Source organism: Ferdinandcohnia sp. QZ13 (assembly GCF_031324165.1).
Taxonomy (GTDB): domain Bacteria; phylum Bacillota; class Bacilli; order Bacillales; family Bacillaceae_L; genus Ferdinandcohnia.
Genome location: NZ_JAVIVW010000015.1, coordinates 690,635 through 748,305, shown reverse-complemented (window position 1 = coordinate 748,305; position 57,671 = coordinate 690,635). Strand labels below are relative to the sequence as shown.

The 57,671-nt window shown below is 37.6% G+C and carries 54 protein-coding genes and 1 pseudogene (2 of these 55 running past the window's edge); 41 read left to right on the top strand and 14 right to left on the bottom strand.

Going from position 1 to position 57,671, the window contains the following annotated elements:
- Positions 1 to 7: the final stretch of a diacylglycerol/lipid kinase family protein gene (locus RGU12_RS17355; RefSeq protein WP_309537172.1), read on the top strand. The gene continues 929 nt to the left of window position 1, outside the view; the window shows 7 of its 936 coding nt (coding positions 930–936); its start codon lies off the left edge, out of view; it ends in the stop codon at positions 5 to 7.
- Positions 8 to 183: 176 nt separating this feature from the next.
- Positions 184 to 972 carry a phosphotransferase gene (locus tag RGU12_RS17350; protein ID WP_309538278.1) on the top strand — a complete coding sequence of 263 codons (789 nt, stop codon included), beginning with the start codon at positions 184 to 186 and terminating at the stop codon, positions 970 to 972.
- Here RGU12_RS17350 and RGU12_RS17345 read toward each other — a convergent pair.
- Positions 967 to 1,245 (bottom strand): YtzH-like family protein, encoded by a 279-nt coding sequence (locus tag RGU12_RS17345; RefSeq protein ID WP_116351804.1) that lies wholly within the window; start codon positions 1,243 to 1,245, stop codon positions 967 to 969. The genes RGU12_RS17350 and RGU12_RS17345 overlap by 6 nt on opposite strands.
- A 182-nt stretch (positions 1,246 to 1,427) precedes the next feature.
- Here RGU12_RS17345 and trmB point away from each other — a divergent pair, with 182 nt between their 5' ends.
- Both trmB and RGU12_RS17335 read left to right on the top strand, forming a co-directional pair.
- Positions 1,428 to 2,072: a tRNA (guanosine(46)-N7)-methyltransferase TrmB gene (gene trmB / locus RGU12_RS17340; protein ID WP_116351803.1), complete on the top strand. Its 645-nt coding sequence runs from the start codon at positions 1,428 to 1,430 to the stop codon at positions 2,070 to 2,072.
- Between the two features lie 105 nt (positions 2,073 to 2,177).
- Complete coding sequence (locus RGU12_RS17335) at positions 2,178 to 3,023, top strand: YtnP family quorum-quenching lactonase (protein WP_309537171.1); 846 nt, start codon at positions 2,178 to 2,180, stop codon at positions 3,021 to 3,023.
- A gap of 39 nt (positions 3,024 to 3,062) precedes the next feature.
- On the opposite strand, the gene RGU12_RS17330 is transcribed toward RGU12_RS17335, so the two are convergent.
- Positions 3,063 to 3,371, bottom strand: a complete 309-nt coding sequence (locus tag RGU12_RS17330; protein ID WP_309537170.1) for a PepSY domain-containing protein — start codon at positions 3,369 to 3,371, stop codon at positions 3,063 to 3,065.
- Positions 3,372 to 3,539: 168 nt separating this feature from the next.
- Between RGU12_RS17330 and RGU12_RS17325 the strand changes: the two genes are divergently transcribed.
- The 7 genes from RGU12_RS17325 to murC all read left to right on the top strand — a co-directional run bounded on the left by RGU12_RS17325 (position 3,540) and on the right by murC (position 11,993).
- Entirely contained in the window at positions 3,540 to 4,613 is a 1,074-nt protein-coding gene (locus tag RGU12_RS17325; protein WP_309537169.1) for a M42 family metallopeptidase, read from the top strand.
- A 60-nt stretch (positions 4,614 to 4,673) separates the two neighbouring features.
- Complete coding sequence (locus RGU12_RS17320) at positions 4,674 to 5,189, top strand: DUF84 family protein (protein ID WP_309537168.1); 516 nt, start codon at positions 4,674 to 4,676, stop codon at positions 5,187 to 5,189.
- Positions 5,190 to 5,328: 139 nt separating this feature from the next.
- Positions 5,329 to 5,826, top strand: coding sequence for a hypothetical protein (locus tag RGU12_RS17315; RefSeq protein WP_309537167.1), 498 nt, complete (start codon positions 5,329 to 5,331; stop codon positions 5,824 to 5,826).
- A 98-nt stretch (positions 5,827 to 5,924) separates the two neighbouring features.
- Complete coding sequence (locus RGU12_RS17310; RefSeq protein WP_309537166.1) at positions 5,925 to 6,239, top strand: thioredoxin family protein; 315 nt, start codon at positions 5,925 to 5,927, stop codon at positions 6,237 to 6,239.
- A gap of 53 nt (positions 6,240 to 6,292) precedes the next feature.
- Complete coding sequence (locus tag RGU12_RS17305; protein WP_309538277.1) at positions 6,293 to 7,090, top strand: DUF1444 domain-containing protein; 798 nt, start codon at positions 6,293 to 6,295, stop codon at positions 7,088 to 7,090.
- A 300-nt stretch (positions 7,091 to 7,390) separates the two neighbouring features.
- Positions 7,391 to 10,360, top strand: a complete 2,970-nt coding sequence (locus tag RGU12_RS23845) for a DNA translocase FtsK (protein ID WP_309537165.1) — start codon at positions 7,391 to 7,393, stop codon at positions 10,358 to 10,360.
- 334 nt (positions 10,361 to 10,694) lie between these two features.
- Positions 10,695 to 11,993: a UDP-N-acetylmuramate--L-alanine ligase gene (gene murC / locus RGU12_RS17295; RefSeq protein ID WP_309537164.1), complete on the top strand. Its 1,299-nt coding sequence runs from the start codon at positions 10,695 to 10,697 to the stop codon at positions 11,991 to 11,993.
- A gap of 44 nt (positions 11,994 to 12,037) precedes the next feature.
- Here murC and RGU12_RS17290 read toward each other — a convergent pair whose 3' ends face one another.
- Positions 12,038 to 13,153, bottom strand: a complete 1,116-nt coding sequence (locus RGU12_RS17290; protein WP_116351793.1) for an aminopeptidase — start codon at positions 13,151 to 13,153, stop codon at positions 12,038 to 12,040.
- Positions 13,154 to 13,329: 176 nt separating this feature from the next.
- Here RGU12_RS17290 and RGU12_RS17285 point away from each other — a divergent pair, with 176 nt between their 5' ends.
- From RGU12_RS17285 to ytxJ, 3 genes are read left to right on the top strand one after another with little or no spacing between them, the layout of a single operon-like run.
- Positions 13,330 to 13,767: a DUF948 domain-containing protein gene (locus RGU12_RS17285; RefSeq protein WP_309537163.1), complete on the top strand. Its 438-nt coding sequence runs from the start codon at positions 13,330 to 13,332 to the stop codon at positions 13,765 to 13,767.
- A 15-nt stretch (positions 13,768 to 13,782) separates the two neighbouring features.
- On the top strand, positions 13,783 to 14,175 hold the full coding sequence (locus tag RGU12_RS17280) for a YtxH domain-containing protein (RefSeq protein ID WP_309537162.1): 393 nt from the start codon (positions 13,783 to 13,785) through the stop codon (positions 14,173 to 14,175).
- A 13-nt stretch (positions 14,176 to 14,188) separates the two neighbouring features.
- Positions 14,189 to 14,515 (top strand): bacillithiol system redox-active protein YtxJ, encoded by a 327-nt coding sequence (ytxJ, locus tag RGU12_RS17275; protein ID WP_309537161.1) that lies wholly within the window; start codon positions 14,189 to 14,191, stop codon positions 14,513 to 14,515.
- Positions 14,516 to 14,904: 389 nt separating this feature from the next.
- Here ytxJ and RGU12_RS17270 read toward each other — a convergent pair whose 3' ends face one another.
- Positions 14,905 to 17,064 carry a cell division protein FtsA gene (locus RGU12_RS17270; protein ID WP_309537160.1) on the bottom strand — a complete coding sequence of 720 codons (2,160 nt, stop codon included), beginning with the start codon at positions 17,062 to 17,064 and terminating at the stop codon, positions 14,905 to 14,907.
- Positions 17,065 to 17,243: 179 nt separating this feature from the next.
- Between RGU12_RS17270 and RGU12_RS17265 the strand changes: the two genes are divergently transcribed.
- Together RGU12_RS17265 and ccpA are read left to right on the top strand one after the other, a co-directional pair.
- Positions 17,244 to 18,320 carry a bifunctional 3-deoxy-7-phosphoheptulonate synthase/chorismate mutase gene (locus RGU12_RS17265; RefSeq protein ID WP_309537159.1) on the top strand — a complete coding sequence of 359 codons (1,077 nt, stop codon included), beginning with the start codon at positions 17,244 to 17,246 and terminating at the stop codon, positions 18,318 to 18,320.
- A 203-nt stretch (positions 18,321 to 18,523) separates the two neighbouring features.
- The gene (ccpA, locus tag RGU12_RS17260; RefSeq protein ID WP_309537158.1) at positions 18,524 to 19,522 is read left to right on the top strand and encodes a catabolite control protein A; all 999 of its coding nucleotides are present in this window, start codon (positions 18,524 to 18,526) and stop codon (positions 19,520 to 19,522) included.
- 36 nt (positions 19,523 to 19,558) lie between these two features.
- Here the strand turns inward: ccpA and RGU12_RS17255 are convergent, their stop codons facing one another.
- Genes RGU12_RS17255 through RGU12_RS17245 form a run of 3 tightly spaced genes read right to left on the bottom strand, consistent with a single transcriptional unit; the run spans position 19,559 to position 22,015 of the window.
- A complete protein-coding gene (locus RGU12_RS17255; protein WP_309537157.1) occupies positions 19,559 to 20,713 on the bottom strand; it encodes an acetoin utilization protein AcuC in 1,155 nt (384 codons plus the stop codon).
- Between the two features lie 2 nt (positions 20,714 to 20,715).
- Entirely contained in the window at positions 20,716 to 21,354 is a 639-nt protein-coding gene (locus RGU12_RS17250) for an acetoin utilization AcuB family protein (protein ID WP_309537156.1), read from the bottom strand.
- A gap of 28 nt (positions 21,355 to 21,382) precedes the next feature.
- On the bottom strand, positions 21,383 to 22,015 hold the full coding sequence (locus RGU12_RS17245; RefSeq protein ID WP_309537155.1) for a GNAT family N-acetyltransferase: 633 nt from the start codon (positions 22,013 to 22,015) through the stop codon (positions 21,383 to 21,385).
- Between the two features lie 193 nt (positions 22,016 to 22,208).
- Between RGU12_RS17245 and acsA the strand changes: the two genes are divergently transcribed.
- Entirely contained in the window at positions 22,209 to 23,927 is a 1,719-nt protein-coding gene (gene acsA / locus RGU12_RS17240; RefSeq protein WP_309537154.1) for an acetate--CoA ligase, read from the top strand.
- 47 nt (positions 23,928 to 23,974) lie between these two features.
- Here the strand turns inward: acsA and RGU12_RS17235 are convergent, their stop codons facing one another.
- Positions 23,975 to 26,896, bottom strand: coding sequence for a transglycosylase domain-containing protein (locus RGU12_RS17235; protein ID WP_309537153.1), 2,922 nt, complete (start codon positions 26,894 to 26,896; stop codon positions 23,975 to 23,977).
- Between the two features lie 151 nt (positions 26,897 to 27,047).
- On the opposite strand from RGU12_RS17235, the gene tyrS reads away from it, so the two are divergent.
- The gene (gene tyrS / locus RGU12_RS17230; RefSeq protein WP_309537152.1) at positions 27,048 to 28,307 is read left to right on the top strand and encodes a tyrosine--tRNA ligase; all 1,260 of its coding nucleotides are present in this window, start codon (positions 27,048 to 27,050) and stop codon (positions 28,305 to 28,307) included.
- A 464-nt stretch (positions 28,308 to 28,771) separates the two neighbouring features.
- Here tyrS and rpsD read toward each other — a convergent pair whose 3' ends face one another.
- The gene (gene rpsD / locus RGU12_RS17225) at positions 28,772 to 29,374 is read right to left on the bottom strand and encodes a 30S ribosomal protein S4 (RefSeq protein ID WP_309537151.1); all 603 of its coding nucleotides are present in this window, start codon (positions 29,372 to 29,374) and stop codon (positions 28,772 to 28,774) included.
- Between the two features lie 405 nt (positions 29,375 to 29,779).
- Between rpsD and RGU12_RS17220 the strand changes: the two genes are divergently transcribed.
- The gene (locus RGU12_RS17220) at positions 29,780 to 31,201 is read left to right on the top strand and encodes a sensor domain-containing diguanylate cyclase (protein WP_309537150.1); all 1,422 of its coding nucleotides are present in this window, start codon (positions 29,780 to 29,782) and stop codon (positions 31,199 to 31,201) included.
- A gap of 181 nt (positions 31,202 to 31,382) precedes the next feature.
- Positions 31,383 to 32,558 carry a methionine gamma-lyase gene (megL, locus tag RGU12_RS17215; protein ID WP_309537149.1) on the top strand — a complete coding sequence of 392 codons (1,176 nt, stop codon included), beginning with the start codon at positions 31,383 to 31,385 and terminating at the stop codon, positions 32,556 to 32,558.
- Positions 32,559 to 32,594: 36 nt separating this feature from the next.
- Here the strand turns inward: megL and msrC are convergent, their stop codons facing one another.
- Entirely contained in the window at positions 32,595 to 33,074 is a 480-nt protein-coding gene (gene msrC / locus RGU12_RS17210; RefSeq protein WP_309537148.1) for a free L-methionine (R)-S-oxide reductase MsrC, read from the bottom strand.
- A 143-nt stretch (positions 33,075 to 33,217) separates the two neighbouring features.
- Between msrC and refZ the strand changes: the two genes are divergently transcribed.
- Complete coding sequence (refZ, locus tag RGU12_RS17205; RefSeq protein WP_309537147.1) at positions 33,218 to 33,871, top strand: forespore capture DNA-binding protein RefZ; 654 nt, start codon at positions 33,218 to 33,220, stop codon at positions 33,869 to 33,871.
- On the opposite strand, the gene hisJ is transcribed toward refZ, so the two are convergent.
- Positions 33,861 to 34,682, bottom strand: coding sequence for a histidinol-phosphatase HisJ (hisJ, locus tag RGU12_RS17200; RefSeq protein ID WP_309537146.1), 822 nt, complete (start codon positions 34,680 to 34,682; stop codon positions 33,861 to 33,863). The two genes, refZ and hisJ, sit on opposite strands and share 11 nt — an antisense overlap.
- A gap of 173 nt (positions 34,683 to 34,855) precedes the next feature.
- Between hisJ and ezrA the strand changes: the two genes are divergently transcribed.
- The 8 genes and pseudogenes from ezrA (at position 34,856) to RGU12_RS17160 (ending at position 44,209) form a co-directional block, all read left to right on the top strand.
- Positions 34,856 to 36,550, top strand: a complete 1,695-nt coding sequence (ezrA, locus tag RGU12_RS17195; protein WP_309537145.1) for a septation ring formation regulator EzrA — start codon at positions 34,856 to 34,858, stop codon at positions 36,548 to 36,550.
- 15 nt (positions 36,551 to 36,565) lie between these two features.
- Positions 36,566 to 36,913: pseudogene (locus tag RGU12_RS17190) on the top strand (transposase); the annotation flags it as partial.
- 101 nt (positions 36,914 to 37,014) lie between these two features.
- Positions 37,015 to 38,022, top strand: a complete 1,008-nt coding sequence (locus RGU12_RS17185; RefSeq protein WP_309538276.1) for an IS3 family transposase — start codon at positions 37,015 to 37,017, stop codon at positions 38,020 to 38,022.
- Between the two features lie 112 nt (positions 38,023 to 38,134).
- Positions 38,135 to 39,292 carry a cysteine desulfurase family protein gene (locus RGU12_RS17180; RefSeq protein ID WP_309537144.1) on the top strand — a complete coding sequence of 386 codons (1,158 nt, stop codon included), beginning with the start codon at positions 38,135 to 38,137 and terminating at the stop codon, positions 39,290 to 39,292.
- On the top strand, positions 39,282 to 40,481 hold the full coding sequence (gene thiI, locus RGU12_RS17175; protein ID WP_309537143.1) for a tRNA uracil 4-sulfurtransferase ThiI: 1,200 nt from the start codon (positions 39,282 to 39,284) through the stop codon (positions 40,479 to 40,481). The genes RGU12_RS17180 and thiI overlap by 11 nt, the downstream gene beginning before the upstream one ends.
- A 96-nt stretch (positions 40,482 to 40,577) precedes the next feature.
- A complete protein-coding gene (locus RGU12_RS17170) occupies positions 40,578 to 40,781 on the top strand; it encodes an alpha/beta-type small acid-soluble spore protein (protein WP_116351771.1) in 204 nt (67 codons plus the stop codon).
- A gap of 173 nt (positions 40,782 to 40,954) precedes the next feature.
- Entirely contained in the window at positions 40,955 to 42,535 is a 1,581-nt protein-coding gene (gene mbcS / locus RGU12_RS17165; RefSeq protein ID WP_309537142.1) for an acyl-CoA synthetase MbcS, read from the top strand.
- Between the two features lie 84 nt (positions 42,536 to 42,619).
- Positions 42,620 to 44,209, top strand: coding sequence for an amidohydrolase (locus RGU12_RS17160; RefSeq protein ID WP_309537141.1), 1,590 nt, complete (start codon positions 42,620 to 42,622; stop codon positions 44,207 to 44,209).
- Positions 44,210 to 44,260: 51 nt separating this feature from the next.
- On the opposite strand, the gene RGU12_RS17155 is transcribed toward RGU12_RS17160, so the two are convergent.
- Positions 44,261 to 45,058 (bottom strand): NAD kinase, encoded by a 798-nt coding sequence (locus tag RGU12_RS17155; protein ID WP_309537140.1) that lies wholly within the window; start codon positions 45,056 to 45,058, stop codon positions 44,261 to 44,263.
- Positions 45,059 to 45,424: 366 nt separating this feature from the next.
- Between RGU12_RS17155 and sppA the strand changes: the two genes are divergently transcribed.
- The 9 genes from sppA to RGU12_RS17110 all read left to right on the top strand — a co-directional run bounded on the left by sppA (position 45,425) and on the right by RGU12_RS17110 (position 53,285).
- Positions 45,425 to 46,438: a signal peptide peptidase SppA gene (gene sppA, locus RGU12_RS17150; RefSeq protein WP_309537139.1), complete on the top strand. Its 1,014-nt coding sequence runs from the start codon at positions 45,425 to 45,427 to the stop codon at positions 46,436 to 46,438.
- A 17-nt stretch (positions 46,439 to 46,455) separates the two neighbouring features.
- Entirely contained in the window at positions 46,456 to 46,947 is a 492-nt protein-coding gene (locus tag RGU12_RS17145; RefSeq protein ID WP_396232405.1) for an RDD family protein, read from the top strand.
- A 113-nt stretch (positions 46,948 to 47,060) separates the two neighbouring features.
- Entirely contained in the window at positions 47,061 to 47,759 is a 699-nt protein-coding gene (locus tag RGU12_RS17140; RefSeq protein WP_309537137.1) for a DUF2953 domain-containing protein, read from the top strand.
- A gap of 20 nt (positions 47,760 to 47,779) precedes the next feature.
- Positions 47,780 to 48,247, top strand: coding sequence for a GerW family sporulation protein (ytfJ, locus tag RGU12_RS17135; protein WP_116351766.1), 468 nt, complete (start codon positions 47,780 to 47,782; stop codon positions 48,245 to 48,247).
- Between the two features lie 318 nt (positions 48,248 to 48,565).
- Entirely contained in the window at positions 48,566 to 49,066 is a 501-nt protein-coding gene (gene tpx, locus RGU12_RS17130; protein ID WP_116351765.1) for a thiol peroxidase, read from the top strand.
- Between the two features lie 327 nt (positions 49,067 to 49,393).
- On the top strand, positions 49,394 to 50,389 hold the full coding sequence (locus RGU12_RS17125; protein WP_309537136.1) for a class I SAM-dependent methyltransferase: 996 nt from the start codon (positions 49,394 to 49,396) through the stop codon (positions 50,387 to 50,389).
- A 250-nt stretch (positions 50,390 to 50,639) separates the two neighbouring features.
- The gene (locus RGU12_RS17120) at positions 50,640 to 51,827 is read left to right on the top strand and encodes an acetate kinase (protein ID WP_309537135.1); all 1,188 of its coding nucleotides are present in this window, start codon (positions 50,640 to 50,642) and stop codon (positions 51,825 to 51,827) included.
- 99 nt (positions 51,828 to 51,926) lie between these two features.
- Positions 51,927 to 52,760 (top strand): EcsC family protein, encoded by an 834-nt coding sequence (locus tag RGU12_RS17115; protein WP_309537134.1) that lies wholly within the window; start codon positions 51,927 to 51,929, stop codon positions 52,758 to 52,760.
- 3 nt (positions 52,761 to 52,763) lie between these two features.
- Positions 52,764 to 53,285, top strand: a complete 522-nt coding sequence (locus tag RGU12_RS17110; RefSeq protein WP_309537133.1) for a MogA/MoaB family molybdenum cofactor biosynthesis protein — start codon at positions 52,764 to 52,766, stop codon at positions 53,283 to 53,285.
- Between the two features lie 20 nt (positions 53,286 to 53,305).
- Here RGU12_RS17110 and RGU12_RS17105 read toward each other — a convergent pair whose 3' ends face one another.
- The gene (locus RGU12_RS17105) at positions 53,306 to 53,620 is read right to left on the bottom strand and encodes a hypothetical protein (protein WP_309537132.1); all 315 of its coding nucleotides are present in this window, start codon (positions 53,618 to 53,620) and stop codon (positions 53,306 to 53,308) included.
- Positions 53,621 to 53,803: 183 nt separating this feature from the next.
- Here RGU12_RS17105 and RGU12_RS17100 point away from each other — a divergent pair, with 183 nt between their 5' ends.
- Together RGU12_RS17100 and argH are read left to right on the top strand one after the other, a co-directional pair.
- Positions 53,804 to 55,012, top strand: coding sequence for an argininosuccinate synthase (locus RGU12_RS17100; protein ID WP_116351759.1), 1,209 nt, complete (start codon positions 53,804 to 53,806; stop codon positions 55,010 to 55,012).
- Positions 55,009 to 56,385 (top strand): argininosuccinate lyase, encoded by a 1,377-nt coding sequence (gene argH / locus RGU12_RS17095; protein ID WP_309537131.1) that lies wholly within the window; start codon positions 55,009 to 55,011, stop codon positions 56,383 to 56,385. Before RGU12_RS17100 ends, argH begins: the two co-directional genes overlap by 4 nt.
- 376 nt (positions 56,386 to 56,761) lie before the next feature.
- On the opposite strand, the gene RGU12_RS17090 is transcribed toward argH, so the two are convergent.
- A complete protein-coding gene (locus tag RGU12_RS17090) occupies positions 56,762 to 57,211 on the bottom strand; it encodes a universal stress protein (RefSeq protein ID WP_116351757.1) in 450 nt (149 codons plus the stop codon).
- 216 nt (positions 57,212 to 57,427) lie between these two features.
- Between RGU12_RS17090 and ald the strand changes: the two genes are divergently transcribed.
- Positions 57,428 to 57,671, top strand: partial view of an alanine dehydrogenase gene (gene ald / locus RGU12_RS17085; RefSeq protein ID WP_309537130.1) — the 5' portion only. Its footprint extends 878 nt past the window's final position; 244 of the gene's 1,122 nt are visible here — the first part of the coding sequence; it begins with the start codon at positions 57,428 to 57,430; the stop codon falls past the right edge of the window.

The following is a 57,671-nucleotide window of genomic DNA, read 5'->3' as shown; positions in this document are numbered from 1 at the left end:
AAAATGATCCTAATTGGTATCATTTACTAGTGTTATTTTTCCTATTATTTATAACAGAAACGTTACTTTTTCTTGACTTTAATTGTAATTGAACGCTAAAATTTAGTAAGATAGCTATTGTTATATAGATCGTCAATAGCTGTCATTTTTTTTTAAGATTTTTTAGGAAATGTTGTGTTGAAATTGGAGATAAACTGGCTTACATACGTATTAGGCAACGAGTGGGAATTCTCCCCAGCGGGTGGTTCAACGGGAGACGCGTATTTTGCCCAATTGAATGATAAAAAAATATTTCTAAAAAGAAATTCGTCCCCATTTCTGGCCGTCCTTTCAGCAGAGGGAATTGTTCCAAAGCTAATTTGGACAAAGCGTCTAGAAAATGGCGATGTTGTGACTGCACAACAATGGCTTAGTGGGCGAGAACTAAAACCAGTCGATATGTATGGTGAAAATGTAGCAGGTTTGCTCAAAAAAATTCACCAGTCGAATGAGCTTTTAGATATGCTAAGACGTATAGGGAAGAAGCCTATAGAAGCAAAGGATGTTTTGCAAGATGTTGTACGCAAATTACATCCTGATTTACGAAAAATGAATATTGTGAACAAAGCCATCGAGTTCTTAGAGAAAGAACAAGATAATGTTAAGACAGACCAAATCGTCGTTTGCCATTCAGATGTCAATCATAATAATTGGTTATTATCAGATGATGATGAACTTTATTTAATTGATTGGGATGGAGCAATGATTGCTGACCCAGCAGTTGATATTGGTATGCTTTTACATTGGTATATAAAAAAAGAAGACTGGCCAAAATGGATCAGTCTTTACGGAATGGAACTAACGGATCATTTACTTCTCCGTATGAAATGGTATGTCGTTGCACAATCCCTACATCTCTTAGGCTGGTATCAGTTGAAAAATAAGGAAAAAGAAGTTCTTCATTGGCTGCAATATTTAGAGAAGTTGTTATGAGTATTGGTCAATATCAGATATCCACTGGCTGATTTGGTTTTGATGCGATTCGATATGGTTATCAAGATGTTGGGTATATTGCCCTTGTTGACTATAAGAATAGACATCGGTTAATACCTGTTTTACGCTCTGGTCAATGTTCGGGTTTGCAATGAGAGATTGAATTAATCGGCCTAATTGCTCACACTCAGCAACTGTACCACAGCAATCCATTTGATGATTAGATAGGATATCCTTTAAAATATCCATTTGATGTGTATAATCTAGAGGCATTAAAAACACTTCCTTTTTGATGTTGTCTATATACTACATTTCCATGAAATGACCTTTTTTATACGATGTAAACTCAAACTCACAATGCATGGGTTTGAGTTTTTTAACGACAAAGTAAGCTTGCACGAATGGTTTGGACATGTTATCCTTTTGTGCGATACAACTTAAATGAGGTGGCAATCATGCGTTTACGCAATAAACCGTGGGCGAAGGAAAAATTAGCATCATACCCACAGTACGTAATCGATAATCCAGTTGAACATAAAGGAAGCTGGAATCAAATTTTTGGAAACAATAATCCGATTCATATAGAAGTAGGTACTGGAAAAGGTAGATTTGTGACAGAAATGGCAAAAGCTCATCCTGATATCAACTATATTGGGATTGAATTATATGAAAGTGTGATCGTTTCTGCGTTAGATCGTGTAATTGAAGCAGAAATTCCGAATATCAAATTGTTGAATCAAAATGCAGCAAACCTTAGGGACTTTTTTGAAAAAGGTGAAATTGACAGGGTATATCTTAACTTTAGTGACCCTTGGCCAAAGACCCGTCATGAGAAGCGTCGCCTAACCTACAAATCATTTTTAAAAATGTATGAGGACATTCTAGTTGATGAGGGAGAAATCCATTTTAAAACGGATAATCGAGGGTTATTTGAATACTCGCTTAGGAGTTTTTCGGAATATGGCCTTCTTTTGACATTTGTAAGCCTTGATTTGCATAAATCTGATTTTGAAGGAAATATCATGACAGAGTATGAAGAAAAATTTTCCGAGATGGGGCATCCTATTTATCGTTCCGAAGTTCGATATCAGAATAAATAAAAGCAAAACGTATCCCATGAACCAATCGGTTTATGGGATTTTTATTTTATAATTTTCTTAATAATGATAAAATGAAGGCATCATAACATGAGGGGTGAGGAAAGAATGGAGCAGCTAACAATTGGTGATATTACCCTTACTTGGCTAAATGGCGGAGTAACAAATTTAGATGGCGGAGCTATGTTTGGTGTTGTCCCTAAACCACTATGGTCCAGAAAATATCCGCATAATGATAAAAATCAAATAGAGCTTCGAACCGATCCAATTCTTGTGAAAGTTGGTACAAAAAATATTTTGATTGAATCTGGGATTGGTAATGGGAAGCTATCGGATAAACAAAAGCGAAATTTTGGAGTGCTTGAGGAATCTTCCATTGATCAATCATTGGCAGAACTTGGGCTATCAACAAGCAATATTGATCTTGTCCTAATGACTCATCTTCACTTTGATCATGCATGCGGTCTTACAAAATGGGATAATGGTAAATTAGTTCCGACTTTTGAGAACGCTATCATTTATGCTTCTGATGTGGAATGGGAAGAAATGCGAAACCCAAATATCCGTTCAAAAGCGACGTACTGGAAGGAAAATTGGGAAGCAATTCAACATCAAGTAAAGACATTCTCAGGGCAGCTAGAGGTTGTTGATGGAATTACAATGGTACATACAGGTGGGCATAGTGATGGTCATTCCATCATCTTATTTAAAAGCCAAAAGGAAGTGGCGATTCATATGGCTGATATTATGCCAACCCATGCACACCAAAATGTATTATGGGTATTGGCATATGATGATTACCCAATGAAATCAATTGAGCAAAAACAAAAATGGATGGAAAAAGGTCTTGAAACAGAGGCATGGTATGTTTTTTACCACGATGCTTATTATCGAGCAATCAAATGGAATCAATCGGGAGAAATAATTGATTCTTTGAAAAGAGTCCGTAAATAATAAAATAGCTTATAAGGTCTTCTTATAAGCTAATCTGTTTTATAGAGGGTTCACCTCTAAAATAGAACCTGTTTTTGCATCCATCACGAATTCATATTGGTGGCTTTCTTGATTTAATTTACGGGAAATGCCACCTTTATACACTTGATACTGAATTCCTGACTTTGAGAAATCTTCAGGATTCATTTGAATCCAGGATCCATCAATAGGACCATTTTTTTTGAAAGCTTCTTTTGCAATTTTTAATGCTTTGTCACCTGGAATCAAGGAGTCACTTAGTGCTTCTTTTAGCAGAAGAGCACTTGCAAAACCGACACCAAAGCCAAGTAGAAATTTATTCCAGCTCATTTTTTCCCTCCTAAAACATCTTAATTCTTACCATAAGTATAACTAGATTTTATAAAAATCGCTATGTTCCCTATGGTAACAAAAAAACAATTTCGATATACTAAATATTGTACATAAATAGAATCCAACAAAAAACGCCACGTTTTTAAAACCGGAAGGAGAATAACAGTGAAACAGGATACACTAGAGCTATTTAAAACGTTAACAGAGCTTCCCGGAGCTTCAGGAAATGAACACCAGGTAAGAAAGTTTATGCGCTCTCAGCTAGAAAAATACTCAGATGAGGTTGTACAAGATGGATTAGGTAGTATTTTTGGAGTACGTCGAAGTGATGCTAATGCTCCAACAGTCATGGTCGCAGGCCACATGGACGAAGTTGGATTCATGATCACAGCCATCACTGAAAATGGAATGCTTCGTTTCCAAACACTTGGTGGTTGGTGGAGCCAAGTGCTTTTAGCACAAAGAGTTCAAATTATTACAGACAATGGTCCTGTTATTGGGGTAATCGGTTCAATCCCACCACATCTTCTAGAAGAAAGCCAACGTAATAAACCGATGGATATAAAAAATATGCTCATTGATATTGGTGCTGACGATCGTGAAGATGCGATTCGTATTGGAATTAAGCCTGGTCAGCAAGTTGTACCGATTTGTCCATTTACACCAATGGCTAATGAAAAGAAAATTTTAGCTAAGGCATGGGATAACCGTTACGGCTGTGGACTTTCCATTGAGTTATTGAAGGAGTTACATGGAGTAGACCTTCCAAATACTCTTTACTCTGGAGCAACTGTACAAGAGGAAGTTGGTTTAAGAGGGGCACGGACTTCTGCAACTATGATCAAACCTGATATTTTCTTTGCGCTTGATGCAAGCCCAGCTAATGATATGTCAGGAGATAAAAATGCCTTTGGTAAACTTGGACACGGTGCTTTGCTTCGTATTTTTGATCGGTCCATGATTACACATCGTGGAATGCGTGAATTTGTTTTGGATACTGCTGAATCAAATAACATAAAGTATCAGTACTTTATTTCTCAAGGTGGAACAGATGCTGGCCAAGTTCATCTTGCAAATGAAGGTGTGCCATCAGCCGTTATAGGTATTTGTTCACGTTATATTCATACACATGCTTCAATTATTCATGTTGATGATTATGCAGCTGCAAAAGAATTACTTGTTAATCTAGTAAAGTCATCAGACCGTACAACTATTGATTCCATTCGTCAAAATGGGTAATAATATGTAAACGTGCTCGGCATTTGCCGAGCATTCATTATGGAAATGAGGTGTTTTTTGATGTTACAAGTTGCAATAGGTACGAAAAATCCTGCAAAAGTAGATGCAATTATAAATGGATTTGCTGGTATTGAAGCAAACTTCTCCCCTACTTCCGTACCCTCAGGTGTATCTGTCCAGCCTTTTTCAGATGAAGAAACCATTCGGGGGGCAATCAATCGTGCAAAATCTGCTCTAGAAAAAGAAGGTACCGACCTTGGGATTGGACTTGAGGGTGGCGTTGTCGACTCCGAAATTGGGTTATTTTTATGTAATTGGGGCGCAATCACTGACAAGAATAATGAACCAATCATTGCTGGTGGAGCTAGAATCCTTCTGCCTGATGAGATTGCTGAGGAATTAAAAAAAGGCATTGAACTAGGAGACGTCATGGCGGAATTCACAAAACAAAAAGATATTCGCAGTCATGAAGGTGCAATTGGTATTTTTACCAATCACTATGTTAATCGAAAAGATATGTTTACCCATGTCGTCAAACTCCTAGTCGGTCAATATACATACAGGAAAAATAACTAAAAGTCCTTGTTTTAAAAATGGTACTTATTACATATTGATTAAAATTATAAGATTAGTCTTGCAACCTAGAAAATAATAGGTTTATTATAGGAAATAGAGAAATAGAGGTAAGTCTACCTGTTTAAGGGGTGAGAGAAAATTGAAACGAGGAAAGGTCCTTTTTCTAACCTTATTATTAATAGTAGGACTTTTGACAGGTTGTGCATCAGTTGAAGATGAATCAAAAGAAACAATTTCTTCTGTCGAAACGGCATTTAACGCCCAACCTGAAAAAACAAATAGTGAGAATGGGGATGTATCTTTTTATCTACCTTCTACTATGAAAATAGAAAAGAAGGATGAAAACAACGTAATCCTTCAAAAAGGAAATCAGACCTTTATTTTATTTGTAAATCCAAATGAAGAACGAACCAGCGATGCTCTGTATAAGGAAATCGACGCAGAGAAATTTATGGTCGATCAAACCTTTAAAGACAAAGAACGATATGGATATGTAAAAGCATACAAAATCGAGGACAAGCTTTACATTGTAACTGTTGGCATAGGCGGTATAAAAATGACAACAGAAGTGAAGGTAAGTGAGATCTCGGAAAGTGCTTCAGAGATGATGAAAATTGTTTCATCCGTTCAGTATTAAATGTGCGCTAAAGCCCCACTACTTGGTAGGGGCTTTTATTTGTTTTTAGACAAAGAATATATGATAATAAGTGCATATGGAATTTGGAGGTTATAAACATGAAGAAACTTGAAAATATAGATCAATATCAAGAGATTATCCAAAACGGAAAAACCATTCTAATGTTCTCAGCAGATTGGTGTCCAGATTGCCGTTTTATCGACCCATTCTTACCTGAAATTGAAAGTTCTTTCCCTGATTATACATTTTACTATGTAGATCGTGATGAATTTATTGATTTGTGTGCAACCTTAAATGTGTTTGGTATTCCTAGCTTTGTGGCGTATGAGAATGGAAAAGAAACGGGCCGATTTGTAAGTAAAGACCGTAAAACGAAGGAAGAAATTGAACAATTCATTAATGAGCTCTCTTAAGAATATAGAAAAGAGAGGAGAAAGATTCTATGGACTCAAACAATAGAAGGAAAATGGACTCGAAAAAATTAAAGAAAATCATTCAAGATAAACTTGCAAAGCATAACTGGCAATTTTCTTTCGATCCTAAAAAGGATACATTACGCATCGAGGATAAGGAAACGAAAAGAGGAACAACTATTACCCTTCCTGGGATTGTAGCAAAATACCAAGAAGAAGGCCAAGCAAGTCTTGATGAGGTTATTTATTACATTGAAGAATCCTTAATGGTTATGAATACTGAGCTTGAGCTTGAAGGAAAAGAAAAAAATATTTTTCCTGTCATTCGCTCCACCTCGTTTCCAACTCAATCAAATGATGGGGAAGATTTAGTGTATGATGATCATACTGCAGAAACAAGAATTTATTATGCACTCGATTTAGGAAAAACATATCGTTTAATTGATAAGAGACTACTTGAAAAAGAAAATTGGAAGTTTGAACGGATTCGTGAAATTGCAAGATTCAATCTTCGTTCACTGGATGTTTCGTATAAAACGGATGAGGTTGCAGGAAATACCTTTTATTTTATCAATAAAAATGATGGGTATGATGCAAGCCGTATTTTGAATGATGCGTTTTTACAAAAAATGAGTCAGCAAATAAAAGGTACGATGGCAGTAGCCGTACCACATCAGGATGTTCTGATTATAGTGGATATTCAAAATGAAACGGGATATGACATTCTTGCACAGATGACCATGAGCTTTTTTGCAAGTGGACGTGTACCGATTACAGCACTTTCATTTTTATATGAAGCTGGTGAGCTTGAGCCAATATTTATCCTTGGGAAAAATCGACCAAGAAAATAATCTACTAAATCAAAAGTCGCTAGGAAAACTAGCGGCTTTTTTGTTACAATAAAGTGAAACTACAATCAGTAGGGGGTGTTTTCATTCCCTACTGAATGTTAGCTGAGGCCCACACGATGTGGGTCATAAAGACGTTGCCACAGGACGTGGCGTTCTTAGTCTTTGTACTTTCGGGCTTTTACGGGCAGTTATCCCTCCTCCTAAAACTTCTTCGTTTATACCAAAGTTGTGTTTAGATGGGAATCTTACTGCCCGTTAATGCGGGATAAGGAATAGAATTAAAATGGAAGAGTGATAGTTGTGAATTGGATAAAAAGATTACTACATTTTTTTAAGGCGGACGATGAAGATCCAATTGAAATAAATACGACTCAAATCCGACAGAATAAACATATTGAGGCAAGAGTTACATATGAATACCCGAAGGGGAAATTCAGATTTCCAGTCATTCCTGATCAAGAAATCAGAAAAACTGAAAAGGTGCAGAGAAGGCGGACTCAACAAAATAGTACCTCACAACCAAAAAGGAATACGAATCCTAAACCCGTTGTTAAGGTGCAGGAGAAACAACCTTTTCGGCCAACTGAAACGCCTTCCCCAGTATATGGTCTAAGTAAGCCAAAGCCTCATGAAACAATAGAGTTTGAACTTCCTTCAACACCTATCACGGATACAGAATCAATTGCTAGGGCATGGAAAGAAGCACAAGAGGAAGTTGCTCCTACAATTCTACGAACTGAGCAAGTGAAACCTGAACTTCAGATTGTTTCCGATGTAGAAAAGCAGCAAAAGGTTGTCAGCTTTGCGAACCAACTAATAAGGGAAGAAGAAGCTAAGGAAGAACTAGATTATTCGAAGCCATATGTCCAAGATTCTATTAGTGAGGAAACACCAGTACAGGTTTCGACTAATGATTCTATTAGTGGGGAAACACCAGTACAGGTATCGATTAATGATTCTATTAGTGAGGAAACACCAGTACAGGTTTCGACTAATGATTCTATTAGCGAGGAAACACGGTTACAGGTTTCAACCCGAGATTCTATTAGTGAGGAAACACCAGTACAGGTTTCGACCCAAGATTCTATTAGTGGGGAAACACCAGTACAGGTATCGATTAATGATTCTATTAGTGAGGAAACACCAGTACAGGTTTCGACCCAAGATTCTATTAGTGGGGAAACACCAGTACAGGTATCGATTAATGATTCTATTAGTGAGGAAACACCAGTACAGGTTTCGACTAATGATTCTATTAGCGAGGAAACACGGTTACAGGTTTCAACCCGAGATTCTATTAGTGAGGAAACACCAGTACAGGTTTCGACCCAAGATTCTATTAGTGAAGAAACACCAGTACAGGTATCAACCCAGGATTCTACTAGTGAGGAAAAGCCAATACTGACTTCTACCACGGAAGTGCCTGATGTTTCTATTGAACCGAATGTGATTGAACAAGATATGGTAGAAACTGAAAGTATGGTGGAAGAACCACAGCAGCCTACTGATGATACGGATAGTATGGAAGTAAGTACAGAACATAAAGCGGAAGGAAATGAGGATTCCGTTGAAGTGGACGAGGCTGATTCACACGCTGAACAAATACAGAAACAAGAACAGATAAATTCGGAGCCGAGAAGGTCCCATATTCCTTTTAATGTTTTAATGTTTAAAAAGGATAAACAGAAATTGTCGCAAAAGGAAACGAGACAAGTAAGTCAGCCAGATGCTAAAGAGCAAACCGAATCTGATAAAAAACAGGAACAACCGATTCTGCAGGAAACATCTACAGAAATGGAACAAGCCAAGCAGCAGGAATTAGAAATACATCCACCAGACGAAGAGCCGATCTCAAGCTACTCGTTTCCGGGGCTTTCTTTTTTAAATGCACCGCCTGCCGAGCAGCACGATGACAGTCAGTGGCTTTTAGAACAGAGAAATACTCTTGACCAAACACTTCGAAATTTCAAAGTGGGAGCAAAAGTCGTGAATGTAACTCAGGGTCCGGCTGTTACTAGATTCGAAGTACATCCTGAACCTGGGGTGAAGGTAAATAAAATAACAAACCTAACAGATGATATAAAATTGAGCTTAGCTGCGAAGGATATTCGAATTGAAGCACCGATTCCAGGAAAAAACACAATTGGAATTGAAGTCCCGAATAAAAAAAGCAAGCCTGTGCTTTTAAAAGAAATTATCCAAAGCTCGGAATTTACATCGAATAAATCCCCATTAACCGTGGCTATGGGTCTTGATATTTCGGGTAAGCCAATTGTGACGGATTTGCAAAAGATGCCACATGGATTAATCGCCGGTGCGACTGGTTCTGGTAAAAGTGTCTGCATTAATGCGATGCTTGTTAGTTTACTTTATAAGGCTTCTCCAGATGAAGTAAAGCTACTCTTAATTGATCCGAAAATGGTCGAGCTTGCGCCATATAATCATATACCTCATCTTGTGAGTCCTGTTATTACGGATGTGAAGGCGGCAACGGCTTCTCTTAAGTGGGCAGTTGAGGAAATGGAAAGACGATATGAACTATTTGCTCATACCGGAGTTCGTGATATTGGCAGATATAATGAAATGGTGAAAAAGCATGATGAAAAAAGCGGAAAGCTCCCATACCTTGTCATAATCATTGATGAGTTGGCTGATTTAATGATGGTTGCACCAGGAGATGTGGAAGATTCCATCTGCCGAATTGCTCAGAAAGCAAGAGCGTGTGGAATCCATTTAATTCTTGCGACACAACGACCATCTGTTGATGTCATCACTGGTTTAATTAAGGCAAATATTCCAACACGTATCGCATTTTCAGTTTCTTCCCAGGTGGATTCTAGAACAATTATTGACTCTAGCGGGGCAGAAAAGCTACTTGGTAAAGGGGATATGCTATTCCTTGAGAATGGCTCATCTAAGCCATTTCGTGTCCAAGGAAATTTTGTTTCCGATGATGAAATCGAAGCTGTTGTTGATTTCGTGAAAGCAGAAATGAAACCAAGCTATATGTTTGAGCAAGACGAGCTTTTAAAGAAGGCTTCCATCTCAAATGATGAGGATGAGTTGTTTTTAGAAGCATGTGAGTTTGTTTTAGAACATGGGGGAGCGTCTACCTCAAGTGTACAACGACGATTTAGAATAGGCTATAATCGTGCAGCGCGTCTCATTGATATGATGGAGGAACAGGGAATTATCTCGGAATCTCGTGGTAGTAAACCACGTGATGTGTTAATAACGGAAGAGGAACTTGCTGAGTTTTATGAAGGCTGATAACTTTTGTTATCGGCCTTTCGTTTTTTTAGTTAAAAAGACCCTAAAACTACATTAGCGAAAGGTTATTTCTATGCTCCAACGTTCATAATAAGGGTAACTTATCCCGCACTGGTTCTTAGTATGTGGGACAAACTACATATCTTCGACGAATTTCTAGTCATTTTTTCGTAATGGTCTTAACCATTGATTAGTGCTATAATGAAAAAATGTGAGATGATTGTATATTACATAAAATTCATTAGCACCAATCTCAAAATCATGGGTACAATTATCAAAACTAGATGAATTTCATATACTGTCTTACAGATAGACATTGTTGGAGGTTCTTTATATGACAGTTTACCACTTCGTTGGAATCAAAGGTACTGGCATGAGTTCATTGGCACAGATACTTCATGATATGAATTATGAAGTTCAAGGGTCTGACCATGAAAAATTTTATTTCACACAAATGCCCTTAGAGGCACGAGGAATAAAGATATTGCCTTTTGATGAGGACAATATTCATGAAGGTCTGACGGTTATTGCCGGGAATGCCTATCCTGATACACATGAAGAAATAGCAAAAGCAATTGAAATGGGGCTACCTGTTATTCGATACCACCGTTTCTTAGGTGAGTTTATGAAACAATATACGAGCGTTGCTGTAACAGGCTCCCATGGAAAAACTTCTACGACTGGCCTACTTGCACATGTGTTGCAGGGAGCAGAACCAACTTCTTATTTAATTGGTGATGGAACTGGGGTTGGATCCGAGAATAATAAAAACTTTGTGTTTGAAGCATGTGAATACAGACGACATTTCTTAAGCTATCATCCTGACTATGCGATCATGACAAATATTGACTTTGACCATCCAGATTATTTCGCAAATGTTGATGATGTATTTAATGCTTTTCAAGAAATGGCACTTCAGGTGAAAAAGGGAATTATTGCATGTGGAGATGATGAGTACCTTCAAAGCATCCAAGCAAAGGTTCCAGTTGTTTTCTATGGATTTGGTGAAGAAAATGATTTCCAGGCACGTAATATTAAAAAGAGCACAGAGGGTACGACCTTCGATGTGTTTGTACGTAATACATTTTTTGCTACTTTTTCAATCCATGGATATGGAAACCATAATGTATTAAATGCTTTGGGTGTGATTACACTCTGCCATTATGAAAATATTGATGTGTCCATTATTCAAGAGCGTTTATTAAGCTTCCAGGGTGTGAAAAGAAGATTTTCCGAAAAGCGAGTAGGAGATCAAATCTTAATTGATGACTACGCACATCATCCGACAGAAATCAATGCAACTATTGAGGCGGCACGACAAAAATACCCTGATCGTGAAATAGTGGCCATTTTCCAACCACATACGTTTACAAGAACACAGACATTTTTAGATGACTTTGCGACAAGCTTGGAAAAAGCGGATCAAGTATATCTTTGTGATATTTTTGGCTCAGCTCGCGAGAATAAAGGGGAACTTTCAATCGTTGACTTACAAGGTAAGATTCCTGGGGCTGAATTAATTAAAGAGGATAATACTTCTATACTTAAAAAACACGAGAACAGTGTGTTGATTTTTATGGGAGCAGGAGATATTCAAAAATTTCAAGACGCGTACGAAAAGGCTTCTGTTTAATCCAAAAAGGACCTTTGCGATTCATTTCGCAAAGGCCTTTTTAATTACTTAAGATTTTCTGGATTTAAAGGTTCAAGCTCTGGGATGACGAAACGGCCATCTTTTCGGATGAGCACATCATCGAAATAGATTTCCCCACCGCCATACTCAGGGCGTTGGATATTTACCATATCCCAGTGAATATTCGAGTTATTTCCGTTGTAGGCATCATCATAGGCTTGCCCAGGTGTGAAGTGGAAGCTGCCGTCAATTTTTTCGTCAAATAGAATGTCCTGCATTGGATGTTGGATATATGGATTAACTCCGATTGCAAACTCTCCGATATAACGTGCCCCTTCATCTGTATCAAGAATTTTATTGATACGCTCTGTATCGTTCGCTGTTGCTTCAACAATTTTTCCATCCTTGAATGTAAGGGAAACATTTTCAAACGTAAAGCCTTGGTATGGTGATGGCGTATTATAGGTTAGGGTACCATTGATTGAATCACGAACAGGTGCCGTATATACCTCACCATCTGGAATATTCATTTCCCCAGCGCATTTGATAGCTTTGATTCCTTTAATGGAGAAAGTAAGGTCAGTACCTGGACCAGTAAGGCGAACCTTATCTGTCTTGTCCATAAGTTCAACAAGGGCATCCATTGCATTGCTCATTTTTCCATAGTCTAGATTACAAACATTAAAATAAAAATCTTCAAATGCTTCCGTGCTCATTTTTGCAAGTTGAGCCATTGAAGAATTTGGATAACGAAGAACGACCCATTTTGTCTTTGGTACACGAATTTCACGATGCACTTTTTTACCGACTGTATTTCCTTCAATTTTCATTTTATCATCGGGAACATCTGCTAGTTCATTAATGTTATCTCCAGAACGTAAGCCAATATAGGCATCCATCTTACTCATCACTTTTGCTTCGAAATCAGCTTTCATCTCAAATTGCTTTTCCTGTGCTCCAAGCAAGAGCGCACGGTCAACTTGATGGTCCTTTAATGATACAAATGGATACCCACCTGCTTTATATGCTTCGTTAATTAACGCGATTACAAGTTCTCTCTGTAAGCCGAAGTTTTCAATGAGTACTTTTTCACCTTCCTTGAGGCGCACAGAATAATTAATTAAATTACGAGCGAGTGTTTCAATACGTGGATCTTTCATGTTTATTGCCTCCATATCCTTTTGCTTATGTACAATCTTATTGTAACCTAATAGAAGAGAATTGTTTACTAAAATTCCGTGAAGGATTTTAATAGGAAATGTCGAAACTTTAACATTAGAGGTATATGATTAATAATAAGCAAGATGGGTAAGAAAGATATAGGAGGTGCACCAAGATGATTCTTATCGTTTACATAAGTGTTGCAGTAATTGCAGTGGCATTTTTAATTTTAGTTATCTATCTCTCAAAAACACTCCGTTCACTTCAAACAACATTAGATAATGTGGCGGGAACTTTATCTGGGTTAGAAAAACAAATGGAAGGCGTCACAAGTGAAACGACTGCACTGTTGCATAAAACAAATAAGCTTGCAGAAGATATTCAGCAGAAGTCTGAAAGTCTGAATACAGTCGTTGACGCTGTTAAGGATGTCGGAACTTCATTGCAACGCTTTAATAAATCAATAGGAAATGTGACAGAAGAGGTTGCTGTGCAATTGGATAAAAATAAAACCAAAATCTCACAGGTTGTTCAAGTAGGGAATGCTGTTATAGAGATGTGGGATAAATGGAAAGATAAGAAACAAAAGCATGATAAACATTTTTCGAATTAAAGAAAGGGGATTCCAATGGGAAAAAATAGTGGTTCAAACTTTATTCTTGGAACAATTGTAGGGGCAGCGGTAGGAGCTGCAACAGCACTATTTCTAGCACCAAAAACAGGACAGGATCTACGCAAACAGATTAATGACCAAGCCTCTGTTGTAAAGGAAAAAACAAATTCACTTTCTAAAACGATTTCTGAACAGTCTAATCAAATTTTAACAAAAGTAAAAGATTTTAAGGCTCCTATTGGTCAAAACAGCGAGGAACCAGATGCAGCTGTAGCTACAACCATAACTTCAGAAGAATTAAATCGCAGTGGGGATCATGCTAAAAATGAAGAATTATTCCAAGAAAAGCTAGCTGAAGCACAGCAAGCCCTCACAGAAGCCGAGAAACATACACAAACAAACGAATAGGAGAGATGAAAAGATGGGGAAAACAAAGATTGAATCCATTGAGGAGTTTAACCAAGTCCTTGAAAAAGAAAACCAATTTATATTAATAAAGCACAGTTTAACATGTCCGATAAGCAAAGCCGCGTTTGATGAGTATGAGCAATTTGTGGCAGAATATGAGGATGTACCAACGTATTATCTGTATGTTCAAGAAGCTAGAGAACTCTCTACTTACATTGCGGAAGACTTTGAAATTAAACATGAATCACCACAGGCACTTCTATTTGAAGATGGAAAGGTAAAATGGAATGCCTCTCATCGAAGTATTACAAAACAGTCATTAGTCGCAGCAGGCGAATAACAAAAGGGTCCATGGCTCACATAGCTATGGACTCTTTTATTTGGGCTGTTTTCGTAAATTTTGTTGTTTTTGTATATCATTGCCGAAGGGAAGTAGAAATTATTATCCTTCCAGTGATTTCAGCGGATGGTACGAGATCCTCGAAAATGCTAGCATTTTCTTCGTGCGGTGTAGTCTCAAGGAAGCAAACTCAACGTCCAGCGGGAATAGCGAGGCAAGCGAGACCAATTAATGTTCGAAGCCTAAGAGCGCCACGTCCTGTGGCAACGGCTTCGTGACCTTCATCGTGTAGGCCTGAGGAGGCTTGCGGATCGCCCGCGGAAAGCGAGTACCAGGAGCGGAAATCACCCTATGTTTTTATAACAACAATCTTTTAGAAATGAGCCTATTTATGAAATTGATTTTTCTGACCAAACAATGTCTAAATGATCCCCGGGTGACAGGACATCATAAAATGTGCAATCTTCTTCATTTTTTAAAAGCTTAAACCTTCCAATTGAATCTGTAGGTAATTGGATATCAACAAAGCGAAATAAATCCTGAAAAATAAAAGGTTCTGCCTCTTTTGCTCTCATTTGAAGTTTATCACCGTGTTTAAGAATATCATCCTCATGAAGAATTTTTCCATTTCGATAAAACTCATGTAATGGCTTTTTAAGGGATATCATTTTTTCTTTAAAGAAAACTTGAATAGTATAGTCCATTTGAATTTTTTGCGTTTCTGCAAATAGTCGTAAGGTTGGGGTTGCCCCGGGTTCTATTTCAAAGGAATCCTCATCCATAAATGGTGAATGTATAGGAATCTTTACTCCGTTTCTTGTTATTTTACTAGAAAATTGTTCGAACTGGATGTTCTGCTCATTTAATGAAATCGTAAACTCATTTATCAAATCATCATATAATCGATAGTTACTTGCCCGGATCATTTCTTCAATCGTCTCAGGAAAATAAAATGATATTTCATCATGATCTTGGACAAAGCTTTCCGGATTAGCTAATTGATGATTTTGCTTGATAGTCGCTGTTATCACTACTTCTTCGCCATTCATGTAAATTCTTTTTTGAGGGATATCGTCAATCAGTTCCTTAATCATCACGGTAGCCATTGCACCGTCTTTTCCTTTGCTAACCATGATTTCGTCACCATTTGTAATTTCATCCTCAAATGAACATGGTACCCCATTTTTTAAAAGAACAGGAGATTCTCCATATCCTCCAGGAATGGTGATGGTCTGGTGGTTAACCTTTACAATCATCGCCAATCCAGGTTTTCCATAAAGCTTATGTAGCTTAATTCCAGCTGCTAGTAAGCTATCACCAACAGTTAATCGTTTCATTTCAAAAAGTCTTACTGATTTTTGATTGACTGTTACATTGACATAATGGACAGGTGATTGACTTGATGCAACAGCTATTCCAATTGGTGTTACAAGTTCAGGCCCTTTTTTAATATGCTCCGTCATTTCAATCTGATTAATGGCATCAATACCGCGAATCGCAACACGGTTATCTGGCAATCCAAGTGAGTGCGCAAGCCGTTTTGCAAGTTCAGGAGTCAAGCTGCCTCCACCTACGAGCATGACTGCTTTAGGGGATTTATTTTTATTTAAACTTAATATCTCGCCCTGTATCGATTCTGCTAATCGATCAATCGAATCAGAAATTTTTTCAATCACTTCTTGCCTGCTAATTTCAGTTTCAAAACCAAGTATATCAACAACTTGAATGGTGTCATTAGCTAATAAATCTCGTTTTGCTTGCTCGGCTAGTGGAAAGTCGAGGAGAAGCTGGTCACTAATTGCTTCCGTAATCTCATCTCCTGCAATTGGTACCATCCCATAAGCAACAACGGTTCCTTCATCCGTAATGGCAATATCAGAAGTCCCTGCACCAATATCAACTAACGCCACGTTTAGTCTTCTCATCGACTGTGGAATGAGCACATTAATAGCAGCAATAGGCTCTAGAGTAAGTGCATGCATATCAAGATCTGCTCGGTGCAAAGCTGATATTAATGATTCAACTACGACTTTAGGTAAGAAAGTCGAGATGATTTCAACGCTGGCTTCATTTCCTTGTTGGTCAATTAAGCTGCCTATTTCTTGATTGTCCAAAAAATAATGGATGACAGAATAACCTACACAGTAGTAATCATGGCTTTTTTCGGATTGATTTTTTTCGGCTAATGCATATTGGGCTTTTTGGACAGCACTTAATTCTAAGTGCAAAATATCTTCCCTTTGAATCAAAGGCATGGAAGAGATCTGTATGGTTTCTCTTGAACGTTCGGTCTTTAAGGATCTCCCTGCAGCAGCAACAGCTGCTTTTGTTAATTTACCATGCTTTACCTCTAGTGTTTCTTTAATGTCACGTATTACATTAGAGACAGCAATAATATCATGAATTTGCCCATCAACCATTGCTCGTTCCTTATGTTCACGTATGACAAGATCAATTATTTTATATGAGGAACCCGTTTTTTCAACAATAAGTCCGACTACAGAACGTGTTCCAATATCAAGTGCAAAAACTGTTGTTTTATTTTCCATTATGTATTCACCTATTATATATAAGAGTCATATTATACTTTATTGCTTAAAAGCGTTTAAGCAATAAAAAAAATCGTGACAGTTCGAACGATTTCGTTTATAATGAATTTTAATTACTTGAAATGTACCATATTTTCAATTAAATTGCGACATATAGCTGTGAAGAAAGGAAGAGTGAGATGAGTAAAGCAGAATTGGATAATCTTCGCGATAGAGTGGAAGAAATTAATCTGGAAATTCTAAAACTTATTAGTGAACGTGGTAAATTGGTTCAAGAGATTGGAAAAGTAAAAGAAACACAAGGTGTTAATCGTTATGATCCGGTACGCGAAAGAACAATGTTAAATAATATTTTGGCACATAATGAAGGACCATTTGAAACATCAACTATTCAACATATCTTCAAAGAAATCTTTAAAGCAGGTCTTGAGATACAAGAAGATGATCATCGCAAAGCTCTCCTTGTTTCACGTAAGAAGAAGCCTGAAGATACGATTGTGGATGTAAAAGGTGTTAAAATTGGTAATGGTACACAACAATTTATCGTTGGCCCTTGTGCAGTTGAAAGCTATGAGCAAACAGCTGCAGTTGCAGCAGAGGCGAAAAAATATGGCTTACGTTTACTTCGTGGTGGAGCCTTTAAACCAAGAACATCCCCTTATGACTTCCAGGGATTAGGGCTTGAAGGATTACAAATTTTAAAACGTGTTGCTGATGAGTTTGATATGGCTGTTATCAGTGAAATTGTAAATCCAGCAGATATTGAAGTTGCTTGCGATTACATTGATGTCATTCAAATCGGTGCCCGTAACATGCAGAACTTTGAATTATTAAAGGCAGCAGGTTCAGTTAAGAAGCCTGTATTATTGAAACGTGGATTGGCTGCTACGATCGATGAGTTCGTAAATGCAGCTGAATATATTATCTCTCAAGGAAATGACCAAATCATTCTTTGCGAAAGAGGTATCCGTACTTACGAAAAAGCTACTCGTAATACATTAGATATTTCTGCGGTTCCAATCTTAAAACAAGAAACACACTTACCAGTATTTGTTGACGTAACACATTCAACTGGACGTCGTGATTTATTATTGCCTTGTGCAAAAGCAGCTCTAGCAATTGGAGCAGATGGTGTCATGGCGGAGGTACATCCAGATCCAGCAGTTGCTTTATCAGACTCAGCGCAGCAAATGGATTTTGATCAATTTGAAAAATGGATTACAGAACTTAAAGCAACTCAAGCTGTTCGTGCATAGTTTTCATGAAAACCTCCTACTACTAAAGTGGGAGGTTTTTTTGAGTTTTTTTTTACGAAATTGTTAAAAAGTGCACAAAGTAATTGCCCTAACAAACTAAGTAGCGTATGATAATCTACATAAAGTAAGCAAATATGACATTTGTTTGTATAAAAAAGTTCATACTACATATAAGTGGTAACTTGAAATAAGGAGTGCTGTCAATGAATGTGACAATTTATGATGTAGCAAGGGAAGCCAATGTATCGATGGCAACCGTATCACGTGTTGTAAATGGTAACCCTAATGTAAAACCAACAACTCGAAAAAAAGTACAGGAAGCAATTGACCGTTTAGGCTATCGCCCAAATGCGGTGGCTCGAGGATTAGCAAGTAAAAAAACGACAACAGTCGGAGTAATTATTCCAGATATCTCTAATATTTTTTACTCAGAACTTGCACGTGGAATCGAAGATATTGCGACAATGTATAAATACAATATTATCCTTAGCAACTCGGACCAAAACAAGGATAAAGAATTTCATCTTTTAAATACAATGCTTGGTAAGCAAGTAGACGGTATTGTATTTATGAGTGGAAATATTACAGAAGAACATGTCCAAGAATTCGAAAAATCTCCTGTGCCAATTGTATTAGCTGCCTCAGTAGAAAACTCAAATACAGTCCCAGCTGTGACAATTGATGTCGAACAGGCATCCTATGATGCGATTACTGAATTAACTAAAAGAGGTCATAAGAAAATTGCCTTTATTAGTGGGTTATTAAATGAACCAATTAATGGTGAAAAGAAACTAGCTGGTTATAAACGTGCAATTGAGGATGCTGGTCTTACTTACAATGAAGAATTTGTAATCGAGGGTGATTACACATATGATTCAGGTATTGAAGGATTCGAGAAAATCCATGAATTAGATGACAAGCCAACAGCTGTCTTTGTTGGTTCAGATGAAATGGCATTAGGAGTAATCCATAGTGCACAAGACCTAGGTTATTCGATTCCTGATGATTTAGAAGTAATTGGCTTTGATAATACACGCTTAGCAGTGATGGTGCGCCCACAGCTTACATCAGTGGTTCAACCAATGTATGATATTGGTGCAGTAGCTATGCGATTATTAACAAAGTTCATGAACAAAGAAAATGTAGAGGAACAAATTGTGGTCTTACCTCACCGTATTGAATTTAGAAACTCAACCAAATAATAAGGTATGAAGAAAACACGGCAACTGCCGTGTTTTCTATTTATTACGAATCGGATAAAGAGTTTTTGTAACGGTTAGTGCATTTTTTTCTTCAATTTCCGATTTTCTAGGGATAGGTGGATAAATAGTAGGTTCATCATCCCAGAAAGCAGGAAGAGCTAATTTAGCCCTTGGTTGCCATTTATTGATCCAATCAATTGGTAGCGGTCCTTCTATCTCCGACTTTCCAATCATTTCAAGCCAAATGAGAGACCATGCTCTCGGTACAACTCTCCATATATCATATCCGCCGCCACCTACTGCAATCCAGCGACCATCGCAATATTGGTGTGCAAGCTTGTGGGCAAGCTTGGGAATTTCTCGATAAATCTTCATTGTGGCCGACAAATGGGTTAATGGATCATAATAATGGGAGTCTGCACCATTTTGTGTAAAGATGACATCTGGTTTAAAAAATTCGGCTACCTCTGTGAAAGCCGTTGTGTAGGCGTGTAACCATGATTCATCCTCAGTAAACGCATCTAGTGGAACATTAAAGGAATAGCCATATCCTTTGCCTGAGCCCCTCTCAGTCACGTTTCCTGTACCAGGAAAGAGATACCGTCCTGTCTCATGAATGGAAAGTGTGCATACATCAGGATCATCATAAAATGTCCATTGAACACCATCACCATGATGTGCATCTGTATCAACATAAAGTACTCTTACATTATATTTCTTTTGCATATAGCGAATAGCAACTGCACTGTCATTATATACACAAAATCCGGAAGCTTTCCCTCGGAATCCATGATGTAAACCACCACCAAGATTAAGAGCATGCTTTGACTTTCCAGACATTACATGGTCAGCGGCAGAAAGGGTAGCGCCAATCAATAAAGCACTTGCTTCGTGCATCCCCGGAAAAATAGGGGTATCCTCGGTGCCGATTCCATAGCTATGTCCAACCTCTTCAGAGAGTTTACCTTCTCCAGCTAACTTGACCGCTTCAATAAATCTTGGGTCATGGACAAGCTCCAATTCTTCATCGGTTGCAATTCTAGGAGGTATTATATCCGAGTCATCTAACAAATCTAAACTTTTGAGTAAATCATATGTAAGCTTTATCCTTGTTTGATTAAAGGGGTGGTCATCACTAAAACGATATTTTATCAATTGATCCGAATAGATAAAAGCTGATTCTTTTGCCATGATTATAGCCCTGGAAAGGATGGCCACATAACAGTGTAGCCCTCATTTTTTAGGTTTGTAATGATTTTATTCGGATTCATTGTTTGAACTCGTAGCACAAGGATTTTATATTGGACATCCTTATCGGGATAAACAAGGACGCTGTGAATATTAACTTTATGATTTTTAATGACATTGACAACCTCTGCTAGTGTACCTGCTTGATTAGGAACCTTAATTTCTAGCTGGGAGCCTGGTTGATTTGCACCAGTTAATTGTGCAAAGGTGTGAAGTAGATCCGTTTCTGTGATGATACCAACTAATTTTCCGTTGGATTCAATGGGTAGACAGCCAATTCGATGCTGGGAAAAGACAGCGGTGACTTCTTCAACAAAATCAAGTGGATGCCCGGTTATCACGTCTTTCACCATAATCTCTTTAATGGGTGATTCAAGGGTTTTTTCCTCGTTTGTAAAGTCCAGGATGGAGGGCTTAGCATCACGAATATCCCGGTCACTTATTAGCCCAATCAGATGTTGCTGTTGATCTACGATAGGAATATGACGAATCTTTTTTTCATCCATCATTTTGATTGCAGTTGAAATGGTATCATCAGCTGATAACGTTGATACATTTTTTTTCATAATTTCTTCAATAATCATGTATATCCCCCTAACCTTTGAACATCCTTTAATACATGAATCGATTCATAAAACGTAGCCTGTCGAATCTTTCGATTGTATCCTGATTAACCCGTTTCCCAATTCGAGCCATTAAACAATTGGCAGGATGTGAACTTATTTCAGGGTCGTCTGTTGCAAACCATTCAAGTCCACCAGCACTCATCATTTTTTCCATTACCTTCCGATATTCCCAAACATTAAGGCCAGTGCCTTTTAAGTCCCAGTGCCAATAATATTCAGTAGTTATGATTAGGTAGTCCTCCATGGCATCATCCATCATTGAAACAAATAACAGATTTTTTCCAACCTGACAGCCGCGAAACTTTGGAATAACTTCAATTGCGCCTAACTCTATTAAATTTTCAATTTTTCCCTCAGACCAACGTTCAAGCGGGTCTGGATATAGATATGTAACATACCCAACGATGGTATTATGCTCTCTTGCGATAATAATCCTTCCTTCAGGTAAATCTGCAATTTCAATCAATGCTTTATGTTGTTGGTTTGGAATACGAAAAGCTACTAGGTCCTCGTGAAATTCATAGCTTGCAAGTGCCTCTCCAGTTATAGGACCTTCTATAATGATCGTACCATGAGGGGTCTTTAGTTCCTTAGCGTTATATGTTTTCTTATGCTCCACAATGTCACCACCATTCTAAAGTCACATTCATTATACATGAATCTAGTAAAAATGAAGCGTTTACAGACTCTTCTACACTAATTATACAATTATATCTAGAAATATTATATATAAAAAATTTTAAAAATTGAGAAAAGAGGAGTTTTATTTTATAATAGAATAGTAAATAACTTACATAAAGGGGAAATGTGATGTGAAAGTGGAAGCGCTGCCAGCAACAAAAGGAAATTATAATTTAAAAGATTATGATGAAGCATATGCGAATTTTGATTGGACGGAAGTAGAATCAAACTTTTCTTGGTCTGAAACAGGTAAAGTTAATATTGCCTATGAAGCTATTGACCGCCATGCTGAGGGTGTGAGGAAAAATAAAATTGCCCTTTATTACCGTGATTCAACTCGTGATGAGAAGTATACATTTAAAGAAATGAAAGAATATACAAACCGTGCTGCTAACGTTTTAAAACAAGCTGCCGATGTTGAAAAAGGGGATCGCGTATTTGTGTTTATGCCCCGTTCGCCTGAATTATATTTTGCAATACTAGGGGCTATTAAACTTGGAGCGATTGTTGGTCCGCTATTTGAAGCGTTCATGGAAGGTGCTGTACGTGACCGTTTAGACGATAGCGAAGCGAAAGTGATTGTCACGACTCCAGATTTAGTAGATCGTATTCCTTTCAATGAATTACCAGCATTAAAGCATATTGTCTTAGTTGGAGAGAATGTATCAGAGGATGGTCCTTTTATTGATTTTAATGGTCGGTTAAAAACGGCAAGTAAAGAGCTAGAAATTGAATGGGTGGAAAGAACGGACGGCATGCTCTTACACTATACTTCTGGTTCTACAGGTAAGCCAAAAGGGGTCTTACATGTTCATAATGCAATGATCCAACAATATCAAACAGCAAAATGGATTCTTGATTTAAAAGAGGATGATATCTATTGGTGCACCGCAGACCCAGGGTGGGTAACAGGGACTTCCTATGGGATATTTGGTCCTTGGCTAAATGGAGCATCCAACGTAATCGTAGGAGGACGATTTAGTCCGGAAAACTGGTACCAAACCATTGAGGATTACGGAATAACTGTTTGGTATAGCGCACCAACTGCTTTTAGAATGTTAATGGGTGCAGGAGACGAATTAGTAAAACAATTTGATCTACGTTCATTGCGCCATATATTAAGTGTTGGTGAGCCACTCAACCCTGAGGTTGTTCGTTGGGGAGTTAAGGTCTTCAATTTACGCATTCATGATAACTGGTGGATGACTGAAACAGGCGCCCAGTTGATTAGTAATTATCCTTGTATGGAGATTAAGCCAGGCTCTATGGGTAAACCATTCCCTGGAATAAAGGCGGCCATTGTCGATGACCAGGGCAATGAATTACCTCCAAATCGGATGGGGAACTTAGCTATTAAAAAAGGCTGGCCGTCAATGATGTATCAAATCTGGAACAATCCGTCCAAATATGAGTCCTACTTTATGCCAGGTGATTGGTATGTATCAGGGGATTCAGCATATATGGACGAAGATGGATATTTCTGGTTCCAGGGTCGCGTGGATGACGTAATCATGACCTCCGGTGAGCGGGTTGGCCCATTTGAAGTAGAGAGCAAGCTTGTTGAACACCCAGCAATTGCTGAAGCTGGCGTTATCGGAAAGCCAGACCCTGTACGCGGAGAAATCATTAAAGCGTTCGTTGCATTAGTTGATGGTTATGAAGCGACAGATGAGTTAAAAGAAGAAATAAGAGATTTTGTGAAAAAGGGATTAGCTGCACATGCGGCCCCCCGAGAAATTGAGTTTAAGGATAAACTTCCAAAAACGCGTAGTGGAAAAATCATGAGACGTGTTCTAAAAGCGTGGGAGCTTGATTTACCAACAGGCGACCTATCTACAATGGAAAATTAAAACATCAAAAAAAGAGGTGATCCAATGGATCACCTCTTTTCTATCCTTTAATTTCCACCATTATCTTTGCCATTACCATTTCCGTTGTTACCCTTATTTCCATTTTCACTTTTGTTTTCTTTGTCATTTCCTTCCTCTGCTGGAGGAGTAACGACTTCCACCTCTGGCTCTGGTTTATAGTCGCCATTCTTCACTAAAACTGAATTTGCGAGTGGCGTTTCTTTACCAGTGACATCAACGGCCGTAACATAATAGGCTGCAACGGAACTTCCAACATTAAATTGTAAATCTTTTGTTGCTGGAATACTTCCAATCTTTTTGAAATCTGCTGAAAAATTAGAAGCACCATAAATTCGATACCCAATCACATCATTGTGTTCATGTTTTGCCCATCTTAGGATCCCAGAAGAAATGGAGGCACCTTGGACTTGGGATGGAACAGATCCATTATCTTTAAGCTCTGCTGTTTCCGTTATGACAAGGTTCTTCCAACGACTATTTTTTGGAAGCAACTGTTCAATTGCTTTTGCATCCTTCAAGTCGTTTGCCTCTAGAAATTCCTTCTTTATCATAATTCCTTCCTGAACAAATTCCTGAGGAGCACTTGTTGGTACACGATATGCTTTACCGTTTACTTCAATGTACTTACCTTTTACAAGACTGTCATCAACCTTAGTTGGAACATATTTTGCGTTATAAATGTCTGATTGAACCAGACCAGCTTCCCGACATAAATCAGATGGGAGTAAACCTGAAATACCACAGTAAGAACGCGATACGATTCCGCCAGGCATTTTAAAGTTCTCTTTTGGCTGAACAAGTTCAGGCCTAATATCATATACTGCGTTCATTTGCTGAGCCCATAGAAGGGTGCTTCTCCTTGAATAGGACAGTCCCTTATATGATGCAGGTATTGACTTTGGTGTATCATAGCCCATCCAAAGTCCGAATGTTACATTCGGGTTTGTTGCAACGAACCATACGTCTTGAACGAAGTTAGTTGTACCTGTTTTACCTGCCCAGTCCGCTTTAAACTTTAAATAACCATTAAGCGATGAGGCAGTTCCACCATTTATAACATCACGCATCATATCAATCGTTAAATATGCAGTTTGTGGTGAAAATACATCAACAGGCTTGCTTTCATGTTCGTATACGACCTCGCCATCGTTGGTAACAATCTTTTCAATCATATAAGCATCAATAAACTTACCCTCATTAGCAAATGTCGCAAACGCATTTACATTCTCTTCAACAGAAACACCATATGTCATCCCACCAATGGCAAGTGAAGGTGCGTGGTAATCCTGTTCAACTAAGGAAGTGAAACCCATTTTTTCTAAAAACGTAATTGGACGTTGATCAAACGCTTTTAAATACGTTTTGATAGCTGGTATATTCTTTGAGATTTGTAATGCATGTCGAGCAGACATTAAACCATCAAAGTCGTATGGACCACCAACGTTTTGTGGTTTGTAACTTCCATAGCTGAATTTCACATCGGCTATGACACTTCCTGGTTGTACCAATCCTAATTCCATTGCCGGTGCGTACGCCAAGAGGGGTTTCATTGTCGAACCATTGGGACGGGTACTTATCGCATGGTTTGTTTGTTCACGTTCGAAATCACGACCGGCCACAAAACTAATAATTTTTCCAGTCCTATTTTCAATAAGAACAGAACCCGTTTCTTCCGGTTCCAATACTTTTCCTTTTTCACCCGTTTCTTTATCAATTACCTTGTCTTCGGGTTGATCTGGACCAAAATATTGATAATTTTTTACTACCTCTTGCATAGTGTCAAAAATTTCTTTGTCAATTGTAGTATGAATTTTATATCCATTTTGACGAAGGTTTTTGTCAGCTATTTCACGGTAGTGACTTCGTAGTTCCTTGTTGTCTTCAAGATCTTTTTCCTCGTATCCATCTTCTTCAGCCAATTTTTTCATTAAAATATCAGTGGCACGTTTTTCTACTTCAGCAGTTAGCCAAGGATATTTTTCAGTAGGCTCTGACTTTGGTGGAGCAAGATTTGCACGAATATCATACGTAATAGCTTCCTCATATTGCTGCTGGGTGATGAAACCAGCTGTAAGCATACGCTCCAAGACCGTTTGCATTCGGTTAATACCAGGTTCTAAGTTTTCTTTTACCATTCCACCCTTATTTGAGAAAGGAGTATAGACATATGGGTTTTGTGGTAGACCGGCTATAAATGCTGCTTGTGGCAGGTTTAAATCCTTTGCGTCCACTCCGAAAATTCCTTGTGCTGCCGTTTGTACACCGGCAATATTTCGACCTGATGAATTACGGCCATATGGAATAATATTAAGATATGCTTCTAATATTTCATCTTTGTCAAAAAACTTTTCAAGTCGTAATGCAATTAAGATTTCCTTTGCCTTTCGATCAAACGAAACTTCATTTGATAGAATTTGGTTCTTAATCAATTGCTGTGTTAGTGTACTTCCTCCAGTTTGGACAGGTGAACTTGTTACATCCTGTACGATTGCACGTAAAATGGATTTTGGAACAACCCCATCATGCTTATAGAAGTACTGGTCTTCGGTTGCAATTACTGCATCCTTGACATACTGAGAAATTTCATCCAGAGAAACTTCTTCACGTTGGAGGTCTGCCCGCAATTGACCTAGATAAATCTCGTTTGCAAAGTACACCTCTGTATTTTCTTCGTAATTATAAATATCTTTCTTTAAACTTTCATAGCTTCGAACAGGTTCGTCCTTTACTAGGGATGCAAAGTAACCAGCACCTGCCCCACCTGCAAAGCCAAGACCAAGTATCGCAATGATAAAGAACAGTAAAAATAAATTCCATACAACACCGTATGTAACTCTGACACCTTTACGGGTCTTCTTGCCAGTAATTGCTCTTGCTACTTTATTCGATGTGACTCTTTGCCAATAAGAGTTAATTTTTTCAAATATTTGTGATTTTTTAAAATTCATAATCATCCCCCTAAAAATCCAAGTTTATTATAGCATATACCATAGTGTCTTTAGTATTTTTTTATGAATTTCCATTATTTAATTTGACAATATTAGACATAGTGTGATAGAAAAACCTTATTATAAGGTTAAAAGGAGAATTGAAAATAGAATGGATGTTATTCAGGATTTGACCTATAGGGGTCTTATAAATCAAGTAACCGATCAAGAAGGGTTACAGAATATATTAGCGAATGAAAAAATTAAATTGTATTGTGGATTTGATCCAACAGCAGATAGTTTACATATCGGCCATTTAGTAGGGATCTTGACATTGAGAAGATTCCAGTTGGCTGGACACCAACCGATTGCTTTAGTTGGGGGCGCTACTGGTCTAATCGGTGACCCAAGCGGTAAAAAGGCGGAAAGAACATTAAATCCAAAAGAGGTTGTTGTGCAATATAGCAATAGCATCAAGGAGCAGCTTTCTCGCTTTTTAGATTTTGAAGCAGAAGGAAATCCAGCTCAGATTGCGAATAACTATGATTGGATCGGAAGCTTGGACTTAATCACTTTCCTGCGTGATATAGGAAAGAGTTTTGGGCTTAATTACATGCTAGCCAAAGACTCAGTTCAATCACGTTTAGATGCTGGGATCTCCTTTACAGAGTTTAGTTATATGATTTTACAATCCTATGACTTTTTAAAGCTGTATGAAAATGAAGGCTGCCGACTACAAATTGGTGGAAGTGACCAATGGGGCAATATCACGGCTGGACTAGAATTAATCCGTAAGACAGTCGAGGACGCCAAAGCTTTTGGTCTAACCATTCCACTTGTAACAAAGGCGGATGGTACAAAGTTTGGGAAAACAGAAGGTGGAACGATTTGGTTAGATAAAGAAAAAACGTCGCCATATGAGTTTTATCAATTCTGGATCAATACAGATGACCGTGATGTTGTTCGTTATTTAAAATATTTTACATTCCTTTCCAAAGAGGAAATTGAAGGTCTGGAAGCGGAAATTCAACATGCACCAGAAAAACGTTTAGCTCAAAAGACGTTGGCAGAAGAGGTAACCAAATTGGTTCATGGTGAGGCTGCGCTTGAGCAAGCGGTGAAAATTTCTGCAGCATTGTTCAGTGGTTCAATCAGTGAATTAAGTGCGGAGGAGATTAAACAAGGCTTTAAGGATGTACCTTCCTATGAATTTGATGGGGATGCAGAAGTTAGTTTAGTTGATTTATTGGTCATGAGTAAGATATCTCCTTCTAAGCGTCAGGCACGTGAGGATATTGGCAATGGTGCCATCTATGTTAATGGTGAGAGAATTCAAGAGGTAGATGCGGTTCTTAACGAACTACATCGTATCGAAGGTCAATTCACAGTCATTCGTCGCGGTAAGAAAAAATACTTCTTAATCAAATATTAAAAAGTTAAGGTGTTCCTTGAGGGGCACCTTTTTTGTATAAAAAAGCTCTTTTTCCAAAAAATTATTGTTCTTAACCTAAAGTTTATTTATGGAACTGGGGTGATTTCCGCTTCAGGCACTCGCTTTCCGCGGGCGAACCGCAAGCCTCCTCAGGCCTACACGATGTAGGTCACGAAGCCGTTGCCACAGGACGTGGCGCTCTTAGGCTTCGAACATTAATTACTCCTGCGGGGTCTCGCTTGGCTCGCTATTCCCGCAGGACATTGAGAATGCTTCCTTGAAACTACACCGCACGAAGCAAATGCTTGCATTTTCGAGGGTCTCGCGCCATACTCTCCAATCACTAGAGGGAACACCTATGTGTCTAATAATATGCTTATTAATGGCTATATCAATAACAATAAAGTTTGCGAAAACAGCCATAAAAAAAGAGGAAAGGGATGTCCCTTTCCTCTTTAGCAAGATTAACGTGAGTAGAACTCAACGATGAATGCTTCGTTAATTTCAGCTGGTAGTTCAGAACGCTCTGGTAAACGAGTGTAAGTTCCTTCTAACTTATCAGCATCAAATGTTAAATATTCTGGTACGAAAGAAGTAGCTTCGATCGCTTCTTTGATTGTAACTAGGTTACGTGATTTTTCACGAACAGTAATAGTTTGACCAGGTTTTACACGGTAAGATGGAATGTCAACACGGTTTCCATCAACAAGAATATGACCATGGTTAACTAATTGACGTGCTGCACGACGAGTGCGAGCAAGTCCAAGACGGTAAACTAGGTTATCTAAACGTGATTCAAGAAGAATCATGAAGTTTTCACCAAGAATTCCTTGCATTTTGCTTGCATTTGAAAATGTGTTGCGGAATTGACGCTCATTCACACCATACATATGACGAAGCTTTTGCTTTTCTTGTAATTGTAAACCATATTCAGAAAGCTTTTTACGTTGGTTTGGACCATGTTGTCCTGGAGCGTAAGGACGCTTTTCTAATTCTTTACCTGTACCACTTAATGAAATGCCAAGACGACGGGATAATTTCCAGCTTGGACCTGTATAACGAGCCATGAATGACTCCTCCTTCAATGTTTTTATTTTGTTGTAAAATAAAAACAGATGTGATTAATGCTCTCGACTATTTTGTTTTCATGTATCTTCGCCCTAGCAGCCAAAGGTTACGTGATACACCATCTATGAGCTAAAGCTCATAAGAGGAACAAAATAGAACAAAAACTACTCACATATGCTGCAATATTTTACACAACGATCATTATATGATTTTTAGATTAGGAAGTCAAGTTTTCATGAAATGATATAAAAAGTCAGCAAGAACCGCCTCGTTTTTTGGTGGATTTTGATTTTTAACATGAAAGTTGTAATAAATTTGGATTTTTTGATAGATAATGAGACATTTTCGTGCATTTTCTATTATAATAAATGTATTAAGTACAAATGTCAGATGGGTGATTAATCGTGAAGTTTCCAAATGAAGAATTAAGATATGAGCAACTATTTAGAGTAACCTCGAAGTTTCATTCAACGATGGATATAGATGCTGTGCTTGAAGAGGTTTTAAATACATTACAAGATGTATACCCATCGTTTACATATACCTTATTTCTTGCACATGATAATACGAGACATAATGTTATTCCGATTAAGGAAATTAAAGAATATGAGCATGGAGATAACTCGCCTGTCATGCAAGCGTTTGTAACTGGAACTTTGCAGCTTGACAATTTGGTCGCTGAAAACATGTCCAATATTTATGCTCCGCTAAAAGGGCGGCAGGGAATTTATGGAGTATTGCAAATCAATGCTCATGATGTGGTGGAATTTCCTACATCAGAAATTCAGTTTATTGAACTATTGGCCAACACTGCTGGACATGCATTTGAAAATGCTCAACTTTACCAACAATCAAAGCAATTAATTGCGGATCTTCAATTAATTAACGAAACTTCACATAAATTAAATTCAAATTTGCGTTTAATAGATACATTGACATTTATGTCATCCCAAATCAAAAATTCTTTTGGTGCCAATGAGGTAGGTTTCTTTTTACAAACAAATGAGCAAATAGAGGTACTTCCTGGAAGTACTACTTTTTTTGAAGAAGGGCATGGGGAACCCTATGTGTTATTTAGCCTTGACCGGATCTTATCAGAAAAAGAGCCTCTTTTTATCGGAGATTTACAGGTGGAACCAGTATTTAATGGGTTCTCATATCGTTCGATGATGTCTGTTCCAATGGTACAGCGTAACGAAATTTTGGGAGTTGCCATTGTCTTACATGAATCACCATATTTCTTTTCTTTTGATAAATTTAAGCTTCTTCAGTCCTTAATTCACCATTCGTCCCTAGCTTTTACAAATTCGATTCTTCGTGAAGAACTTGAAAAGCTTGTGATTACGGATTATTTAACAAAGCTTTACTCACGCAATTATTTAGAGGATTGTGTCCAAGAATCATTGGAAACAGACGCTTTTGGTACGTTTATTTTAATCGATATTGATGATTTCAAAAGAATCAATGACACGTATGGTCACCAAGTAGGGGATGAAGCGCTCGTTCAAATTGCCAATCTAATCAAGGAAAACATTCGTGATAACGATATTGGAGCAAGATGGGGCGGAGAAGAGTTGGCAATTTATTTGCCTAAAGTTGGTTTAACGTCAGGGATTGCCGTAGCTGAGCGACTTGGCAAAAGGGTCGAATTACAATCAAATCCGAAAGTAACGATTTCATGTGGTGTTGCAACATGGTATAAGGAATCTAAAGAGACATTCCAGGCCCTTTTCCACCGTGCAGACAATGCACTATATGTTGCAAAACAATCAGGAAAAAATCTAGTCATTGCAAGTGAAAATAAAGTGGTTGAAGGACATTCTTAAATAGGATGTCCTTCTTTTAATTGGCTTCATGGTGGGGGCGCTATTTGTTTTGGACACCCCACCTGTCCAACGCTTCAGAATAACCAAGTATTCCTCTGAGAAATAAGAAAACGCTTTCAAAACAAGCATACTTGTCATATGCTAATGGTAGAATTGAAGACTTAAAGGGGGAGAAGGGAGCATGAGTGAAAGTAAATCTTTTGATACATTAGCAATACATGGTGGCGGGTCAATTGCCCAAAATGGAAGCTTAGCACCACCGCTCTACCAAACTTCAACCTTTACTTTTGAATCAGCAGAACAAGGAGAAGCTCGTTTTGCAGGTGAAGAGGAAGGGTATATATATTCACGTCTAGGCAATCCAACAGTAAAGCTTTTAGAAGAAAGAATTGCCATCCTTGAAGGCGGGGAAGCAGGACTGTCATTTGGATCAGGGATGGCTGCAGTCTCCGCAGTATTGTTTGCCCTAACAAAATCTGGAGATCATATCCTTTGTTCACAAGGGCTATACGGGTGTACGTTTGGTCTACTTCAAATGATGGAGGAAAAGTACAATATCAATCATGATTTTAGCGATATGGATGAGGAAGAAGAAATACTGTCAAAAATAACTCCAAATACAAAATTAATCTATATTGAGACACCAATTAATCCAACTATGAAACTCATTGATTTAGAAAAAGTTGTTAAAATCGCAAAACAACATCAAATCCCAGTTGTCGTTGACAATACCTTCTGTTCACCGTATTTGCAACAGCCAATAAAATTAGGGTGTGATATTGTTGTTCACAGTGCGACAAAGTATATAGGAGGACATGGTGATGTGATTGCAGGACTTGTCATCGGGAAGAAGGATTTTATCCAACAAGTTGCAATGACAACGAAAAAAGATATAGGTGGGATTATGTCTCCATTCGATGCTTGGCTTTTGCTTCGCGGATTAAAGACTCTACCGGTACGAATGGATCGCCATTGCGACAATGCGGAAAAAATTGCATTTTTACTAAAAGAACATCAAAATGTGGAGCACATTTTTTATCCCGGAGATAAGGAAAGCTCTGCACATGAGATTATGAAAAAACAAATGCGCAAGCCTGGCGGGTTAATTTCCTTTACTATTAAGGGTACAAAGAAGGATGCGCAAAATATTTTAAACCGCGTGAAATTAATTAAAATTGCAGTGAGTCTTGGTGATACAGAAACCCTTATCCAGCACCCAGCCACTATGACACATGCAGTTGTTCCAGAAGATGCACGCTTGAAAATGGGAATTACCGATAATTTAATTCGTCTTTCAGTTGGACTAGAAGCGTGGGAGGATATTTGGGAAGATTTAAATCAAGCGTTAAATGGATAGCAAAAACCAGTGGGCTTTCCCACTGGTTAAAATATTTTATATGTGTTTTTCCAACACTTTCACAAATTCTTCTAAGCATTGCTGGTCCACTTCATCAAAGCGTTCCTTGATAGGGCTGTCGATATCTAACACACCAAATACTTCACCATTCTTCATAATTGGAACAACAATTTCTGATTGGGATGCAGCGTCGCATGCAATATGCCCTGGGAAAAGATGGACGTCTGCAACTCTTTCAGTCTTTTGGTTTTGTGCGGAAGTACCACAAACGCCACGACCCATCGGAATTCGCACACAGGCAGGTAACCCTTGGAAAGGTCCAAGAATAAGTTCATTACCTTTTTTTATATAAAAACCAACCCAATTGATGTTGTCTAAAAATTGGTTAAGCAATGCTGATGCATTTGCTAAGTTTGCGATTTGGTCTTGTTCATCTTCTAGTAACGCTTGGAGTTGTTTTGTTAAAAGTTGATAGTCATCTACTTTATTACCTTTATATTGTTCGACATTAAACATGGTTCTTCCCCTCCGTTTGAGTTATTCCTACATAAATAATACCAAATAATAGCTTATCTTGCGTGACTTGTCGATAAAAACTTAAAGGAATCTACCGTAGCATAGCGAAATCTATACAATATTAAGGGTAAGGTGGGTTCGTTATGACAAGCAAAAACATGAAACAGAAAATTATAGATTCATCAGTATTTTTATTTAATACAAAGGGCTTTGATGGTACAACAGTTCGTGAAATTGCTAGAAAAGCAAATTGTAATGTTGCCAATATCTCCTATTATTTTGGGAATAAAGAAGGGTTACTTGAACATCTTGTTTCCTCTTATTTAGAAGGATATTTGACATTTGTTGAACATGCCTATATTGAATTGGATAATAGAACTGCCAGAGAATGTTTATTGCTTGCAATCAGAGGCATTATGGAATACCAAAAGGAAAATCGTCAGCTATCAAGATTTGTCCAGAGGGAAATTTCCTTTGATACCACATTGATTCGTGAAATCATGACTACCTATATGGCAAAAGAAAAATACTATTTTCAAACCATTTTTGAAACTGGGATGAAGCAACAGGAATTTGCCCTTATACCCATTCCGTATGCCATAATGCAGTTGAAGGGTATGTTATCAATGCCATATTTATATCCTCAATATATGTCAGAGGTTCTTCATTTAATGCCTTATGAACTGTATGTGAATGAGCAATATTGCCATGAAATCGAAAAATGGGTCAACACGACTATTTGTAAGCAACCACAATCGTTAAGAAATAATGTAACCCCATTCCCTGTCAATATGTAGTCGGCGAAACTAAAACAGCACCTTTAAATAAATCATCAAACCCTTGATTTAAATCCTTCCTGCTGTGGGCATCGGAACCATAGACAAGAGGGATTTTTCGTTTTATGGCTTCTTTAATGACTTGTTCGTAAGGGTATACCTCCCGACAAAGAGGTTTATTGATACCAGCGCCATTATAGTCCAATGAAAGCCCTTGTTCAGCAATCAAGTCTAGTATAGAATTTATTTTATCGCTGAAATTTTTTGATGCAGGGAATTTTTTTTGAAACTTATGAACAAGTGTCATATGACCAATTCTTTTTGGTTTATACGGACCAAGGTCTGATGTGATTGAAGATAATAATGTATGATAATATGCATCGTAAACAGCCTCTACTGATGAGTAATCCCCTATCATCGTTTCAAACATATCAGGGCTATAATCAAGACAATAGAAGTGATTTCCCTTTTTTAGAAAATGAACGGATAAAATACTATCATTCAAATATCGACCATATTCGTTTAAAAAGGCTTTTGTATCCTCTTCATACCCTTCAATATAGTCGACCTCTAACCCGATATTAATTTTGATCTCGGATGCAAATTTTTTTTGAAGTTCAGTTAAAACTGTAAAATAGTTTTCTAATTCATTTGGGTCCATTCCACTATCCTTTTGAGGCGTGGGATCAACAAATCGTGCAGGAAGTGGTGCATGTTCAGTGAACGAAATTTCATCAAATCCTAACTGCTTTGACTGTACAATATATTCCTCAAATGTATCCTTTGTACCATGGGGACAAAAGGGTGTATGGATATGACCATCTGCTTTCATCGACAAATCCCTCATTTTTTTATAAAATTTGTAAAAAATTTTAAAAGTTTTAGTCAAAAATTGTCGTTTACATGGTATCATAAATACATTATAAAAACATTTCAATAGCAATTTATATAAAAAATACATAAATGTTTAGAATAGATTGATTGTGGGAGCAAGGAGGCCAAATTATGGAAATCATAATCGGCATAATCGTAGTAGTAAGTGTAATTGCCATTTTTGGATTTTATTCAAGAAAAAAGATATATAAAGATGTTGATAGGCTAGAAGCCTGGAAGATAGATATGATGAATCGACCAGTCACAGATGAAATTGCAAAGGTAAAAGATCTCAATATGACAGGTCAGACCGAGGAATTATTTGAACGTTGGCGAAAACAGTGGGATGAGATAGTCACGGTTGCACTTCCTGATGTAGAGGAATTATTATTTGATGCGGAAGACCTTGCAGATAAATATCGGTTTGGAAAAGCGAAACGAGTTCTCGCTCAAATTGAAGCCATTCTAAATGATGCTGAAAGCAATATTGCAATCATTTTAGAAGAACTTAAGGATTTAGTTGGCAGTGAAGAAAAAAATCGCGTAGAGGTTGATGAATTAAATCAATTATATCGTGAGTTGAAGAAGATTTTACTTGCACACCGACATACTTTTGGTTGTGCAGAAAAACAGCTTGAAACAAAATTAGAGAGTGTTTACGGAAAATTCAAAGAATTTGAAGAAGCTACCACGAATGGTAACTATTTCGAAGCTAGAGAAATCGTACTCCTCATTAAGGATGCTCTTGCGGTAACTAAACAGCAGATGGATGAAATCCCTCATTTGCTACATGAAAGTCAAATCGCGCTACCGAATCAATTAAATGAAGTTTCAGAAGGATATAGCCAAATGGAACAGGAAGGTTATTCCCTTGAACATCATCAAATTGAAAAGGAAATCGAAAGAATGAAGGAGCAATTAACTCAATATATTGCTTTAATTGAAGAGCTCAAGCTTGAAGATGCGAAAAAAGGGTTAGACGAAGCACGAGAATCACTCGATACCATCTATGACCTACTAGAAGCGGAAGTAAAGGCAAATCAGTTTGTGAAAACCGAGGTTGAAAAAATTGAACAGGATCTTGAGGACTTGATTGAAGGTAGTAAAAGCACAGAGGAAGAAACCTCATTTGTGCAACAAAGCTATCATGTGAATGACCAGGATCTTGAGCGCCACCGTAATATCGTGAAACAAATCAAACAACTTGTAAAACAATATGTTTCAATTCAAGCAAAGCTCGAGGAAGACCAAATTGCTTATTCATTAATTAGAAATGAACTTGAAGAGATTTACGGTAAAATTCAAGATGTAAAGGAAGAGCATTTACAATACTCCGAAATGCTGAAAACTCTTCGAAAAGATGAACTGCATGCACGAGAGCAAATCTTGGAAATGAAGAAACAGCTTGCGGATGCAAAACGTCTTATTTCAAAAAGTAATATTCCGGGTCTGCCTGTTAAGTATTCGGAGCTTATGTCTGAGGCGAAATTATCTTTAACACAAGTTATGTCAACGCTTGAGGAAAAACCACTAAATATGAATACGGTAAATCAAGCCTTACAAATTGCACTTGATTTAATTTCACAGACATATAAGAATACAGAAGAAATGATAGAGCAAGTATATCTTGCAGAAAAAGTTATTCAATATGGCAACCGATACCGTAGCCGAAATCCAAAAATTGCCGTAAGTTTACTAGAAGCTGAAAACTCCTTTAGGAATTTTGAGTATGCACTTGCACTAGAGCAAGCAGCAACTGCAATTGAGGATGTGGATCCGGGAGCACTGAAGAAGATCGAAGTGTTACTTGATGACGATCGTGAATAAACAAAGGACCTCAAAATGATGTGCACCCCAAAAGTTAGACGAACAATTCTAACTCTTGGGGTGTTTTTTGTGGTCAAATATGATGAAGGATTTAAGCAAAATGTAGTTGACGCTTATTTAGCAGGTGAAGGTGGATATGCTTCCTTGGCTATTAGATTTGGAATTCGAAGTAAAACCAATATAAGAAAATGGGTCAGTGCGTTCCAACAATTTGGCAAACAGGGTTTGGCTTCTAAAAAAGCAATTGCGAATTATCCTGTTCAATTTAAATTAGATGTCTTAAACTATAAGGTAAGAACAGGAGATTCCCTTGAAGAAGTTGCTAGAAAATTTGGCATTACTGAACCACCTATGATTCTTAATTGGTTGAGAAAATGGCAAACTGAAGGTATTGAAGGGCTCTCTAAATCAAAGGGGCGTCCATCATTGTCCAACGAATCAAAGAAGAATAAAAATGAGAAGAAATTGACGAAAGAACAACAACTTTTAAAAGAAATAGAGTTACTACGTGCGGAGAATGCCTATTTAAAAAAGCTCCGAGCTTCAGGGGTAAATATTCCGAGCCGACTGCTAAAACAGAATCCAGGGTCATCCACGAACTCAGAAAAGAATTCAAATTAGCTGTTATCCTTGAAGCCACAGGTTTTCCAAAGGCAACCTATATGTATTGGCAAAAACGATTTAATGAATCCAATCCAGATGAAGAGATTGAAAAGGTCATTCAAGATATTGTAAACAAACATAATGGAAATTACGGCTATCGTCGAATTAAAATGGAATTACGTAAGAGAGGTTATATCTTAAATCACAAAAAAATTCTACGGATTACCAATAAACTTGGAATTACCTGTACATCATTCACACGTAAATCTCGTAAATACAGCACTTATAAAGGAACTGTAGGCAAGATTTCGAAAAACCTTGTAAACCGTAGATTCCATACAAGTATTCCACATCAAAAATTAACGACTGATACATCTGAATTCAAATACTATACGACGGATTCTGATGGGAAGATAATCATTAAGAAGGCTTATTTAGATCCATTTCTAGATATGTTTAATGGTGAAATTCTATCCTTTCGGTTCTCAGAACGACCAAACGCTAAGGCAATTATGGATGCTTTAGACGAAGCAATTGAAATAACAAGAGATTGCCCCTATAGAACGACTATACACTCTGATCAAGGCTGGGCTTATCAAATGAAAAGATATGTAAGGAAACTAAAAGATAACGGTATATTTCAAAGTATGTCTCGAAAGGGAAACTGTCTTGATAATTCACCAATGGAAAATTTCTTTGGGATAATGAAACAGGAAATGTATTACGGTAGAGTTTATAAGTCATTTGAAGAGCTTAAACAAGCAGTAACGGATTATATTTTTTACTATAACAATGAACGGATAAAAGCAAAATTGACTGGCATGAGTCCGGTGGAATACCGTCTTCATACCAGTCAAAAAGCTGCATAAATATTTAGGTCTAACTTTTAGGGTTCAGCACAAAATGGGGTCCTTTCCTTTTTTCAATCAATCCATTTTATGATATGATTTTGATGCAAATATGCTTATTAGGGGAAATATGATGATTTACTTAGATAATAGTGCAACAACAAAACCATTTGATGATGTTATTGATTCGTATGTAAAAGTTTCAACTAATTATTTTGGGAATCCTTCTTCTTTACATGGAATAGGTGGACAAGCTGAAAAGCTTTTAAGTCAGTCACGTTTACAAATTGCATCCCTCTTGCATGTTAAACCACAGGAGATTATTTTTACATCCGGTGGTTCTGAAGGGAATAATACTGCAATTAAGGGGATTGCTTTACAATATCAAAATCGAGGTAAGCATATCGTTACAACATCAATTGAGCATCCTTCTGTAAGTGAAGCCTGCAATCAATTGACAGAACTTGGGTTTGAAATAACCTATCTTCCAGTTGATAATAATGGTGTCATATCGATTGAAAGTTTAAAAAATGCAATCCGTGAAGATACGATATTAGTTTCTATTATTCATGTAAATAACGAGGTTGGAACAATCCAACCGATTGAAGAGATAGGAGAGCTTTTAGAAAAGTATCCGAAGATTATTTATCATGTTGACCATGTACAGGGAATAGGTAAAACATATCTAGATATCAATAAGGCGAAACTTGATTTATGTACGATTTCAGGACACAAGTTTAATGGACTAAAAGGAACTGGAGTTCTTTTCGTTCGCCAAGGTGTTCGAATAAAATCCTTAATCGCTGGTGGGGATCAAGAAATTCAAAAAAGGGCAGGCACAGAAAATGTAGCAGGATTTGTGTCCCTAGCCAAGGCATTAAGGTTAACAATAGAGAAAAGAGATGGAGCTATTCAACATCTCACCGCTCTAAAAAAAGAGATTATTGAACAATTATCAAAAATGCACGGAGTCAAGATTCATACACCTGAGAAAAGTAGTGCTCCACATATTATAAATTTTTCCATTGATGGGTTAAAGCCTGAGGTTTTTGTACATTTATTGGAGGAAAAGGAAATATACGTTTCGACGACCTCTGCATGTTCTTCGAAAAAAAATGAACCAAGTAAAACCTTGCTTGCAATGGGAGTACCAGTAGTTGAAGCAAATAGCTCAATTCGGATCAGTCTATCCCATCAAAATAAAATGGAAGAAGTTCCGATTTTAATAAATGCGATTGAGAATGCAATACAGAAATTACAAAATGTAATGGGGGAAAGAAATGGAATATGATCACATATTAATACGATTTGGCGAAATTACAACAAAAGGTCGAAATCGTAACTTGTTTATAAATAAACTTTCAACTCAAATACAAAGAAAACTTACAAAATACCAAGGACTCACGTTTGAAAAAACGAGAGACCGAATTTATATTAAGCTTAATGGTGAGCCACATGAGGAAATCGTGGAAGTCCTTAAAAATATCATCGGTATTCAATCCTTTAGTTTAGCGTTAAAGGTTATCAGTGAAATTGAACATATTAAAGAAGGCGTTCTAGCAGCCTTCAAACAGTTGGAACACAAAGGAAAATCATTCAAAATATCAGCTAGACGATCAGATAAAAGCTTTTCACTTGATTCCAATCAGTTAAATTATGAATTAGGGTCACATATTTTAAAGAATATCCAAGAAATCCATGTGGATGTGCATAACCCTGATATCAATATGCGTGTTGAGGTTCGTAAGGAAGCAACGTACATTACCTTTAAGGATGAGAAAGGATTAGGTGGCCTTCCAGTTGGCTCATCCGGGAAAGCAATGCTCATGCTTTCAGGAGGTCTGGATAGTCCTGTTGCTGGCTTCCTAGCTATGAAAAGGGGATTAACGCTTGAAGCAGTGCATTTTCATAGTCCACCATACACAAGTGAACGTGCACGCCAAAAGGTAATTGACCTTGCACAGCAGCTAACTGATTTTTCAGGTACGATTAAGCTACATATCGTGCCATTTACTGAAATTCAGACCACCATTCAAAGACAAATACCGGAAAACTATACACTGATTTCTACTAGACGGATGATGCTTCGTATCACCGACGAGATTAGAAGAAGGCGCAATGCGCTAGCGATTGTAACTGGAGAAAGCCTTGGACAAGTGGCAAGTCAAACATTGGAAAGTATGCATGTCATAAACAATGTCACAAATACACCGATTATTCGACCACTTGTTACTGTAGATAAGTTTCATATTATTGATATGGCAAAGAAAATCAATACCCATGATATTTCGATTCAACCGTTTGAGGATTGCTGTACAATCTTTACACCAGCTGCACCAAAAACAAGACCAAGACTAGAAAAAGTAACACATTATGAAAGTTACACTAATTTTGAAAGCTTGATTGAAAAAGCAGTTAATGAAACAGAAATTCTTACATTAGATGGTACGAAGAAGGAAGAAATTAAGGACTTATTCTAAAAAAAGAACTCTTTTGTTGTGAACATTTACCAGTGGTTCAAATGTATTATGCCATGTGATTTTACACATTATATACTCACAAGGAGGTGAAGTCACATGGCAAACAACAACAGTAGTAACCAACTTCTAGTAGCTGGTGCACAACAAGCTATTGATCAAATGAAATATGAAATTGCAACAGAATTTGGTGTAAACCTTGGTGCTGATACAACTTCTCGTGCTAACGGATCAGTTGGTGGAGAAATTACTAAGCGTTTAGTATCTTACGCTCAACAACATATGAGCGGAGGTAACTTCTAAAAAAATAAATATAAATGGCTACAAGGACGGGCTACTACCCGTCCTTTTCTATTGGATTTATTAAAAAATGTAATCAAGTATTATAACCTGGTCATAAATTTTTCACAAAACCCCTTCCAAATTGGTTGAAATATTTTATATAATTAGACTATAAAAGTGGAGGAGGAATGATCGTGAAAAAAGAAGATTTAATTGCACCTGCAAAGTATAATCTCGTAAAGGAAATTGAAAAATATGCAAATGATCCCAAAAACATTGCATTAAAATGGGAAGATGAGCAGGGGAACAAAAAAGAAATAACATACGTAGACCTCTTCAAAAATGTAAACCAAATTGGAAATACCTTGATGAACAAAGGCCTTAAGAAAGGTGACAAAGTATTAGTTATTATTCCTCGTTTAGTCGAAGCATATATGGTTTATTTAGGCGCTTTAAAAGCCGGATTAGTGGTCATCCCAAGTTCTGAAATGCTCCGTACGAAAGACCTTCAATACCGACTCATTCATGGAGATGTGAAAGCGATTATCAGCCACCACCCATATTGTGATCAATTTTTATCCATTGAAAATATCGACCATCTTCAAAAGTTTGTAGTTGGGGAAAAAGTAGATGGTTGGGATTCTTTAGAAGAAAATATGAAAAATCAATCTGAACAGCTGAAGGCAGTTGAAACAAATAAGGATGACATGGCCTTCTTATCTTACACATCCGGGACAACTGGAAATCCAAAAGGCGTTGTTCATACACATGGTTGGGCATATGCTCACTTAAAAACAGCTGCTCCTTATTGGCTAAGTATCAGTGAATCAGATACGGTTTGGGCGACGGCAGGCCCTGGTTGGCAAAAATGGATTTGGAGCCCATTTCTATCGACACTCGGAAGTGGTGCAACAGGATTTGTGTATTTCGGTAAATTTAATCCAAATAAATATTTAGAATTGCTAAGTTCTTATAAGATTAATGTCCTATGTTGTACGCCAACAGAATATCGTTTGATGGCAAAGGTAGAAAATCTATCTGATTACTCACTTCCGGATTTACATAGTGCTGTTTCAGCGGGGGAACCTTTAAACCGGGAAGTAATCGACACATTCAAAAGAGAATTTAACGTAGAAGTTCGAGATGGTTATGGACAAACAGAAAATACATTATTAGTAGGTGTATTAAAAGGAATGCAAATTAAGCCTGGTTCCATGGGCAAACCAACACCTGGCAATCATGTAGAAATTGTTGATGAGTTTGGTAAGCCTTGTCCGGTAGGAGAAGTAGGCGATATTGGTGTCCATGTCGACACACCAGCTCTTTTTAAAGAATATTACAAGGATCCTGAAAGAACAGCTATGCAATTTAGAGGAGATTACTATATTACAGGAGACAAGGCAAAAAAAGACGAAGATGGCTATTTCTGGTTTGAAGGCCGTGCTGATGATATTATCATTAGTTCAGGCTACACCATTGGACCATTTGAGGTTGAAGATGCACTAGTTAAGCATCCATCTGTAAAGGAATGTGCAGTTGTTGCAAGTCCTGATGAAGTTCGAGGGAATATTGTTAAAGCATTCATTGTATTACGCGAAGGTGTAGCATCCACTGAGGAGCTCGTTAAAGACCTACAGGAACATGTCAAGCAAATGACAGCACCTTATAAATATCCAAGAAAAGTAGAATTTGTGAGTGATCTACCGAAAACAACATCAGGAAAAATTAGAAGAATCGAGCTTAGACAAGCAGAAGCAGCAAAGGCAAATGCATAGTAATAAAAAGCAGATAGTATTTTTACTACCTGCTTTTTCGTGTTAGAGTAATCTTATCTTAAATCTAGAACAGTAGGTGTGATGATGGGAACTTTATGGATGGGTGGACAAATCTACACGCTAGAGCGGGAGAATGAGACTGTGGAAGCGGTATTCGTGGAAAGTGGCACCATTGTTGCCACAGGATTAAAGAAAGATTTACAAAATCGATATCAATCCCAAATTACAAAAATAATTGATTTAAAAGGAAGTACGATGTTTCCAGGGTTCGTTGATAGCCATTTGCATCTCATTGGTCATGGCGAAAAACTGTTAAAGCTAGATTTTTCGGACATGACATCTTCCGAGGAAATGTATACAGCCATTCAAGAATTTATAAAAGATAAGCCTGCAGGAGAATGGATAATTGGAGAAGGATGGAATGAAAATCAACTTCCTGACCGAAAAATTTTCCATCGAAATGAACTGGATGAACTTTCACCCAATAATCCGCTCGTGTTAAAAAGAATTTGCCGGCACGCTGTTGTTGTGAATACGAAGGCATTAGAATTAGCTGGTATCACGGACGATACGCCAAATCCTGAGGGTGGGGTCATTGTAAGGGATACAAATGGTCATGCAACTGGTTATTTATTAGATCAAGCGCAGGAGCTTGTAAAAACAGTGATTCCAGAAGTGACGGAAGATTACATTCAAAAGGCACTTCAAATATCAGTTAACGATTGTCTGAGCAAAGGACTTGTCGGTGGACATACAGAGGATTTGAATTATTATGGAGGTTTTGAGCGCACATTGCGAGGGTTTCAAAAAATAATTAATGCAGAGAGCATCAAATTTCGGACAAATCTTTTAGTCCATCATGAGGTAGTCGATGATATGCATCGATTAGGCTTTTCATTTGGAGAATATGGAGATTTTCTTGAATTTGGTGCAATGAAAATATTTGCGGATGGTTCTCTAGGTGGCAGAACCGCATTATTAAGTTATCCATATAATGATTCACCTGATACATCAGGAGTTGCTATTCACACATTAGATGAGTTGAAAAAACTGGTTCAAAAGGCCAGGCGATATAAGATGCCGGTTGCTGTCCATGCGATTGGGGACCTTGCATTTGAATATGTATTAGATGCAATCGAAGAATTTCCACCATTACCAAATCAACGGGATCGCCTAATTCATGCTCAAATTTTACGACAAGAGTTAATCAAGCGAGCAAAACAGTTACCGGTCATCCTCGATATCCAGCCAAGATTTGTCGTATCTGATTTTCCGTGGGTGGTTGAAAGAATTGGTGAAATGAATATGGACTATTGTTATGCTTGGAAGACATTATTGACTGTGGGTCTTCCTTGTGCAGGTGGGTCTGATGCACCGATTGAACCGATTAATCCCTTGCTAGGAATTCATGCAGCAGTGACAAGAAAGAAAATAGGAAGAGAAGAGATTTACATGCCCGAACAAAGATTATCCGTATACGAAGCTGTCCAGCTGTTTACAACTGGAAGTGCTTTTGCAATTGGAAAGGAAAATTGCAGGGGGAAAATTGCACCGGGATATAAAGCTGATTTCACCGTTCTTGATAAAGATATCCTGCATATTCCTGAAGATGAGATACCAGGTACAAATGTAATGATGACCGTGGTTGATGACACTGTGATGTATGAACAATAACCAAAACAGACCAAGCTTCCATTGCTTGGTCTAGTAACTTTTGGGATCATTCTATAAAAATGTTCGTTTTACCTTCTCCCAGAATGAATTGTCCTTTAGTTTCACCGTTTTGATTCTTTTTTCACTTAATTGAATCTCAATTTGTTTTACATTCCGAATGCTAAGAGCTTCATTGTCCATTCCAATTGTAGGAAAGTCGTTTCCATCCTGTACATCTCGCAATGTTAGTTTTCTAGTTCCGCTTAAAATAAACGGAGAATCTAGGGTTCGATATTGGTTTGTGTTTAATGAAGCAAGTTCAGTGACTTGCATACAAGGAAGTAGCGGATCCACGACAGCACCTCGAACCGATTTATTATAAGCAGTACTTCCAGTTGGGGTCGAAATAATCATGCCATCGCCACGGAATGTTTCGAAATGTAAATCATCAATATAGACGTCTAAAACCAAGGTCTTAATGATAGCCGAACGAATGGAACATTCATTCAAACAATAAAAGGATGGATTGTTATCCACCTTTACTTCAATAATTGGGTACCTACGAACTTCGACTCTTTCATGTAACATTGCTTCAACCATTTTGTCAGTTTCATCGGCATGGAAATCACAATAAAGATTTAATGCACCGGTTGTAGAAATTCCAACATAAAGACAGTCCTGGCGGAAATTCGTTTTACGAACGGCTTGTAGGAAAGTCCCATCTCCTCCTATACTAACAATGATGTTTGCCTTCGCAGCATCATCCACAACTGTAAATTGATGCTCTTTCGCGAGCTGATTTAGTTGTTCAACATATTCGATTAGTTTATCTTCTTTTCTATAAAAGAAATAAAGATTTCGACGTTCCATTTAAATAGCCTCCTATTGATTTTTTAAAATAGAATGGTAAAAACTATTAAAGCTATTATGTTGCTTTATATTAAGTTTATCAATAAAATGAAACTATTTTGGTTCTGATTCGTATTTATTTTTGAACAAATTCTTAACTTTATTCGATTGGGGGAGGGACCCCCAATCGAATAAAGTTAAAGCCTCCGGCGGATGCCACAGATTTTCAAAGGAAACTTTTCGAGCGTAAGATCAAAGACTAAGAACTCCACAACCTGTGGCAACGTCTTTGTGAATCACCTCATGTGGGCCTAAAAAATCTGGGCACAAATACGCCAAGGCGCATTTGAATCAGTACCATCAACATCTATGTAGGAGGAAAATGAAATGAATGGTAAACGGTGGGCAGCATTAGGAATTGCTGCAGTTATATTTGTATTTTCAATCTTTTTTAATTTCGCGACAAATTTAGCTTCGAAAAACTTCAGTAGTCTTTCAGATGATTTACTAGCGACTTCCAATGAAGACTTTCTCGAAAATGTTGTAATGGAAGGTAAAGGAATAGATAAAATTCTCGTATTATCTGTGAATGGAGTAATTCAGGATACTGGTGAGGACGTAACATCTTTCTTCCAAACAGCCGGTTATCAACACAAAACATTTTTAAAAATGATTGAAAAAGCGGAAAAGGATAAAACGGTGAAGGGAATTATTCTTAAAGTGAATTCACCAGGTGGCGGTGTTGTAGAAAGCGCGGAAATACATAAAAAGTTAACAGACCTAAAAGAAAAAACGGATAAACCAATTTATGTTTCAATGGGAGCGATGGCAGCATCTGGCGGCTACTATATCTCTGCTCCAGCAGACAAAATATTTGCTACTCCTGACACCATGACAGGTTCACTCGGGGTTATTATGCAAGGGATTAATTATAGCGGGCTAGCTGAAAAATATGGCGTTAAATTTGAAACCATTAAAAGTGGTCCGTACAAGGATATCATGTCTCCAAGTAGGGAAATGACAGAAGAAGAACGAAACATTATGCAATCGATGGTCGATAATGCATATCAAGGATTTGTTAATGTAATTACAGAGGGACGTAATATGTCAGAGGAAGAGGTTCGTCGTATTGCAGATGGACGAATCTATGATGGTAGGCAAGCCAAGGAAAATCATCTAATTGATGAACTTGGGTATTTTGAAGATACGGTTGAAGCTATGAAACAAGATTACGATCTTGGAAGTATCAAAGTTGTCGAGTATGAAACTAATTTTGGTTTTGGATCCCTATTTTCTATGAGTGCGAAAAAAATGTTTAATGATGACATCGAAATGGCAACGTTGGTTCATCTATTGTCTCAGCCAAATTCACCTAGAATGATGTACTTGTACGCGGAATAGGAGGGACTAACTTGAATATGGATCTAACACATGAAGGAGTTCAGAGCAGTAATCATGTTCACGATCATACAGATCGGCCGATCGTTCAAGAGGTGCCACGTTATGCTGGCTTTTGGATGCGGTTTTGGGCATATTTATTAGACTTAGTTGTAATTGGGAGTATAAATCGTATCTTAATCTATCCTGCCTTTCGAGCACTAGACATACCATTAACTGAAAGTCATATATTTAGTGCAACATCAATTGCAACTGCTGTTGTCTTTTATTTGTATTTCGTGTTGATGACCAAGTTTTTTAACCAGACATTAGGGAAAATGGTGTTTGGAATAAAGGTTGTACCTCTCGACGGAAAATCACTCAGCTGGATGACGGTTCTCTTTAGGGAGTTTATTGGTCGGTATATTTCAAAACTCTTTTTTATCGGCTATATCATCGTCGCTTTTCTACCCAAAAAACAAGGAATTCATGATCTTTTATCTGATACAACGGTTATACATGCTAAAAAATAAGAGTGTCCTCAGGGCACTCTTTTTATTTGGAGACACATTACCAAAGATACCCTTTTTGTGTATTTTTTGCATGATGAAAGGTGATAATGAAACATTGAAAGGGTGTGAGTGTTGTGAAGTGGATTTTATTTATTTTATTATTCTTAGTCCTACTTTTCCTTCTTATTCTGGTAACAAAACTAACAATATTTATAGAAGCAAATCACTCACAAGACGATGACCATATTAAGATCAAATTCAGCATTTGGTTTGGGCTGATACGATATACCATTAATGTCCCGATGGTTGCAGTTGACAATGAAACGCCAAGCATCGTGTTCAAAAAGGAGAAGAAAGGAAATGTCCCCACAGATGAAAAAAAGAAAAAGGAGAAATTCTCTGTACATAATTTAATGGATAATCTCCATGATACAAAAGTAATTCTTCAACGAGTCACCGATTTGGTACCGGTATTTAAGCATTTTTTAAAGAAAATTTCAGTTTCAAGATTTGAGTGGCATTCACATATTGGGGTGGGTGACGCCGCCCATACTGGAATTATCACTGGACTTGGATGGTCGATTAAAGGCACGATTGTCGGAGTGATGAGCCATTATTTAAACCTGAAAACTCATCCGGAATATTCCATTACTCCCTCATTTCAAGTAGCCGTATCCGAAACTAGGCTAAGATGCATGATTCATTTTCGAATCGGGTATGCTATGGTTGCAGGAATCAAAGCAATTAAAAGATGGCGAGGGGGTCTACCAAAATTTAAGTCCCAGACCCTTTCAAAGCTTAATGATGCCGATTCGGATAAAAAATCAGTTTAGATTGTCAGGAGGAATGTATGATGTCTGATCATCCAATACAGGGTTTAATGAAGACAGCAATGGAAAATTTAAAACAAATGATCGATGTGAATACAATCATCGGAGACCCTGTTGAAACGCCTGATGGGAGCGTTATTTTAACAGTTTCAAAAGTTGGCTTTGGATTTGCTGCAGGTGGTAGTGAATTCAAGGGACAAGGTGAGGGTGGAAAAGATAGCGGTGGAAGTGGAGACCAACAACAGCAACAACAACAAGGATCTAATCTCCCATTTGGTGGAGGTAGTGGTGGCGGAGTTTCGATTACACCAATCGCTTTTTTAATTGTTAGTTCAAATGGTGTTAAGATGCTTCATCTTGATGAAGGCACTCATTTATTTGAAAAACTCATTGAACTTGCACCACAGGCTGTTGACAAAATCCAACAAATGATTAAAAAGAATAATCAAGATCAGCAAAATCAACAAAAACAACAGGATTTTGATATATAAAAAATGGTAGAGTTAGCTGTCTTACAGTTGACTCTTTTTTGATTCACTTTGGCTCTTTTCTAAAAGTTGTTGCTATTGGATAAGACAAAACTATTGATTAAAGCGGAAGGCGGCAACTCCTTTAAAATGCATTTGCATTTTCTTCGTGCGGTGCAAATTCAAGGAAGAATTTTCAAAATGCAGCGAAAATCAATTGTATCAAGAACTAAGATGTTTGCGAAAACAGCCTTCTCTTTTTCATTCGAATTCATTGCAATCCTTTTGAATTAAAGATATCATTTACACTGTACATAACATTTTAAGGAGGATTTTGGAAAAATGGCAAATATCACATTTAAAAACAATCCAGTCACTTTATTGGGGAATGAAGTAAAAGTTGGGGATAAGGCTCCTGATTTTACTGTATTAGCAAATGATTTAACACCAGTTACACTTGCAGACTCAAAAGGTTCTGTTCGTTTAATCAGTGTTGTACCTTCACTTGATACAGGTGTATGTGATGCACAAACTCGTCGCTTTAACGAAGAAGCTGCTGGTTTAGGTAATGTTAAAATCTTAACAGTAAGTGTTGATTTGCCATTTGCACAAAAGCGTTGGTGTGGTGCAAACGGTATTGAAAATGTTCAAACGGTTTCTGACCACCGTGATCTTTCATTCGGAGAAGCATATGGTGTAGCTATTCAAGAACTACGTTTATTAGCTCGTGCTGTATTCGTTGTTGACAGCAGTGATACAGTAACATATGTAGAATACGTAAGTGAAGCAACAAATCATCCAAATTATGAAGCAGCATTAGAAGCAGCAAAAGCTGCTAAGTAATATAGAAAAGCGCAAGCGCCTTGCAAGAGGAACATCGACTAACTACTGCCACGTCCTGTGGCAAACGTCGATGTCAGCACTTCCTGTGCAAGTCCGACAAGCATAAGAAAAGCCGGCTAGAAGGATGTAGTTTATCCTTCTTGACGGATTGGCTTATGACCTCGAGGGGCTAGGCGCTGGAGCTAGACAACATAGAAAAGCGCAAGCGCCTAGTGAAGTTACGGGAATCCCAATCTGTATTGGGATTCTTTTTTAACTTTGTTGAACTACTTCATTATTTCTTTTAAAATAAAGGGATATGTTAAGTGTACGAAAAGGAGAAAAACAATGGCACAAATATCTGTAGTTGAAAAACTTTTTACCGTTATTGACAATACCGCAACTTTACTTAAAGAAGAATTATCATGTACATACTTAGAGGCAGTTGCCGAAACTGGAGAGAACCTCTTTCAAAAAACCATCCTACAGGAAGAATTAAGTGAACTATCCAAAAAGCGTATCGAAAAAGAATATACCCAAGTCAAACTAGATCAATACTCAGTTGAAGAAATTCGCAAGGCTTATCAGCTCGCTGCTTTAAAAGGAATGAAAGAAGCAACCCAGGCAAATCATGAAATGACACCAGACGCCATTTCAATCTTTATCGGATATCTTGTTTCAAAATTCACTGAAGGCTGGAAAGGATTCAGCATTTTTGATCCAGCTGTTGGAACCGCAAATCTCTTAACAACTGTACTTAACCAAAATCAATCCAAAGACATTGAAGCATGTGGGATTGATGTAGATGACCTTTTAATTAAAGTGGCATATGTTAGCGCGAACCTACAGCAGCATTCCATCCAATTTTATAACCAAGATAGTCTACAGCCACTTTATATAGACCCTATGGACGTAGTTGTCAGTGATTTGCCTGTCGGCTATTATCCGAATGATATAGGAGCAGCTAGTTTTGAACTACGCGCTAAAAAAGGACACTCTTACGCCCACCATCTTTTTATTGAACAAAGCCTTAAATATACGAAAGCGGGTGGCTATTTATTTTTCCTTGTTCCAAATCACTTATTTACAAGTGAGTATGCAAAAGAATTAAATGTATTTCTTAAAGAGCACGCTTTTATCCAAGGAATGATTCAGCTTCCACTTTCGTTGTTTAAGAATGAACAGCACGCAAAGAGTATTTTTATTATCCAGAAAAAAGGACTTAATGTGAAAGCACCTAAGCAAGCCTTGCTTGCCAACCTTCCTAAGTTTTCAAATCAGACAGCTATGGCAGGTATAATCAAACAAATCGATGATTGGTTTAAGCAAGAGAAAAATGAATAGTAGAAGTAAGGAGATCCGATTGGGTCTCTTTTTTTGTATCAATCCCGCTTTTTTTTGATTAATAGCGCTTTCTGTTATCTGAATATAAGAACATTATGGCGAAAACGGTACCAAACCGGCGAACTCCTTGAAAAGTTTTTATACCGATGTTTAAATGAAAATGGCATCTATGAAACTGTGTCGTTTTGCACAGAATAATGTAGAACAAAAATTTACATAGAAAAATGATGTAAACAAAGGAGCGGACGAAATGTCGAAAATCATTGCGATAAATGCAGGAAGCTCTTCACTAAAATTTCAATTATTTGAAATGCCAAGTGAGGAAGTTATTACGAAAGGAATCTTTGAAAGAATTGGACTTGAAACGGGAGTTTTTACCATTTCAGTTAATGACGAAAAAATAACTACAGAAACAGAACTTCCGGATCATGCTGTTGCTGTTAAAATATTACTAGATAAACTAACCGAATTAGGCATTATCAAATCCTTAGATGAAATCGATGGAATCGGGCATCGAGTTGTACACGGTGGAGAGTCATTTGCTGATTCAGTTGTCATTACTGATGAGGTGTTAGCAGAAATCGACAAGCTATCCGAATTGGCACCATTGCATAATCCAGCCAATGTTACAGGAATCAAAGCATTTCATGAAGTGCTACCAAATGTTCCAGCAGTAGCCGTATTCGACACAGCCTTCCACCAATCAATGCCAGAGAAGTCATTCTTATATAGTCTACCTTATGACTATTATAAAAACTTTGGAATTAGAAAGTATGGTTTCCACGGAACGTCTCATAAATATGTGTCACAACGTGCAGCTGAACTTTTAGGCAGACCTTTAGAAGAGCTTCGCCTATTGTCATGTCATCTTGGAAATGGCGCTAGTATCGCTGCTATAGAAGGCGGAAAATCAATTGATACATCTATGGGCTTTACTCCACTTGCTGGTGTAACGATGGGAACACGTTCTGGTAATATTGACCCTGCATTAATTCCATTTATCATGGAGAAAACAGGAAAAACAGCAGATGAAGTGTTAGATGTGTTAAACAAAGAAAGTGGAATGCTTGGTGTTTCTGGATTCTCAAGTGACTTGCGTGATATTCAAGAGCAAGCGGATCAAGGTAACAAACGTGCTGAATTAGCTCTTGAAGTGTTTGCTAGCAGAATTCATAAATACATTGGATCATATGCAGCACGTATGCATGGTGTGGACGCAATCATTTTCACAGCAGGTATTGGAGAAAACAGTGACACTATTCGTGCAAGAGTATTAACTGGTTTAGAATTCATGGGCGTATATTGGGATCCAATTTTAAATAAGGTACGAGGAAAAGAAGCATTTATTAGCTATCCGCACTCACCGGTAAAGGTTATTATTATTCCTACAGATGAAGAAGTCATGATCGCTCGCGATGTCATGCGTTTAACAAAATAAAGATGGAAGGACAAACTCATAAAGGGTTTGTCTTTTTTATGACCTATTTTTACATTATGATATAATACACATAGTCAAAGTTGGAAACGGAGGATGATTATGGATTTTACAGAACGGGAACGACAAGTTTTAATAGAAATTGAAAAATGGTCAGGCCAAATGCATCATGAACAAACAGATTTTGAAATGACCTATGACAAATGGCTTGAAAACTCGTTAAGTCTTATTCCTGAGAATATCCGGACCGAGTTCTTTTCAAAACTAGATAATTGGCTGTTTCATTTACATGCGATACTCCAAGGCTCTCAATTTCAAGTGGATGCAAGAGAACGGTTGATTCACTCAGCACGAATCTTTAACCAAGACATTGATGATATATCGGATTTGAAAAATCTCACAATTGACGAGCTTACATACCTAACTGAAAATCAGATAGCAAAGCATCGCCTTTATTCATTTGCCCACGGAGGCTTGTCCGGTACCGGGGGACTATTGTTGCTTGGGACGGATATACCAGCGATTACGATTCTAAATCTTCGCATTGTCCAATTAATTGCGATGACATATGGATATGAAGTAAATACACCCTATGAAATGATGACATCATTAAAGGTATTTCATGCAGCTACATTGCCTAAACGCATGCGTTACCAAGGATGGGAAGCTCTTATTCATGATGCAGATGGGAACAATCAGAACCAATATTTTTACAATGGATCAGAGGAGTTAACTGATGAAACGTGGTTTGAATTGCCATTGAAGCATATTGTGAAAGCAATCGCGATTTCAGTGTTACGTAAGCGTATGATTCAAGGGATTCCTCTTATTAGCATGGCAATTGGTGCAGGAATGAATTATCAACTAACAAGACAGGTCAGTGACTTTGCCCACAATTATTACCGTTTTCGTTTCTTGAAGGAAAAGGAGTCATAAGATATGAGTGTCCAAGAACATAAGCAAACAACATCCTCCTCTGTCATATGCAAAGTCATTACAATAAGTGATACTAGAACAAAAGAAACAGATCAGAGTGGTCAATTAATGATCACACTTCTTGAAGAAAAAGGCTTTAAAGTTTTAGAGTATAAAATTGTGAAGGATGAAGAAGCTTCTATTGAAAGAGCCATACGTGAAGGCTGTGAACACGAAGAAATTGATGTGGTTCTAACAAATGGAGGCACTGGCATTGCAAAACGTGATGTGACCATTGAGACAGTTTCAAAATTATTAGATAAAGAAATCGTCGGGTTCGGAGAATTGTTTCGAATGCTTAGCTATATGGAGGATATTGGATCGGCAGCTATTCTTTCAAGAGCCATAGCGGGTGTTAGTAACGATACGGCGATTTTTTCAACACCAGGTTCTTCTGGAGCAGTAAAGCTTGCGATGAAAAAATTAATCTTACCTGAACTTGGTCATGTTGTTAGGGAAATAAAAAAGGATATTAAAAAAGTCTAATCTTTGAGATTAGACTTTTTCTATTGGTGTATTTGCTTTGATATACCTTGATTCATTCTGTACCAGATCCATAAATCATTGATGATGGAGGCACATTCTGAAATTTCGTTGTTTAGTTCACAGGAACGTACAAAATCAAGCTCATTGCCGAGCTGTTCTTGTTTATTATTAATAACGGTTTCAATTTCTAAAATTCGATCAGGTATATGGCCCCTGATTTTTTCCCATTGGAACAAAATATATTGTTGGATTTCCTCGGAATACTCCTCCCACTCCTTTTCTAAATAAGGAAGAAGAATTCCAAGTCGTTCATCAAAATGAAAATAATCCCCCATCATTACCACTCCTAGTAGGTCTTGCCCCTATTCTACATCACTCGAAGACTCTTATCTATGAAAAAAGTTTTTTTATTTTCTTTTCTTTTGCTATTGAAAAAAGTAGAAAGAGTTGCTAAAGTTATACATTATAAATGTATAAATATAAAAGAGTATGAATTATTATTCGAAAGGGAGATATATATGAGCAAAAAGAAAGTTGTTTTAGCCTATTCAGGTGGTCTTGATACAAGTGTTGCTGTTAAATGGTTACAGGAGCAAGGTTATGATGTCGTAGCTTGTTGTTTAGATGTGGGTGAAGGGAAGGACTTAGGCTTTATTAAAGAAAAAGCAATTACAGTCGGTGCTGTATCTTCATACGTCATTGATGCAAAGGAAGAATTTGCAAATGAATTTGCGCTTGCAGCTTTACAAGCACATACACTTTACGAAGGAAAATATCCGTTAGTATCAGCATTATCTCGTCCGCTAATCGCGAAAAAGCTGGTTGAAGTTGCGCAAGAAGAAAATGCAGTTGCAGTTGCACATGGTTGTACTGGAAAAGGAAATGACCAAGTTCGTTTTGAAGTTTCAATTAAGGCATTAAATCCAGACCTTGAAGTTTTAGCACCAGTTCGTGAATGGAGCTGGTCACGTGAAGAGGAAATCGAATATGCGAAACAACATAATATTCCGATTCCAATTAACTTAGATAGCCCATTTTCAATTGACCAAAACCTTTGGGGACGCAGTAATGAGTGTGGAATTTTAGAAGATCCGTGGGCTGCTCCACCAGAAGAAGCATATGAATTAACAGTGTCTCTCGAAGAATCGCCAAACACACCTGACATTATTGAAATTGGTTTTGAACAAGGTGTACCAAAAACAATCAATGGTCAGCAATACCCATTATCAGAACTAATTCTTGAATTAAACCAAATTGCTGGAAAACACGGGGTTGGTCGTATCGACCATGTGGAAAACCGTCTTGTCGGGATTAAATCCCGTGAAGTATATGAGTGCCCGGGTGCAATGACATTAATTACTGCACATAAGGAACTCGAAGATCTTACCCTTGTAAAAGAAGTAGCACATTTCAAACCAGTTATTGAGCAAAAGCTAACTGAATTAATTTACAACGGACTATGGTTCTCACCACTAAAGGATGCATTACTAGGTTTCTTAAAAGAAACACAAAAAAATGTAAATGGAACAGTTCGTGTAAAACTTTTTAAAGGTCATGCAATTGTTGAAGGACGTAAATCTGATAATTCCTTGTACGATGAAAAGCTTGCGACATATACTTCAGATGATGAATTCGATCATAATGCTGCGGTTGGTTTCATTTCATTATGGGGCTTACCAACAAAGGTGAATAGTATCGTAAATAATAGCAAGAAGGTAGAAGTATGAAAAAGCTTTGGGGAGGAAGATTCACCAAAAGTGCGGAAGGATGGGTAGATGAGTTCGGTGCATCTATCTCCTTCGATCAGGAACTGGTGAAGGAAGATATTGAAGGAAGCATTGCCCATGTTACCATGCTAGGTAAATGCGGAATACTTTCAACGGAAGAAACAGAAACCATTAAGTCAGGGTTACTTACCTTATTAGTAAAAGCTAAAAATGGTGAATTGGAATATTCTGTTGCAAATGAAGATATTCATTTAAATATTGAAAAAATGCTTATTGACGAGATTGGGCAGGTCGGTGGCAAACTTCATACAGGGCGAAGTAGAAATGACCAGGTTGCAACAGATATGCATTTATACTTACGACAACAAGTCAATGATATCATTGAGGTCGTTGAAGAACTTCAGGGCGCAATCGTGCAACAAGCAGAACAACATGTTGAAACAATAGCACCCGGATATACACATTTACAGAGGGCACAGCCGATTTCATTTGCCCATCATTTGTTGGCCTATTATTGGATGCTTGAACGCGATAAAGAACGTTTAGTGGACTCGTTAAAAAGAATCAATATGTCTCCATTAGGAGCGGGAGCCTTAGCAGGAACTACTTTTCCTATTGACCGTTACTACACTGCAGAGCTATTAGGCTTTGAAAAAATCTATGAAAATAGTATCGATGCCGTGAGTAATCGAGATTTTATCGTTGAGTTTTTAAGCAATAGTTCAATGATTATGATGCACCTTTCACGTTTTTGCGAAGAGTTAATTCTATGGTCTTCTCAGGAATTTAATTTTATTGAGATGGATGATACTTTTGCAACGGGAAGCAGCATTATGCCGCAAAAGAAAAACCCCGATATGGCAGAACTGATCCGTGGTAAAACAGGAAGGGTTTATGGAAATCTTTTTGGCTTATTAACTGTCCTTAAAGGAACACCACTAGCGTATAACAAAGATATGCAAGAGGACAAAGAAGGCATGTTTGATACTGTGAAGACGGTAAAAGGATCCTTGAAGATTTTTGCTGGAATGGTGTCAACTATGAAGGTGAAAAAAGAAGTGATGGCAACAGCTGTTAAAAAGGATTTCTCAAATGCCACAGAGCTTGCGGATTACTTAGCTTCAAAGGGACTACCGTTTAGAGAAGCTCATGAAGTGGTTGGGAAGTTAGTGTTAACTTGTATTGAACGTGGCGTCTTCTTAGGAGATTTACCGCTTGAAGTGTTCAAAGAGTCATCTGCACTCTTTGAAGAAGACATTTATGAAGTGTTATTACCTGCAACTGCTGTAGCGCGTCGTAAGAGTGCAGGAGGAACAGGATTTGATGAAGTATACAAGGTTTTACAAAAAATAAAACAAACAAAAAAATCGTGATTGTTCACGATTTTTTTGTTATATCTTAAGGCTCATTTCTAAAAGATTTTTGCTTTTATAACATAGGGTATTTTCCGCTCCTGGTACTCGCTTTCCGCAGGCGATCCGCAAGGCTCCTCAGGCCTACACGATGTAGGTCACGAAGCCGTTGCCACAGGACGTGGCGCTCTTAGGCTTCGAACATTATTTGGTCTCACTTGGCTCGCTATTCCCGTAGGACGTTGAGTTTGCTTCCTTGAATCTACACCGCACGAAGAAAATGCTAGTATTTTCGAGGGTCTCGTACCATCCACTTAAATCTCAGGAAGGTCAATTATTACTATTTTAATTGGCACAATCTTATCCAAAAACAACAAAGTTTGCAAGTCAGCCCATCCTAAAGATCCTTTTCTGTTCGAACAACCATGACATCACATTTTGCATAACGTGTAATGTTTTCAGAAACACTGCCTAATAGGAACCTTTCGACTGCGTTAAGACCAGTCGCACCACAAATGATTAAATCAACTTGATGCTTTGGAGCAATTTCCTTTGCAATTTTTATTTTAGGAGATCCATATTCTAATATTGTGTCTATATCTTCAATACCTGCTTCTTCCGCCATTTGCTCATACCGTTTCAGCAATTCTTTTCCGAATTTTTCAGATTCCTCTGTTAGGTTTAGCTGGTATGCACCGATTGTTGCAAATTGTTTTAAGTCAATCACATGAGTAATAATCAACTCTGAATGGTACCGCTTACAAACATCGATTGCTTTTTTAAAAGCCCATTCAGCTTCCTTTGAACCATCAACAGCAACAAGGACTTTTTTATAGGAAACTAGCATTTAAATGCCCCCCCTAAATATAGATATAGTCTATCTACTATTATTATAGCACTGCATATCATTTAGAAAGGAAAATAAATTGTATAAAAATTGAACTTTTCGATGGATTATCAGAAAGAAAAAGACAGTTGTGTAAGTGTTTTCAAAATTGTTATAATAGGATTTGTAATTTTAAGGAAAATGGATTGTTGACCATAATTAGAGGAGTGTTTTTACATGCGTATTGGTGTACCTCGGGAGATAAAAAATAACGAAAACCGCGTTGCAATGACGCCGGCTGGTGTTGTAAGTCTTGTAAACTACGGCCATGAAGTCTATATAGAAACCAACGCTGGAGCAGGATCTGGTTTTACAGATCAACAATATGCCGATGCAGGGGCAATGATAGTGAATACACCAAGTGAAGCATGGCGGGCGGAAATGGTCATGAAGGTAAAAGAACCACTGCCAGAGGAGTTTC

What these genes read in the sequence shown, in the direction of transcription:
- RGU12_RS17345 (WP_116351804.1), bottom strand. Translation starts at nt 1,245, where the DNA reads ATGCCTCTAGATTATACACATCAAATGGATATTTTAAAGGATATCCTA.
- trmB (WP_116351803.1), top strand. Translation starts at nt 1,428, where the DNA reads ATGCGTTTACGCAATAAACCGTGGGCGAAGGAAAAATTAGCATCATAC.
- RGU12_RS17335 (WP_309537171.1), top strand. Translation starts at nt 2,178, where the DNA reads ATGGAGCAGCTAACAATTGGTGATATTACCCTTACTTGGCTAAATGGC.
- RGU12_RS17330 (WP_309537170.1), bottom strand. Translation starts at nt 3,371, where the DNA reads ATGAGCTGGAATAAATTTCTACTTGGCTTTGGTGTCGGTTTTGCAAGT.
- RGU12_RS17320 (WP_309537168.1), top strand. Translation starts at nt 4,674, where the DNA reads ATGTTACAAGTTGCAATAGGTACGAAAAATCCTGCAAAAGTAGATGCA.
- RGU12_RS17310 (WP_309537166.1), top strand. Translation starts at nt 5,925, where the DNA reads ATGAAGAAACTTGAAAATATAGATCAATATCAAGAGATTATCCAAAAC.
- RGU12_RS17305 (WP_309538277.1), top strand. Translation starts at nt 6,293, where the DNA reads ATGGACTCGAAAAAATTAAAGAAAATCATTCAAGATAAACTTGCAAAG.
- murC (WP_309537164.1), top strand. Translation starts at nt 10,695, where the DNA reads ATGACAGTTTACCACTTCGTTGGAATCAAAGGTACTGGCATGAGTTCA.
- RGU12_RS17290 (WP_116351793.1), bottom strand. Translation starts at nt 13,153, where the DNA reads ATGAAAGATCCACGTATTGAAACACTCGCTCGTAATTTAATTAATTAT.
- RGU12_RS17285 (WP_309537163.1), top strand. Translation starts at nt 13,330, where the DNA reads ATGATTCTTATCGTTTACATAAGTGTTGCAGTAATTGCAGTGGCATTT.
- RGU12_RS17280 (WP_309537162.1), top strand. Translation starts at nt 13,783, where the DNA reads ATGGGAAAAAATAGTGGTTCAAACTTTATTCTTGGAACAATTGTAGGG.
- ytxJ (WP_309537161.1), top strand. Translation starts at nt 14,189, where the DNA reads ATGGGGAAAACAAAGATTGAATCCATTGAGGAGTTTAACCAAGTCCTT.
- RGU12_RS17270 (WP_309537160.1), bottom strand. Translation starts at nt 17,064, where the DNA reads ATGGAAAATAAAACAACAGTTTTTGCACTTGATATTGGAACACGTTCT.
- RGU12_RS17265 (WP_309537159.1), top strand. Translation starts at nt 17,244, where the DNA reads ATGAGTAAAGCAGAATTGGATAATCTTCGCGATAGAGTGGAAGAAATT.
- ccpA (WP_309537158.1), top strand. Translation starts at nt 18,524, where the DNA reads ATGAATGTGACAATTTATGATGTAGCAAGGGAAGCCAATGTATCGATG.
- RGU12_RS17255 (WP_309537157.1), bottom strand. Translation starts at nt 20,713, where the DNA reads ATGGCAAAAGAATCAGCTTTTATCTATTCGGATCAATTGATAAAATAT.
- RGU12_RS17250 (WP_309537156.1), bottom strand. Translation starts at nt 21,354, where the DNA reads ATGATTATTGAAGAAATTATGAAAAAAAATGTATCAACGTTATCAGCT.
- RGU12_RS17235 (WP_309537153.1), bottom strand. Translation starts at nt 26,896, where the DNA reads ATGAATTTTAAAAAATCACAAATATTTGAAAAAATTAACTCTTATTGG.
- tyrS (WP_309537152.1), top strand. Translation starts at nt 27,048, where the DNA reads ATGGATGTTATTCAGGATTTGACCTATAGGGGTCTTATAAATCAAGTA.
- rpsD (WP_309537151.1), bottom strand. Translation starts at nt 29,374, where the DNA reads ATGGCTCGTTATACAGGTCCAAGCTGGAAATTATCCCGTCGTCTTGGC.
- megL (WP_309537149.1), top strand. Translation starts at nt 31,383, where the DNA reads ATGAGTGAAAGTAAATCTTTTGATACATTAGCAATACATGGTGGCGGG.
- msrC (WP_309537148.1), bottom strand. Translation starts at nt 33,074, where the DNA reads ATGTTTAATGTCGAACAATATAAAGGTAATAAAGTAGATGACTATCAA.
- refZ (WP_309537147.1), top strand. Translation starts at nt 33,218, where the DNA reads ATGACAAGCAAAAACATGAAACAGAAAATTATAGATTCATCAGTATTT.
- hisJ (WP_309537146.1), bottom strand. Translation starts at nt 34,682, where the DNA reads ATGAAAGCAGATGGTCATATCCATACACCCTTTTGTCCCCATGGTACA.
- ezrA (WP_309537145.1), top strand. Translation starts at nt 34,856, where the DNA reads ATGGAAATCATAATCGGCATAATCGTAGTAGTAAGTGTAATTGCCATT.
- RGU12_RS17180 (WP_309537144.1), top strand. Translation starts at nt 38,135, where the DNA reads ATGATTTACTTAGATAATAGTGCAACAACAAAACCATTTGATGATGTT.
- thiI (WP_309537143.1), top strand. Translation starts at nt 39,282, where the DNA reads ATGGAATATGATCACATATTAATACGATTTGGCGAAATTACAACAAAA.
- RGU12_RS17170 (WP_116351771.1), top strand. Translation starts at nt 40,578, where the DNA reads ATGGCAAACAACAACAGTAGTAACCAACTTCTAGTAGCTGGTGCACAA.
- RGU12_RS17160 (WP_309537141.1), top strand. Translation starts at nt 42,620, where the DNA reads ATGGGAACTTTATGGATGGGTGGACAAATCTACACGCTAGAGCGGGAG.
- RGU12_RS17155 (WP_309537140.1), bottom strand. Translation starts at nt 45,058, where the DNA reads ATGGAACGTCGAAATCTTTATTTCTTTTATAGAAAAGAAGATAAACTA.
- sppA (WP_309537139.1), top strand. Translation starts at nt 45,425, where the DNA reads ATGAATGGTAAACGGTGGGCAGCATTAGGAATTGCTGCAGTTATATTT.
- RGU12_RS17145 (WP_396232405.1), top strand. Translation starts at nt 46,456, where the DNA reads ATGGATCTAACACATGAAGGAGTTCAGAGCAGTAATCATGTTCACGAT.
- ytfJ (WP_116351766.1), top strand. Translation starts at nt 47,780, where the DNA reads ATGTCTGATCATCCAATACAGGGTTTAATGAAGACAGCAATGGAAAAT.
- tpx (WP_116351765.1), top strand. Translation starts at nt 48,566, where the DNA reads ATGGCAAATATCACATTTAAAAACAATCCAGTCACTTTATTGGGGAAT.
- RGU12_RS17125 (WP_309537136.1), top strand. Translation starts at nt 49,394, where the DNA reads ATGGCACAAATATCTGTAGTTGAAAAACTTTTTACCGTTATTGACAAT.
- RGU12_RS17120 (WP_309537135.1), top strand. Translation starts at nt 50,640, where the DNA reads ATGTCGAAAATCATTGCGATAAATGCAGGAAGCTCTTCACTAAAATTT.
- RGU12_RS17115 (WP_309537134.1), top strand. Translation starts at nt 51,927, where the DNA reads ATGGATTTTACAGAACGGGAACGACAAGTTTTAATAGAAATTGAAAAA.
- RGU12_RS17110 (WP_309537133.1), top strand. Translation starts at nt 52,764, where the DNA reads ATGAGTGTCCAAGAACATAAGCAAACAACATCCTCCTCTGTCATATGC.
- RGU12_RS17105 (WP_309537132.1), bottom strand. Translation starts at nt 53,620, where the DNA reads ATGGGGGATTATTTTCATTTTGATGAACGACTTGGAATTCTTCTTCCT.
- RGU12_RS17100 (WP_116351759.1), top strand. Translation starts at nt 53,804, where the DNA reads ATGAGCAAAAAGAAAGTTGTTTTAGCCTATTCAGGTGGTCTTGATACA.
- argH (WP_309537131.1), top strand. Translation starts at nt 55,009, where the DNA reads ATGAAAAAGCTTTGGGGAGGAAGATTCACCAAAAGTGCGGAAGGATGG.
- RGU12_RS17090 (WP_116351757.1), bottom strand. Translation starts at nt 57,211, where the DNA reads ATGCTAGTTTCCTATAAAAAAGTCCTTGTTGCTGTTGATGGTTCAAAG.